Source organism: Halorubrum sp. Atlit-28R, assembly GCF_003665955.1.
In the GTDB taxonomy this organism is placed as follows: domain Archaea; phylum Halobacteriota; class Halobacteria; order Halobacteriales; family Haloferacaceae; genus Halorubrum; species Halorubrum tropicale.
The window spans coordinates 1-57,671 of record NZ_QPLS01000007.1; the positions used below are offsets into that span (position 1 = coordinate 1).

35 protein-coding genes and 9 pseudogenes (1 of these 44 running past the window's edge) are annotated in these 57,671 nt (G+C 56.5%); 14 read left to right on the forward strand and 30 right to left on the reverse strand.

The window, feature by feature from the left end; translation table 11 throughout:
* Positions 1–551 (forward strand): annotated as a pseudogene (locus tag DVK06_RS11910) (preprotein translocase subunit SecY); the annotation flags it as partial.
* 451 nt (positions 552–1,002) lie between these two features.
* Positions 1,003–1,440, forward strand: a complete 438-nt coding sequence (locus DVK06_RS11915) for a hypothetical protein (protein ID WP_121600408.1) — start codon at positions 1,003–1,005, stop codon at positions 1,438–1,440.
* A gap of 49 nt (positions 1,441–1,489) precedes the next feature.
* Here the strand turns inward: DVK06_RS11915 and DVK06_RS18680 are convergent, their stop codons facing one another.
* Together DVK06_RS18680 and DVK06_RS18255 are read right to left on the reverse strand one after the other, a co-directional pair.
* Entirely contained in the window at positions 1,490–1,666 is a 177-nt protein-coding gene (locus tag DVK06_RS18680) for a hypothetical protein (RefSeq protein ID WP_158600073.1), read from the reverse strand.
* A 1,034-nt stretch (positions 1,667–2,700) separates the two neighbouring features.
* Positions 2,701–3,006, reverse strand: coding sequence for a hypothetical protein (locus DVK06_RS18255; protein ID WP_147438065.1), 306 nt, complete (start codon positions 3,004–3,006; stop codon positions 2,701–2,703).
* 1,044 nt (positions 3,007–4,050) lie between these two features.
* Between DVK06_RS18255 and DVK06_RS11925 the strand changes: the two genes are divergently transcribed.
* Both DVK06_RS11925 and DVK06_RS11930 read left to right on the forward strand, forming a co-directional pair.
* Positions 4,051–7,089, forward strand: coding sequence for a PQQ-binding-like beta-propeller repeat protein (locus tag DVK06_RS11925; protein WP_158600074.1), 3,039 nt, complete (start codon positions 4,051–4,053; stop codon positions 7,087–7,089).
* 21 nt (positions 7,090–7,110) lie between these two features.
* Positions 7,111–7,677: a hypothetical protein gene (locus tag DVK06_RS11930; protein ID WP_199718654.1), complete on the forward strand. Its 567-nt coding sequence runs from the start codon at positions 7,111–7,113 to the stop codon at positions 7,675–7,677.
* A gap of 351 nt (positions 7,678–8,028) precedes the next feature.
* Here the strand turns inward: DVK06_RS11930 and DVK06_RS11935 are convergent, their stop codons facing one another.
* Positions 8,029–12,420, reverse strand: a complete 4,392-nt coding sequence (locus tag DVK06_RS11935; RefSeq protein ID WP_121600410.1) for a PKD domain-containing protein — start codon at positions 12,418–12,420, stop codon at positions 8,029–8,031.
* Positions 12,421–12,528: 108 nt separating this feature from the next.
* Complete coding sequence (locus DVK06_RS11940; protein WP_121600411.1) at positions 12,529–13,413, reverse strand: IS1595 family transposase; 885 nt, start codon at positions 13,411–13,413, stop codon at positions 12,529–12,531.
* 416 nt (positions 13,414–13,829) lie between these two features.
* Between DVK06_RS11940 and DVK06_RS11945 the strand changes: the two are divergent.
* Positions 13,830–14,633: pseudogene (locus tag DVK06_RS11945) on the forward strand (IS5 family transposase).
* A 185-nt stretch (positions 14,634–14,818) separates the two neighbouring features.
* Here DVK06_RS11945 and DVK06_RS11950 read toward each other — a convergent pair.
* On the reverse strand, positions 14,819–15,259 hold the full coding sequence (locus DVK06_RS11950; protein WP_121600412.1) for an NUDIX domain-containing protein: 441 nt from the start codon (positions 15,257–15,259) through the stop codon (positions 14,819–14,821).
* A gap of 562 nt (positions 15,260–15,821) precedes the next feature.
* On the opposite strand from DVK06_RS11950, the pseudogene DVK06_RS11955 reads away from it, so the two are divergent.
* The 3 genes and pseudogenes from DVK06_RS11955 to aglM form a co-directional block, all read left to right on the forward strand.
* Positions 15,822–16,323: pseudogene (locus DVK06_RS11955) on the forward strand (transposase); the annotation flags it as partial.
* Between the two features lie 28 nt (positions 16,324–16,351).
* Positions 16,352–16,561 (forward strand): annotated as a pseudogene (locus DVK06_RS19250) (RNA-guided endonuclease TnpB family protein); the annotation flags it as partial.
* Positions 16,562–17,148: 587 nt separating this feature from the next.
* Positions 17,149–18,441 carry a UDP-glucose 6-dehydrogenase AglM gene (gene aglM / locus DVK06_RS11965; protein ID WP_121600413.1) on the forward strand — a complete coding sequence of 431 codons (1,293 nt, stop codon included), beginning with the start codon at positions 17,149–17,151 and terminating at the stop codon, positions 18,439–18,441.
* Positions 18,442–18,650: 209 nt separating this feature from the next.
* Here the strand turns inward: aglM and DVK06_RS19765 are convergent, their stop codons facing one another.
* The 7 genes and pseudogenes from DVK06_RS19765 to DVK06_RS11995 form a co-directional block, all read right to left on the reverse strand.
* On the reverse strand, positions 18,651–18,773 hold the full coding sequence (locus tag DVK06_RS19765) for a HepT-like ribonuclease domain-containing protein (RefSeq protein ID WP_369333402.1): 123 nt from the start codon (positions 18,771–18,773) through the stop codon (positions 18,651–18,653).
* A gap of 68 nt (positions 18,774–18,841) precedes the next feature.
* A pseudogene (locus DVK06_RS19770) lies at positions 18,842–19,096 on the reverse strand (HepT-like ribonuclease domain-containing protein); the annotation flags it as partial.
* Entirely contained in the window at positions 19,080–19,511 is a 432-nt protein-coding gene (locus DVK06_RS11975) for a nucleotidyltransferase domain-containing protein (RefSeq protein ID WP_121600414.1), read from the reverse strand. The pseudogene DVK06_RS19770 and the gene DVK06_RS11975, both read right to left, overlap by 17 nt.
* A 133-nt stretch (positions 19,512–19,644) precedes the next feature.
* Positions 19,645–19,839 (reverse strand): annotated as a pseudogene (locus tag DVK06_RS19255) (RNA-guided endonuclease TnpB family protein); the annotation flags it as partial.
* Between the two features lie 16 nt (positions 19,840–19,855).
* Positions 19,856–21,088 (reverse strand): ABC transporter permease, encoded by a 1,233-nt coding sequence (locus DVK06_RS11985; protein ID WP_121600415.1) that lies wholly within the window; start codon positions 21,086–21,088, stop codon positions 19,856–19,858.
* Positions 21,085–22,293 (reverse strand): FtsX-like permease family protein, encoded by a 1,209-nt coding sequence (locus DVK06_RS11990; RefSeq protein ID WP_233561685.1) that lies wholly within the window; start codon positions 22,291–22,293, stop codon positions 21,085–21,087. Before DVK06_RS11990 ends, DVK06_RS11985 begins: the two co-directional genes overlap by 4 nt.
* A gap of 20 nt (positions 22,294–22,313) precedes the next feature.
* The gene (locus DVK06_RS11995) at positions 22,314–23,036 is read right to left on the reverse strand and encodes an ABC transporter ATP-binding protein (protein WP_121600416.1); all 723 of its coding nucleotides are present in this window, start codon (positions 23,034–23,036) and stop codon (positions 22,314–22,316) included.
* A 268-nt stretch (positions 23,037–23,304) separates the two neighbouring features.
* On the opposite strand from DVK06_RS11995, the pseudogene DVK06_RS19260 reads away from it, so the two are divergent.
* Positions 23,305–23,412 (forward strand): annotated as a pseudogene (locus tag DVK06_RS19260) (RNA-guided endonuclease TnpB family protein); the annotation flags it as partial.
* 84 nt (positions 23,413–23,496) lie between these two features.
* Positions 23,497–24,024: a metal-dependent hydrolase gene (locus DVK06_RS12005; RefSeq protein ID WP_121600417.1), complete on the forward strand. Its 528-nt coding sequence runs from the start codon at positions 23,497–23,499 to the stop codon at positions 24,022–24,024.
* Between the two features lie 5 nt (positions 24,025–24,029).
* On the opposite strand, the gene DVK06_RS12010 is transcribed toward DVK06_RS12005, so the two are convergent.
* The 6 genes from DVK06_RS12010 to DVK06_RS19605 form a co-directional block, all read right to left on the reverse strand.
* On the reverse strand, positions 24,030–24,599 hold the full coding sequence (locus DVK06_RS12010; protein ID WP_121600418.1) for a metal-dependent hydrolase: 570 nt from the start codon (positions 24,597–24,599) through the stop codon (positions 24,030–24,032).
* A gap of 70 nt (positions 24,600–24,669) precedes the next feature.
* Positions 24,670–25,581 carry an NAD-dependent epimerase/dehydratase family protein gene (locus DVK06_RS12015; protein WP_121600419.1) on the reverse strand — a complete coding sequence of 304 codons (912 nt, stop codon included), beginning with the start codon at positions 25,579–25,581 and terminating at the stop codon, positions 24,670–24,672.
* Positions 25,582–25,903: 322 nt separating this feature from the next.
* Entirely contained in the window at positions 25,904–31,408 is a 5,505-nt protein-coding gene (locus DVK06_RS12025; protein WP_158600075.1) for a PKD domain-containing protein, read from the reverse strand.
* Positions 31,409–31,757: 349 nt separating this feature from the next.
* Entirely contained in the window at positions 31,758–32,237 is a 480-nt protein-coding gene (locus tag DVK06_RS12030) for a hypothetical protein (protein WP_394345516.1), read from the reverse strand.
* A gap of 6 nt (positions 32,238–32,243) precedes the next feature.
* On the reverse strand, positions 32,244–32,834 hold the full coding sequence (locus DVK06_RS12035) for an Rrf2 family transcriptional regulator (RefSeq protein WP_121600422.1): 591 nt from the start codon (positions 32,832–32,834) through the stop codon (positions 32,244–32,246).
* A 201-nt stretch (positions 32,835–33,035) separates the two neighbouring features.
* Positions 33,036–33,167: a hypothetical protein gene (locus DVK06_RS19605; RefSeq protein WP_255410367.1), complete on the reverse strand. Its 132-nt coding sequence runs from the start codon at positions 33,165–33,167 to the stop codon at positions 33,036–33,038.
* Between the two features lie 241 nt (positions 33,168–33,408).
* Between DVK06_RS19605 and DVK06_RS12040 the strand changes: the two genes are divergently transcribed.
* On the forward strand, positions 33,409–37,287 hold the full coding sequence (locus tag DVK06_RS12040) for a glycoside hydrolase family 97 catalytic domain-containing protein (protein ID WP_233561687.1): 3,879 nt from the start codon (positions 33,409–33,411) through the stop codon (positions 37,285–37,287).
* A gap of 61 nt (positions 37,288–37,348) precedes the next feature.
* Here DVK06_RS12040 and DVK06_RS12045 read toward each other — a convergent pair whose 3' ends face one another.
* Positions 37,349–38,629 (reverse strand): RNA-guided endonuclease TnpB family protein, encoded by a 1,281-nt coding sequence (locus DVK06_RS12045; RefSeq protein ID WP_121600424.1) that lies wholly within the window; start codon positions 38,627–38,629, stop codon positions 37,349–37,351.
* Between the two features lie 225 nt (positions 38,630–38,854).
* Positions 38,855–39,526 (reverse strand): annotated as a pseudogene (locus DVK06_RS12050) (RNA-guided endonuclease InsQ/TnpB family protein); the annotation flags it as partial.
* 62 nt (positions 39,527–39,588) lie between these two features.
* On the opposite strand from DVK06_RS12050, the gene DVK06_RS12055 reads away from it, so the two are divergent.
* Both DVK06_RS12055 and DVK06_RS12060 read left to right on the forward strand, forming a co-directional pair.
* On the forward strand, positions 39,589–40,224 hold the full coding sequence (locus DVK06_RS12055; protein WP_121600425.1) for an IS6 family transposase: 636 nt from the start codon (positions 39,589–39,591) through the stop codon (positions 40,222–40,224).
* Between the two features lie 143 nt (positions 40,225–40,367).
* Positions 40,368–40,769, forward strand: coding sequence for a PIN domain-containing protein (locus DVK06_RS12060; RefSeq protein ID WP_121600426.1), 402 nt, complete (start codon positions 40,368–40,370; stop codon positions 40,767–40,769).
* An 18-nt stretch (positions 40,770–40,787) separates the two neighbouring features.
* On the opposite strand, the gene DVK06_RS19775 is transcribed toward DVK06_RS12060, so the two are convergent.
* The 10 genes and pseudogenes from DVK06_RS19775 to DVK06_RS12100 form a co-directional block, all read right to left on the reverse strand.
* Positions 40,788–41,222: a hypothetical protein gene (locus tag DVK06_RS19775; RefSeq protein WP_121600427.1), complete on the reverse strand. Its 435-nt coding sequence runs from the start codon at positions 41,220–41,222 to the stop codon at positions 40,788–40,790.
* Positions 41,223–41,230: 8 nt separating this feature from the next.
* Positions 41,231–41,764 carry a sugar-specific transcriptional regulator TrmB gene (locus DVK06_RS12070; protein ID WP_121600428.1) on the reverse strand — a complete coding sequence of 178 codons (534 nt, stop codon included), beginning with the start codon at positions 41,762–41,764 and terminating at the stop codon, positions 41,231–41,233.
* A gap of 102 nt (positions 41,765–41,866) precedes the next feature.
* Positions 41,867–41,965, reverse strand: a pseudogene (locus DVK06_RS19270) (UDP-glucose 4-epimerase); the annotation flags it as partial.
* Between the two features lie 442 nt (positions 41,966–42,407).
* Entirely contained in the window at positions 42,408–43,043 is a 636-nt protein-coding gene (locus tag DVK06_RS12080) for an IS6 family transposase (protein WP_121600429.1), read from the reverse strand.
* A 354-nt stretch (positions 43,044–43,397) separates the two neighbouring features.
* A complete protein-coding gene (locus DVK06_RS12085; RefSeq protein WP_121600430.1) occupies positions 43,398–46,232 on the reverse strand; it encodes a lamin tail domain-containing protein in 2,835 nt (944 codons plus the stop codon).
* A 147-nt stretch (positions 46,233–46,379) separates the two neighbouring features.
* The gene (locus tag DVK06_RS19275; RefSeq protein ID WP_233561688.1) at positions 46,380–47,108 is read right to left on the reverse strand and encodes a recombinase family protein; all 729 of its coding nucleotides are present in this window, start codon (positions 47,106–47,108) and stop codon (positions 46,380–46,382) included.
* A 609-nt stretch (positions 47,109–47,717) separates the two neighbouring features.
* Positions 47,718–49,466, reverse strand: a complete 1,749-nt coding sequence (locus tag DVK06_RS18260) for a DUF4097 domain-containing protein (protein ID WP_147438066.1) — start codon at positions 49,464–49,466, stop codon at positions 47,718–47,720.
* 23 nt (positions 49,467–49,489) lie between these two features.
* On the reverse strand, positions 49,490–49,891 hold the full coding sequence (locus DVK06_RS18265) for a hypothetical protein (RefSeq protein ID WP_147438067.1): 402 nt from the start codon (positions 49,889–49,891) through the stop codon (positions 49,490–49,492).
* Between the two features lie 1,195 nt (positions 49,892–51,086).
* Positions 51,087–52,022, reverse strand: a complete 936-nt coding sequence (locus tag DVK06_RS12095; RefSeq protein ID WP_121600431.1) for an NAD-dependent epimerase/dehydratase family protein — start codon at positions 52,020–52,022, stop codon at positions 51,087–51,089.
* A 123-nt stretch (positions 52,023–52,145) separates the two neighbouring features.
* Positions 52,146–52,343 (reverse strand): hypothetical protein, encoded by a 198-nt coding sequence (locus DVK06_RS12100; RefSeq protein ID WP_121561659.1) that lies wholly within the window; start codon positions 52,341–52,343, stop codon positions 52,146–52,148.
* A gap of 535 nt (positions 52,344–52,878) precedes the next feature.
* Between DVK06_RS12100 and DVK06_RS12105 the strand changes: the two genes are divergently transcribed.
* Positions 52,879–57,671, forward strand: partial view of a PKD domain-containing protein gene (locus DVK06_RS12105; protein WP_158600076.1) — the 5' portion only. It continues 2,950 nt past the right edge of the window; the window shows 4,793 of its 7,743 coding nt (coding positions 1–4,793); its start codon is at positions 52,879–52,881; its stop codon lies beyond the right edge, outside the window.

The window sequence follows — 57,671 nt, forward strand, 5'->3', positions numbered from 1 at the left end:
AGATCCTCTCCTCGCAGTGGGCGGGGATGCCGGCGTTCCTCGGCGAGTACAGCGACGCCGGACAGCCCATCTCCGGGCTGTTCTACTACCTGAACCCCATCCAGAGCCGCGGCCAGTGGATGTGGTTTCTCGGCGAGATTCCGGCGTCGGTCGAACCGTGGATGATCGCGGTCCGGCTCGCCGTCGACCTGACGTTCATGATCGTCGGCGGCGCCATCTTCGCGATCTTCTGGGTCGAGACCACCGGCATGGGGCCGGAGGCGACCGCGAAGCAGATCCAGAACTCCGGGATGCAGATCCCCGGGTTCCGCCGGAACCCGCAGGTCGTCGAGAAGGTCATGGAGCGGTACATCCCGCAGGTGACCGTCATCGGTGGCGCCCTCGTCGGGCTGCTCGCCGTGATGGCGAACCTGCTCGGCACCATCGGGCAAGTCTCCGGAACGGGGCTGCTGCTCGCGGTCTCCATCACGTACAAGTTGTACGAGGAGGTCGCGGAAGAGCAGCTGATGGAAATGCACCCGATGATGCGCCAGATGTTCGACAACGAGTAGCACTGTTGGCGAACGAACCCCCCACCGAGCCGTTTTACCCGGCAGTAATCTCAATCCCGGGCTTCAATCCGCTAGGTGGTTCCATCAGACGTCCCGCCGTGGCGGTCCATTTGGAAGGGCGTAGCGTGGTCCTCCTCAAGTGCCGCCATTGTGACACCGATCTCTTTGGCCGATACATATATGTCAGAAGTGATATGTTTGCTCTTAACGAATATTGCTCCATCCTCGGAGGCACCCGAGCCAACAAGTACGCTGTCAGTTGGCTCTGAGGGGTATCGAGTCAGGAAGCGGCATACTCTGCGTTACCAACACGGCGTACTAAACGCTCCTCTTCGCACGAAGCGAACAGCAGCGCCGCGCGCGAGTAGGGCCGGTGAGAGCAGTTTTCTGTGTTCTCAGGGACGATATCTATACGCACACGTTTATATTAGTCACTACGGCGACGTATGGTATGGAAGATATTTTACTCCAAAACAGCCTCTGGGTCGGGATTGTATTCGTGGGGGTGCTCGGTTTAATTCTCGTGTCGAAAACAGTTATCGGCTCGGGACCAAACACGTCGCCGCCGTCGAATTACCGCAAAACGGCACGCGCAACGGTCAAGGGTGTCCACGGCTATGACGACCTTACCGATCACCAGCAGGCGTTTCTCCGCGAGTGTGCTGCTGACTTTCTTCAACGAGGGTATGAGCTCAACGCGAAGATCGACCGGCTTGAGGTAACCACCTCAAACGGGCCACGGGCGTATCTCACAATCACTGAGGACGCGACCATCGAGATGCTGGCGTATGTCAAACCGGACGGCTGGCAGCGGATCGACCCTGACCCAGCTGACAACACTGAATCTGAGCTCAAAACAAAACAGACCCGGCTGAACGAGCACCTGTAATTTACGGAGAATTGAGGCGAAAGCCTCGCGCTTCAGCGCGGGGAAGATGTCAATCGGTGTCTTCGGACAGGCCAATACAGAGTGCCGCTGCTGGCTCCCCTTCTTCCAGTCGCCCTCGCACCGTGTCTTCCCCGTCTTCTGGAATTACGCCCCGCACAAACAGTTCATCGACGAGTTCGGCAGATGCTTCACGAAAAAAATGCTCCGCCCAGCGCATCCAAGCCATTGTTTGTCATGACTTTCCGGTGTACTAATTCCAGTCTACCTTTGTGATAAATTTTCACGAGCCCACAATCGACGGCGGGGGCTGTCGCGGCTCACCCGAAACCCAGGTCGTACTCGACCGAACCCGCAGTGAGATGGAACCTACGAACCCCCTTGAAGACGTGGGCCTACCCCTCAGTGAGGGGGCCGTGTTAAGTTAGGCGATGAGTCGGACGATTTCTGAGTGTCTATGGCAGAATTCGACCGCCTCAGCGAACGTGTCCGGTAGATCGACTTGCCGTTTGTGGAGCGAGATCGAACGCCGCGATGGGCAATTGAAGCAGGGATCTGCTGTCACTTAGCCGGTAGTCACACGTGAGGTAAATAAACATCGCGAGAGATTTGGGATCAAGCGGAGTCATGTCGTGATCCACAGCTGAATTCATAAAGCCGATCTACAGCCTATCTCGATCGTTTCAGAAATGTTGCGCTGGGGACAGCTCAAAACTGGCTCAAAGTTTTCGCCGTCTACCACAATTCACGGCAACTTAAATCGACCAAATTGTCGACCACAAAGCGTTTATCATACTGCGCTAAATTCACTGCTATGAACCGACGAGAATTGCTACTGATCGCCGCGGGGTCCGGGACTACTGCAATTCTATCATCGTCTCCGGTCGCTGCCGACTCTGGCGACCAGTCTGATTCGACCTCTTCCTCCGATACATCTGACGACACAGTACAAATCACTGTTACACTGTCATGACAGGTGGGCGGCCTACTACTAGCCCAGTCCGGTGGCTAATCGGTGAGAATTGTCGATAACAGGGTGTCCCATGGCCCTCGTTGAGGTTGAGGGGATAGTGCCGCTCTGAGATCGATATCTTCCTCCGCGTGAACGCGGAGGAGGATGTCAATGCCCACTCGCTGTTCATGATCACGCCCACGACATACAATAAGAGAACAAGATGTACGGCTAGTAGCACGGGGTCGGTTTGCCGCTTTGATTATCATGTGACTGTTTGTCTCATTACTTTGTTCGCAATTCTTCTGTTTTTAATCGGAAGAAGATGATATTTGCTTGTATAGTTCTTGGACATCGAAGATTGTGACCTCGGTTGGGTCGCCATCTGAGAAATTATATGCTTCTGCGTTGTCTTGTACAGCACCTGTATCAAGATTATCGTAAAGTGTCTGAACGTCGAAGATATCAGCCTCCCCGTTACCATCGATGTCTTCGTATAGTCCGTCACCGTCGATGTCCATTGGAGGATCATCTCCGCCGATCGCCGGCAGTGATTCTAGTGACTCTTCATCATTAGAACCTGGATCTTCTGTTCCCGAGCAAAGCGGTTCACTCATTAACGTATGGTTTGTACGGATGGACGTTGATAACTCTGCCGCGAGTTTTTTTGAAAAACCTATACGAGAGTCTTGTGTCCAAGAAGAACTCATACTATGCGATATCGGTGATCGCCGATACAAGACGGGCGCTTTTGTGTAGCACATTGCTGATGGCTTGGTGTCTAGCGATTTTAGCCCATCTTACGTGAACTCCACTTGAGTTACAAAGCCGTTCGGATCGGTAGTTGCGGCTACCTATGAGATTACTGTGACTGTATTAACGACCCCCTACCGAAAGGCGCAAGAGGAATATTGTACAACAACCTCGATTCAAATCGAGTTCCAAATAATATAGAATTGTTCGACTCTACTGGCAGTGATTCAGACATGCGCCAATATCCAATGTGTGACTGCTCTATTGGAATATTATTCCACAATAAGTATGTGATAGTATATTTAGATATCTTGATCAGAATTGGACAGATTGTCTTAGTAAAATTCAAATTAATTGTACTCATTGTAACTATATCCAATAATTGTACCGCTGGCCTGAGGATGGCTGATCCGCTCAGAGAAAGAACTATACTGAGCAATTCAAATCAATAACCTATGAAATTGCGACGGACCAGAAACGGCACTGTTGACCCGCCGGCCACCTGCTGGTTCGGTCAGAGTGTATCACAGAACGATCTACTCACACGAATCGGCTTAGCAGTGTTATTGATTGTGGCTGTTCTCGCGTTTACGGCAGGAGCTGTCGGAGCAGTGGATAGTGTTGGGACTGAGACCGGGAGTTCAGCCAACTCACCGGTTGCCTCCGACCTATCATCTACGATTTCCCAAGCGACACATAACACTACGAACACGACATCCATAGAAACTGACACGACAACGTCTGTTGAGACAGTCGGTACGACGCCTTACAGGGCCTCAGGGGGTTGGCCAATGCGGAATGGTGACGCTAAGAACACCAAGTCGACACACAACACGTCGGTTCCTGTTCGCGATGTTGACATCGCATGGTCAGAGACGCTCCCAGACGGAACTGTGAGTGCGCCAGTAATGGACGGTGACACGCTCTATGTTTCTTGGAGCGAGCAGACCACCGATCCTAACAGCGCTGTTATCGCGTTTGACGCACAGACGGGAACAGAACAGTGGCGGTTCACACCGGAGTCACAGGAATCAATCCCCGCCGCACCCGCTATTGTAGACAATCGAGTTGTGGCAGTTAGCGGAGAATATATCTACGGAATTGACGCTGAAACTGGTGAACTCGATTGGAAGACTGAAATCTACGTGTACAACTCGAGGGCTATCTCCGCCCCAGTCATCGACAATGGCACAATCTATGTGAAAGAATCCGGCGGTACAGCGTCTGCGTTCGATTTTGAGACGGGAACCAAACTCTGGCAAGCGTCAAATCTTGGGAGTGGCACGGCTTCACCAAGTGTCACCAACGAGACGGTGTACACCGCCGGAGCGTGCCGTGATCCAGAGATTGGATTCTCATTTGATTGTGTCACGGCATTATATGCGACGAATGGAAGCCAACGGTGGCAACACCAGACATCGATGCAAGGTGGCGAATCACCACCAGTCATTGTCAATGGAACTCCTCACTTCATCAGCGAGGATATTCTCGCCTTTGATCCGACAACTGGTGACACACTGTGGCGTAATAACGAGACGCGCGGAACCAGCCTCCGATTTACGGAGGAACTGTTGATAACCGGCCACGAAGCGATTGACCGTGATACCAACGAGACTGTCTGGGAAGCTAACCTTGACAATCCAGTCGTTGCTGACGAGTATCTCATTTCGACCGCGTCCGGTGTCGGTGTCTATTTTACAGCGAGTGCCGACCCGCTCTGGACGCTTTCAGACGGAATTGATGAACAAATCGATGCCCCGCGCGTCGCCGTTGCGAATGGGACGATTGCATTTAGTACGACCGGCTACGGCCAACAGACCATCTATGTAGTTGAGGGTGAGACAGACCGTTCCGTAACACCAATAAATGTATCACTCGATACTGAGACACACTACCCGACGCCGGGCTCGACGGTCGAACTGAACGCCACGAATAGTTCCGGAACTGGAACCCTGACATATCGGTGGTTCAGAAACGGCACCCGACTCAGTGGGGACACCTGTGACGGTGTAACGTGTCAGATCGACGTTGAGTCAACACAGACGCTCACGCTTGAAATCCAAGACGCACAAGGTAGGACAGACACGGCGTCAGTAACGCTTAGACCGGTTGCTGTGGATATTGGCCTGAAAGCCAACGAGACATATCTTACCAATTTTACCCATGAAGACACCGCTCTTGCGGATTCCACGCTGACACTTGGTGTCCGTGATCGTGAACCGAACCGCTCAGTCGAAATTCGCGACATTCGTGTTGCTGGTCCCGCACGCCTCGTGGATCCGAATGGCGGCGATGCGAATATGGATGGTGCCGGTTCCGTCTATCTTGAGGACACCGGAAATGTCTCGCTTCGTGTTACGCTCGCCGTTGAGGGAGCTGATGGACCGGTTGAACGACGCGTTTCACAGGTCGAGGTTATTCGGCTCCACGAGTCACTTGAACACTATGAGTTCGAATTTAGCGATGAGGCCGATGGGTACGAAGAACGCGTCGCGATCGCACTTCTTCAGCAGGAACTCCCAACTGCGTATCAAGTAATCAAACAGCGTACCGACACACTGCCGGACACGGTCGAATTCCAAATCCAGACACCAGAGCAGGTTCGTGACGTGCTTGATCTCCGACGGGGGGGTTACGCTTCCCAACCGAACGAGATTGGAATCCATACGGAGCAGGGACTCTCACGGCTGGAAAGTATCACTCGACATGAATTGGTCCATCTAGCCGGCTATGAGATGGACGCAGAAACCGATGGGGAGTGGAACTTCCTGTTTGAGGGGCATGCTGTCTATGAACAGTACCCTGCTCGGCAGGGGCCAGTCGAAAAACCGCCACAAGAAGCACTGTTGAACTGGAATCAGACCGGCCAAGAGTACACGCAGGCTGGCGTGTTCATGGAAGCGATGTTCGCCGAATATGGTCGCGAAACAACCCTGCGGCTGCTTCGAAATTCAGAAGGAACTGATCTCGAACAGGAGTTCGAACGGGTCACCGGTGACTCGTTCGATGCGTTCTACGACCGATGGCTTTCGGGCAGTGCGGATGACCCGATGAACCAGTGGGCTGGCATCGATCTCAAGCCGATGTTTTATTATGATGGTGAACACCTCCGCGTCGAGAATTCAGAGGGGTATGGCCCCTTCTCGAGACAGATTCACAACCCTGATCAAATTCAGTGGGACTTTACCGGAAATGGGGAGTACGACGCAACAGGCGACACAGTCGAGTGGACCCCAGACGACCCCGGCACCTACGACATTACTGTTGCCGTGGAAAGTGATGAAAGCGTCATCACTGGCACCCAGTCAATAACTGTGCGGTCGACAGGCGTTGCTGTGACGACCACTCCTGATCACGTGTCTGTCGCCTCGAATAGAACAACCACTGTCGACGTGACTGTGACAGACGTGAGTGGCGTCACATCTCACAGTTTCGATTTAAGTGTGGCTGGAAACGGGGTTGCGATTCAACAAGTTGAACTCGCCGGCCAGCCCGGAAGAGAAAATGTGACTATTGGCCCAAACGGACACAAAGCATCTGTTGATGTCGCCCTCGCGGATATCACAGGTGACCCCGCCACGTTAGCGACAGTAACGCTTCAAGGCACTACTCCAAACAGTACAATACTTACGGCGACAGTTGACTCCTTGGAGGGTACTGACGGACGCACCTATTCAGTTGCTGACGCCGAAGCGACGACAGAAGTTACTATCGTCGAACGGTCTACACCTGGGGATGTGACTGGAAACGGTCATCCTGCAACTGATCCTGACGGTGACGGCGTGTATGAGGATATCGACGGCGATGGGACAGTCGATATCTTCGATGTCCAAGCATTGTTCAGTAACCTGGACTCGACTGCCGTCTCGGGCAATGCTGCCTTCGATATTGATGGCGATGGACGTGTTAGTGTATTCGATGTCCAGTTGCTGTTCAGACAGATTTGACCTCTCCACCAGTATTCCGGCTTGGAGACGGTCGATATTGAGTTCAGCCTAAGCAACGCCGATCGATGTCGCATTTGGTTGGTGGACAAACCGCCGTACCGACAGTGGCATCGACAGCTCCCGATTGAACACCGCAACGCCTGGAACGCTCACTACAAAGAGTACTACGAGGGGCCACGCCTGAACAGCGCACAGGCTGAGTGGTTCTTCGGTGACGACGAGAGCACGCCAGAAAGCGTGAAATATCGGCGTCACGAGCCAACTGAGACGGCCAGTGATGGTGGTCCCGCTGATGAGTCGACACCACCCACTCAGGCGGCTGCTGATGACCGTGAGCGATGCGACGTAGCCGACGAGACAGACGAGGACGCTGACGCAACCTCGCCACGCCGCGGCGTTGACCCAGACCTCGACCCGGAGACCGTCAGTATTGAGTACACTCCGAGCAACACCGCACGCCGTCGAATCCGGTTCGTCGACCGAGAAGATGTGCCAGGCTGGTGGCAACTCGACGAGGAGTGGACCGGCCAGCGGTGGCGGCCGGTCGGGCGTGAGTGCGTCACTGACGTCGATATCACGACCTACTGAGTTCCGGTGTGTCCTCAGGCTGAGCAGGCCGAGTGCCTCGAGGCCAAGCCCTGAGGCTGGAAGCCGTCCGCTCAGTTAACCTCCTCCACGCGCTAAAGGGCGAGTTTGACACCGTCCTCAGAAATATCCAATTTCTGATGTGCGAACGAGAAATCCGTTCTCGTTAACACCAGACAGCCACCGACCACGACGACTTGGTTAAACGGGTTCCCGTAAAGTGGCGGCATTCATGGTCACAAACCTGAAACTCCCCCCGCTCGGGGTTACTTCGGGTTCACGCGGAGGAGGATGTCAATCGTGGAAGAGTGTCCCATTCAACCTTCTCCACCCTTGTCCGAGAATAAAGAGATATTAGAGGTCAATAAACATCGCTTGGACATCGAAGATGTCCACGGACCCGTCGCCGTTGATGTCAAAGGCTGGGTTCCCCTGGACGGTATCTGTCTCGAGGTTATTGTATAGCGCTTGGACGTCGAAGATATCTACGGACCCGTCACCGTTGATATCCTCATATACATCATCATTGTCCGGGTCTGTAGCCGGTTCGTCGTTCCCAGTGATATCACCTGGTCCAGCCTGAACCGTAATGGCTGCCGCAGCCGTGTTCGTAGTGATGTTGTATTTATCTCCGCCACGATCGGTAATGGTGTTTGCGGTCATCTCGAGGCTGGTGTTTCCGACGGCGGTCCCGGTCAGTTCGACTGACGCCACGACAGTTGGGTCTGTTCCGTCAATCTTGGCTGCGGCAGCATTGATTGTCGCGAACTGACCACCGGGTGCGATACTGACATTTTCAACGCTTGGATCGCCATTTAGAGTAACGTCGGTGATCTGTGCGGTCCCTTCGTTTGCCAGCGAGAGATTGAGATCATAGCCGCCGATATCTTCAATGTTGTTGACGGCGACAGCAACTGTGTTCGAGCTACCGGCTGGTATTGTAAGAGCGTCTGAAGTAGACGTGACAGTTGCTCCTTCTGTCGGTGGCTCTGCGTCAGTCACGGTGAGTTCGCCGGTCAATGTAGCGGTTCCCGCTTGGTCTCGGACAGTCACCGTATAGGTTCCTGGGTCGAGTTTAGTGGTGACATTGCTGAAGGTAGTTTGTTTGACGGCACCGGCGTCGACAGTGGCCGTCTTTGTCGCAGTCTGGTCGCCGAGAGTCGCCGCAATTGTGAACGTCTCCTGTGTGTCACCGGTGTTTTTGATGCGTAGATCGACCGGCTCGTCATCACCTTCCGTGATCGTCGCGGTGGTGCCGTTGTCGGCGATACTGAGACTGCTGAGGACCGGGTTCGTCGATGGGTCAGGGGTAGAGTCGGCTTGGACGGAGATCGTGCTAGTGTCGGTGTCTGATTGGTTATTGGAGGTCGTGACGGTGAGCTGGACGGTGGCAGTGATATCCTCTGAAAGCCCGCTCGGTGCTTGATACGTGCCGTCGGTAATCGTTCCTTGGCCGTTGATCACCTTCCACGCTGTTTGGACGATTTCACCGTCAGGTGCCGTGCTACCGCTCGCATTGAGACCGACAGCTCCACCCTCAGAGACTGAGTATGGGCCTCCGGAGTTAGCAGTCGGTCCCTCTGATGGTTGTTCAACACTGATTTCGGCCGTGTCGGTATCTGTTGCCCCGTCGGCCGCAGTCACTGTGAGCCGGACCTGTATGGTCTGGTCGGCAGCAAGTTCATCCGGAGGTTGGTAGGTGTCGTCTGCGATGGTCCCGACTTCGTCGAGTAGCTCCCACTCGGTAGCAACGATCTCGGTGTTGCTTGCCGTACTCCCACTAGCATTGAGCTTAACGCTCTCAAAGGCGGTGACGGAATACGGCCCCCCGGCTTCCGCGGTGACCGCGGGTTCTTCGGCTTCTTCGACCTGAACTGTAACGGTGTCCGTGTCGGTGTTGCCAGCCGCGTCGGTGACCAGAAGCGTTACCGACTTGTTGCCGGCGCTCTCGAAGGTGTGGTCAACGCTCGCTCCGGTCGCTTCGTATGTACCGTCCGCATCGAGGTCCCACTCGTAGGTCGCAATCTCGCTGTTGTCTGTCGACGCGGACCCGTCAAACTCGACGGTCTCACCCACAGTCGCGGTCGTGTCGGCGCCCGCATCTGCGTCTGGCGGTGTCGTGTCACCTTCGTCCTCGACAGTTATCTCAACCGTCTCTGTATCTGTGTTTCCGGCCGCATCACGCACCTGAAGCGTGACCGTTGCCGTGCCGGCCGTCGGATACGTTGTTGTCACCTCTGCGCCAGTGTTCTCGTAGGCGCCGTCTCCATCAACATCCCAGTGGTAATCCACGACGCCGACATTATCGAGCGAATCGCTGCCATCTAACCGCACCGTTTCACCGCTTACAACGGTCCGGTCCGGCCCAGTCACTGCCGTGGGATCCGTGGTGTCTTCGACTGCGACCTCAACCGTGTCGGTGGCAGTATTGCCAGCTGCGTCCTCGACGCGTACCGTGACAGTTGTTGTCCCTGGCTCGTCATACGATTTGGAGACGCGCTTGCCGGTCGTCTCGTAGCTGCCGTCGCCGTCAAGATCCCACTCGTAGCGGTCGATTCCAACATTGTCCGATGAACCACTCGCATCGAAGGTGAACGAGTCACCGAGACTCCCCGTCTTGTCGCTCCCTGCGTCAGCTGTTGGCGGTTCGGCGTCAGCAACGGTGACCGCAATGCTGTCAGTGGCAGTGTTCCCGGCAGCGTCTCTCACCCGCAGGGTGACGGTTTTTGTGCCCGTGGACTCAAACGCATGGGAGATTGTCTGGCCAGATTTCTCGTAGGAGCCGTCATCGTCAATATCCCAGCTGTACGCAGTTATCCCGATGTTGTCAGACGAGCCGCTCGCATCAAACCTCACCGACTCACCAGTAGCAACGCTTTTGCTCTGACCAGCGTCCGCAGACGGCGCTGCTTCGTCGGTAACGGTGATTTGGATTGTATCTGTGTCAGTGTTCCCGGCCTCGTCCGTAACCCGTAGTGTGACAGCGTAGGTGCCTGGGTCTTGGAAGCCGACTGCGGTTCCCCGCCCGGACCGTTCGTATTCCCCGTCGTCGTCAATGTCCCAGTCATACGATGTGATTCCCACATTGTCGGACGAGCCACCTGCGTCAAGGTTCACGTTATTGCTGAGAGACGTGCTTTTGTCGCCGCCCGCATCAGCGTCCGGGGAGGTCGTGTCTTCGACTGTTACCTGAAGCGTGTCTGTATCCGTGTTTCCGGCTTCGTCAGTGACCCGAAGTGTGACTGTCGTTGTCCCAGTTGTCTGGTACGTGTGCTCAGTAAACTGACCGGATTTTTCGTACGATCCGTCGTCGTCAACATCCCACTCGTACGCCGAAATTCCCACGTTGTCTTCCGATCCACTCGCGTCAAAGGTGACCGGCTCTCCAACCGACGTAGTAGTATCTGCTCCAGCACTCGCCGTCGGAGGTGCCCCATCAGAGACACTGAACGTCTTCGTGATACTGTCTGTCCCCCCGTCAGTGTCGGTTACTGTGAGGGTCATCTCGTATGTTCCGACGTACAACTTATCCACGATGGGTGTCATCCCATCTGGCCGCTTCGTTAGCGATCCATCCTGTTTGCGAAGTTCCCACTCATAGGTATCTATTGAGCCGTCCGGATCAGACGCGTATGAGCCGAAGAACGTCACCTCAGCCCCGAATACGTCGCCAGGATCGGTTGGCGACTCTGGGTCCCACTCAAAATCAGCAGTTGGTTGCTGATTCATCTCAACGGTCTTGGTGACTGTGTCTGTCAACCCGTTATCATCAACGACCCTCAACCGAACTGTTTGATCACTTTCTGTGTCGAAGGCATGGCCAGTGCCACCAGTTGTCGTGTCTTCGTAGATACCATCATTATCCCAGTCCCAGTTGTATTCGACAATTCTTCCATCGGGTGCGGTTGAGTCAAATGGGTCAAAGAAGGCAGTTTCTCCGGGGTTTAGCTGTCGATTTGGATCGACGCTAAAGTCCGCAGTCGGTGGCTCCGGCGGTTCCGGGACACTAATCTCAAACGTTTCACTGGTGCTTGATGAATCGGTTGACTTCGCAAGCACATCTATCGGCGGGTCGCCAAACCCACCAGTGTACTCGTCTGCTTCGAACTCAACCATTTTTTCATAATATCCAGCATTATCCACGAACGCCGAACCACTCGCAATTTGATTGTCTACGAGAGTATCACTCTCCGCAAGTTCCCAATCTGCGAATGAATTTTCACTCCAACCGTACAGTGTTACACTTCCTGTCGTCCCCTCGGCGATGCTGTCAGGAACATCTTGGAGAAATATGTTGCTTGAGGGACGGTTCTTAACCACATTTTCAGATTCAACATCATCACGAAATGCCCCGTTTAGTACTATTGCTCGGAGTTCCGCTTTGTTGTCTGAATCGTCACTCATCGCATCATCAATTTCGTCTCCCGGGACGGATATTTCAACAGTCCCATCGTTATTATTAACAGTCTTGCTTGCTAATTGCTCGTCACTTATTTCAGTAATGTCATCTTCATATATGTATATTGTATATGAGGATTCACCAGAAAGAGAGTAATCTACCGTAACATCGACACTCTGTCCAGGAACAATACCGTTAACAGTTTTGCCATTAATTTGTTCTTCAACATCTACAATTTCGAGATCTCCAGTAGCAGCACTGGCCGGTGTAGTTCCCACAGTTATGCCTGCCATTATTACGATCACAACGAACAGAACTGAAAGAACCGATCTGGTCTCTGAATTCATACAATCATGTGTCAACTGAACATTATTAAATTTTGGTGGGTGTGCTGGATGTCGTTCATGTATTTAGTGACAAAAATTAACGCTCTTGTGAAGTACATTGTTGGTGAGTCAGAGAACTTCTCGAATAATCTGTTTCAGTGCTTCTCGTCCCGGTTTGCGGAGGATTCGTCGCCGAAGTTGGAACGGTCTGAGATACGCTGTCAGTTTGTCCTTTGAGACGCCTCGATGCGGCGAGAGCCACCGTCGCGCCAGCGACGCGTGGCTCTCGCACGTGTTCACGTGTGCGTCTCCATCAACGTACTCGCCGTCACCGTGAATCACTGATTCTCGGTGGAAGCTCTCGTCATCGTCGAGTGGATCGTAGGCTCGAAATCCGTCAGTATAGACAGTCAGCGACTCCTTCTCGTGGTTGTCGAGAAGGAGTCGCACCGTCGCTTTATCGGCGGATTTCGCTGGGACGACGTATCGCTGGCCGCTGCCGCGATCAACGAGCGTGAACACTGGCGGTTTGTCCCCCTCATACGTTCCTCGTCCGCGTTTCGAGAGGGCACGCGAGCGCGACTCTTGGTCGCGCTCGCGGCCTTTCTTCCCGGCAGAGACGTAGAACTCGTCGATCTCAACCGGACCAACGAGGTTGATGGCTGGCGCGTCGAGCGTTCTGGCGAACTGCTCGACGCGCCGGCGAAGCGAGCGATACGAAACATCAATTTCAGCGTCTAGCTGGCGGATACTTGTGTTGAACCGGAGGAACGAGTAGAACGCGAACAGGAGCTTGTCGAGGCCGATCTTCGCGTGCGCGAAGATCGTGCCGGTCTTGTCGTTGAACGTGCGGTCGCAATCCTTACAGATATACCGTTGATACTCTCGATAGCTGCCGTGTTTGATCACCGACTCAGACCGGCAGCGCGGGCAACAGAGGCCCTCGCGCCAGCGAACCTGCTCCAGCAGGTTCGCGGCGCTCGCCTCTGAACTCAGCAATTCAAATGGGAACATTGCGTTCAGGTGACGCGTTCGCGTCACCCTTGCCCGCTACGCTTTCACAGCGACAGCTCTACCCGACCAACAATCTGCTTCGGAAGAGCGAAAATTAATATATGATGTTAATAACTCTTCATACCACCCTAATCTCCTCTGTCTGGTACTGTTGTCGACTGTGACAGTACTTATGCTCTAGTTACCACTAAAGTACGGCAAAGGGCCGTCAGAGCACGGCAGTCATCCCGTGGAGTGACTGTCTCTCACTGGATCGATCACAGCGTCATGTGTACCACGGTGGTAACCTCGGGAGCGCTAGACACCCCGATAGCTGAAAACCGCTCTGAGATAATGAAATGCCTGTGTTGAACCGCCATACGGCAGCGAGGTGGGCCACTAAATCAAAGGAGTTGAAGCGGGAAGAATCGGTCGCCATGGCACAAATCTCTCACTTCATCGTGGAAGTTGTGTTGATTGCTCAAAGAGTTACTGGCGATGGAGGCAAATCCGCCTCCCCAGGCGGTGGCGGCGGATTCACCGACTACGCACTTGTTTCCCTCCACTGTCTCTGAATTTACCTTGATACATTGTACCATATGACGACCGACCCGGTTAAAGAGATGCCACAAATAACTAGAGATATCGGCCTCAATGCGGCGGATCTCCCCGCGCCGTTCACGTTGTGTAAGGCATTCGACGAGATCAGTATGAGCGTCTGTTGAGTGCTGCTGCGCCAGTCGGCGCAGCTACACGATCTCTCTGAACATGCCGCGATTGACGCCACATTTTACGACCGCTCACCAGCGAGCCGCTACTACTGCCAGCGAATCAGCTACCGCGTTCAGAAGCTCAAAGTCACGAAACTCGTTGATACAGCGTCGCAAGCCATCCTTAACATTCACTGCTTGACGAATCAGGAAGGAAGCAACGTAGACCTTGCTGAGCAAATCGCCCACCAGAACGCGGGCGATCTGCGGTCTCTCGCCGCCGACAAAGGCTACGACAAGCAATCGCTCCGGGAAGATATACATGAGTTCAGGATCAGACCCCTGATCAAACATCGGATCTTTGCACCGTACGACCACGAACACAACGCCAGAATCGACGATAATCGCTATAACCAGCGCTCAATGATCGAAGCCGTGAACTCGGTTGTCAGGCGCTCGCTCGGCTTCGCCGTGAGAGCGCGCTCATGGTTGCGTGAATCCCCCGAAATCGCGCTGATGTGTGCCGTCTAAAAAATCAAACGATCCATAAACAGTGAATTTCTCCGCCTTACAGCGATTCACCACAGCCTGTTAAAACACAACAGCGTCGTGAGAAGCCTGTTGACGACCACGACGCTACTCTGTGTGATCTAATGGGCAGCAACGGTGACAGCGAGTTGGAGTCGTTGTTCTGAGGCCGGCGCTGGCCAGCACGGTTAGTCCTGCGCAGGCGAGGAGGCGTCTGTTGTGTCAGGGGTGTCAAGTGCTGTGAGTGCGCTCCGAACAGCACTCAGCTGTGCGTCACGCAGCAGTTGCTCAGCGTCTTCGGGGCGGACCCATGCGTAATCAATATGTTCATCGCTGGGCGTAACGCTCTCCGCAGTTGGGTCACAGCGGTAGTGGACCGCGAAGCGACCCTCGCCCGCAGTGTTGACCCAGGAATTGGCGTTATTAATGTCAGCAATGACCACGTCGAGCCCGGTTTCCTCCTGGATCTCACGGTGGAGTCCTTGGCGTGGAGATTTCCCACGGCTCAGTCGGCCGCCAGGAAGCTCCCAGCCGTGGTCTGCGCTACGTTGGACCGTCAGCACGTGGCCGTCCGTGTCAGGAATCACACCGCGTACGCTCACGGTCGCACAGAGGAGGTCCTCAGTCATTATACGAACTGGTCGGTGAGCCGTCATAAAAGATCGCAATCGGTGTTGCTCAACATCGTCTGCCGATTGGGCGCCAGACTGAATGAGCCCTGAAGCAGGACCTGATGGAACGGTTGCGCGCCCTCGGCTACATGTAACGCCTGTCTAGAGCAGCACACATCTTGCCACGGCTCAAAGCGAGTCTGTTTATTCCGTGTATACCAGTTCGGGGTGGCATCTCGCCAGTGTCGGCTCTACTGTTATCCGCTGAGTTGACCTCACTTAGTGAGTGCCTTGCGAGCGAGTCTGAGATAGGCCACCACCGCTCAGAGGCGGAGTCGAACGCGAGCCGCCACGGCAGCCAACACGAGCAGCAGTGCGCCGGTCCCGCCTACGATGACCGAGTGCGCTGTCGGGCCATGTCGAAGTGGGGCAGCAGCAACGTCCCCCCACCAATAGCCAGCACGAGACTCCCAAAAATGACGACCCCGCGCATCGCCGCCCGTGCTAATCGGTTGGTGATCCACGACACAACCGTGAGCTGGCCTCCCAGCGCGATGGCGCCCGTCCCAGTGAGTGCGGTGCCCACGCCGCTCTCGACAGCACGTTCTTTGATCGGCGACGTGCGTCATCGTACATTCGGCAGCGGGCAGGACGGACGATACAGACGCTGAAAGTAACGATATTGACTGATGTGGAATCGCTGGCTGTTCTTGATCTTCACATCGCAGCTCGGTGGAAGCATGATACGAAGACCGGACCGCAGGTCGTGCGCCGAAACGCGGACGACCTGCAGTCCGTCGTTGCCGACAACGGCTTCCAAGACTGGCATACCGAGTACGAAATCGCCGCATATGACGTTGGGCACCTCGTTCATTACCGTGGGTCGTCAGCGAAAGCAGCTGCGAATAACGCACTCAACCGAGAAGGGCTACTCTCAGCGGTGGATGGCCGAAACATCGTATTTGACAACGAAGCGCTCGCTCGGCGATGCCGTGCGAGCGCTTGGTTGGTATCGTCAGTTCTGTAAAATCGTCTTGATATTCGCCATTGCCAACACAGAACCACTGTGTGAGCCGCTGTAACCATGACTCAGTATCTATTCAACACAGCACGAACGATGACTGCTGGACGGGTGAGTACCAAGCGGACGTGAACGGCGCGATAAACATCGCAGACCGCTTCCTCAGTGGAGAGAGCTACCCAAGAGAACACACGGATGGCGATGACTCGGCTGAGGATGGGGGGCGTTTGACCGCCCCACAAGACAGCCACGCCGATGCTGTAACCCAGCAGGAGACGCTTGAGACGTATGCGTTTTGAAACCAGAGGGCCACGCTCGGCCTGAAATCCCGTGTGGGATTCCTGCGTCTTCAGGCGCGGGAGGAGATCAAGTGAAACAGTTTGTGTTAAATATTGTCTCGTCAAGTGACTGGTATGGCTATGACGTTGTCGGACGCACTTGTGAACACGCCCTCAACCGCTTTCGTTGCTGTTCTCCTCGCGCTCGCTATCGGACTTACTCTCGCCTGTGCTGTGTGTCTGCGTGACTGATATGCTCCCCATTTCAACTGGCCAGGTGTCGCTCTCACAACTGACAACATACATCCTGCTGGTTGTTGCCGTCTGTCTCGCAGTCGTGGCTGCCATACGGTTCTTTAACTCACCTGGCTAACTGAGGCGCGTTTTTTGTTCGCGCCCTCGCGCGCGAAGAAATTATTAGCGAATATCTCTTTGCCCTCCCTTAGAGGCGGTCGCTCGGCAGGGTGACAAGTGGGTGAAGACGTCAACGGTCCCCGAACAGCTCGACTTCTCGAGAAGGGCGGTTCGGAATCGACTTCAAACGCTTAAAGAGAATAGGTTCCGGCCGGATCCTAGCGGTTTTGCCCACGCGCTGTGTCGGCACCTGTATGAAAATCAACGTCGTCGGCAGCGGCTACGTCGGGACGACACTCGCGGCCTGTCTGGCAGATCTGGGGCATACGGTAACGGTGATCGACATCGACCAGTCGGTCGTCGATGCGATCAACGCCGGGGAGGCTCCCATTCACGAACCCGGGATCGATGAGCTGTTTGCCGAACACGTCGGTGAGCGGTTGGCGGCGACGACCTCCTATGATGGTTTGCCGAACGCCGCGGCCACCTTTCTCGCAATTGGGATGCCCACAGAGGGGGATGGCAGCATTGATCTGGAGCCGTTGCTGGCGGCCACGGAGCTGATCGGTGAGGCGTTATCTCGTCCGGGTACCGACGACGAACACCTGGTGGTTGTGACCTCTACGACTACGCCGCCCGGACTGGCGCAGGTTCGGGAGGCGCTGGCGACCGGGCTGGGTGGTGACCCGGACAACGTGCTGCTCGCGACCAACCCCGAATTTCTGCGTGAGGGGACTGCTGTTGCGGACTTTCAGGAGCCCGATAAAATTGTGTTTGGTACGGAGTCGACGAGTGCGCTGGTCACACTCGAGCGGGTGTATGGCCCGCTCACCGAAACGGTCGACAGTCCCGTTGTCCGGACGGACCCAGCGACCGCGATGATGATTAAATACGCGAACAACGCCTTTCTCGCGACGAAGATTTCGCTGTCAAACGACCTTGGAAACATCTGTAAGGAGTTTGGGTTGGACGCCTACGAGGTGCTAAAGGCGGTGGGGCTTGATGACCGAATCAGTGAGCAGTTCCTCCGATCGGGGGTCGGCTGGGGGGACTCATGTTTCCCGAAAAATGTCAACGCGCTCATTGCGTCAGCGCAGGCAGCTGGGTACGAACCGCCGCTATTGAACGCTGCCGTCGAAGTGAACGACCGCCAGCCTCAACGGCTGCTCGCGCTGCTTGACAACCACGTTGACGTGGCCGACAAACGTGTGGCCGTCCTCGGGCTGGCGTTCAAGCCGGGGACCGACGACGTACGGCACTCGCGGGCGATTCCGCTGATCAAGGGGTTACGCGAGCGGGGCGCCGAAGTGGTTGGGTATGATCCCGTTGCGACCGAGACGATGCGTGAGCGGTTCCCTAACATTGAGTACGCAGACTCAGCTGCAGACGCGCTTGCTGGCGCATCGGGCGCAGTCGTCGCGACCGACTGGGATGAGTTTGCGGCCCTTGATGAGGCGTTCGATGGAATGGCCGAATCTGTGGTCGTTGACGGCCGGCGGATCATTGAGCGCCGTGAGGGGATCACCTATGAGGGGCTGACGTGGTAGGTCAGTTTTTGATAGTGCGTCATGAATGAAGTTGATAACTTCCCCGCGCTGACGCGCAAGGATTCTCACGGCACCACTCTTCGAGTCCGTTAGTGAACTCTTTCTCGAGCTACCGCCCGTTTGTGGGGTCGTAATCGACGGTAGGCTCCTCGTCGGTGTCGCCTAGTATGTCGATCCACATAGGCCGATCAGCCGCGTCCAGAATTGGTTCAATTATTCTCTTGTATCCATTGTGCTATCTGCTGGCTAAACCTCTCGTATACAGAGAGGCCGGTCTGGAGGGTTTCGTATACCTCGCCGTACTCAACGTGCCCGTACTCGTGTGCAAGCACATTTCGAAATTTCGAAAGCCGATCGCGGCGACGAGAGTATCAGCCGCCTCTTCGTCGATCATACCCTCACGATCAAGTACTCGAATTGCGCCTTTGGATGTCGTCCCGTCAAATTCGAACTCGCGTGAGGCGACGTGTTGAGCGAGGTCAGCACACGTTTGAATTGCGTTTTCGAACATCCGTTCAACAGCACGTTGCTCGGTTGTACTCGAGAGGAACTCTTGGCGAGACAGTGTCTCCCGTTTCGCGTTGAGCTCGCCGTGGTACTGCTCGATCTGTTCGAGCTTGACCGCAACGACGCGTTCGTCAACCACGCAATCCATCCTCTGCTATCCGATCGATGACCGTACGCTGGTGCCGGCGAAGCGTCTCACGTTGCTCGTCAAGATCTGCCTCAATGTCTGTCTTAAATTGCTCGAAGGCCCGTTTATCGCCACAGAGCAGGTCGCCATTTACGGCGTCGTGTGCGACACCTAGCGGGAGCGAGTCAATATCGGAAACGTCGATGAATGGGAACTCCTCGTGTTGGAGCTCCCCAGAGAGTACACACCGCTTTTTGAACCGATCCCGTTCAGAACAGTCTGCTGTGAACTTGACAGCGATATCAATATCTGATGAATGCGTAGCTGTTCCCGAAAGCTGTGATCCGAATACAGCGGCGAAGACGACATCCGGATCAGCACAGACCACATCCTTGAGAGCAGAGTGTATCTGTGACTGATCAGCATTCGGTTCCATACGAGGATTCACATCGTATTATCACAAGGGAATTCCGCCAAGTCGTATTTCATCACGGTACTGATGGTGATACGGTTCGTGGTACACGACAGCGAGCACACGTATCCCGCGCGAGTGGCCGCAGTACGATCGCTTCAAACTTGCACTCGACGCGCCCGTTGACGGTTGAGAGTGAAACTTTGTTCCGGGAGAACGTCGCACTCCGCTTGTCGTAGACCATGCTCCACGACGTGAACTCTGGTTGGCTCACACGCTTCCCTTGTTTCCACCGTTCAACGGCATCTTTCATCGCTTGGACAGCGCGTCGGATGGCTTCTTGGACGAGGTGAGTTGGGTTGGGCAGTTCATTGAAGCAATTCGTTTGCCGAAGCGAGGCGTGTGACGCGTACCGCACCGAGAATTCCACCAAGGAGCGCGAACCCGAAGGCGACGAGTGCGCCCACAGCATACGCTGATAGCGGGACGCGAACGAGCCCTTCGAACCCGGTGATGGCAAGCGCAATTCGATCGAGGCCTGCGGCGAGCAGCGGCGTTGTACCAGCCCCGACCAGAAACCCGAGCGTCGCGATCGTCAGCGACTGTGTGACCGCCACGCCGACAACGCCGAGCCGCGTGGCTCCGACTGCCCGCAGCACCGACAGTGACTCGCGCTGGACGTAGACGATCGACAGGAGCAGATTCAACGCGAGCGCCCCGCCGGTGACGACGCCGAGCGCCACGAGGCTCGCACCGGCCGCCAGCACCACCGCTTGGCGTTCGAGCACCTCCACAAGTTGTTCCTCGTTCGTACGGAACGTATATTTGGGATGCCGGGCCGCGAGCTCTTCGCGGACGGCCGCCGGGTCCGCTCCATCAACCGTCTCAATCGTGATGATTGTGGCCCGGTCGTCGTAGGCGTTCCCAGTGAGTGTCTGGAGTTCGCTCAGACGAAGCGTGACTGTACCGGTGCCCAAAAAATTCGCGAACGTGGAAGAGATCCCAACAACCTCGAACTCGTTTTCGCGAGCGGTCTGTATCGTCCCGCCGACGTGGACTGTGTCTCCAACGCTGAGATTGTACTTTTCGGCCAACTCGGGCGAAACAAGCGCCTGGTGTGTCATTTCGCCGGTGTAATTGCCGCCAGCGTAGTGGGTGCTGGGGCCGATAAATCCGTCACCCTCGGTGATCGACACGGACCCACCTGCCCCGGGTGTTCCGCTCCCCATCGTTGTGTCGAACTCCTCGCCGTCGGCGCTAACGTAGACGACCTGAAACGCCAAGGGAACAGCGGTACGGACTTCCTCGTGAGCACCAATCTCGTCCGCGAGCGGGTGCGCGTTCGGGATCGGGTTCTGGAAGCCACCGACGGTGCTGGGCGCGATATCGATCGGCCCGCCAGAGACCCACAGATCGCGGCCGGACTGGTCGAACGTCTCCCTACCCGTTTCGGTGACGCCGGCGCCGACGCCAGCGAGCAGCGTGACTGAGAGTACGGCGAGGGTCACGCCGACGACGGCCAATAGGGTTCGCATCCGGTCTGACCGGAGCTGACGGAGCGCGATCCAGCCGATACCCCAGAGACGACGAACGCGTTTCATCGCGTCAACTCCTCCAGCGTGTCCGTGTTTGAGGCCAGATACAACGGATACGGAGCCGCACAGAGTCCGACAACGATAGCGGCGACAAGCGCGTATGCGGCGAGCCATGGAGGTGTCCGGACCAGCGAAGAGAGTCCAAGCGCGGACGCGACCCCAGCGTTCACCCCGACGGTCGCGGCTAGTCCAAGCCCGACGCCCACGACCCCACCAAGCACGGCGACCGTAATTGTCTCGGAGACAACAACGAGAGCACGCGCGCGTCTTGAGAACCCGACCGCATCGAGGACAGCAATCTCACGGCGGCCCGCGGTCAGCTCAAGTCCCATCATTGTGGCGACGAATGCGACGCCAATCCCACCTGCGACCAGCGCCGACGCCAGTGCCATCGCCAGTGGAAGGTTCGTCGGGGTCGCCTCGGTTCCGGCGATGCCCGTTCGCGAGACGACCTCGGTGCTTGGATACACGGATTCGAGGTCCGACGCGACCGACGAGTCAGTTGTCCCGACAAGGATCTGATCCGCCTCGTCGCTCTTGGCGAGACCCGTCATCGACTGGAGTTCGGCCAGTGGCATGGCCATCGCGGGAACCTCACCGAACCCGGCCGCCATCTCACGGTCGTTGACCTTCGCGACAGTAAGCGGTCGATCGGACCGGGCCACGCCGGCCGCGTCGCCCCGTTCGAGACCCAGGTCTGCGGCGACGCCGGGTGACACAACAATCTCGCCGGACCACGCGCCGGCGTAGCTCCCACCGTCGTAGTGAGTGTATCCGGCATCGAGTGCGCTCACGTCTATATCGGCCACACGACGCGATCGATCGGGCGGGATCACGCCGATAGCGATCACGTATTTCCGGTTGTCTGTTTGGGGATTCTCCAACTGTACCGGGCGCAGCGCGACCGGCGTGACGTAGTCGATTCGCTCATCGTCGCGGAGCTGATGTGTAACCTCATGCACGCGGCTCAGTCGAGCCCCCTCCGCTTCAAGTGGAACACTTCCGGATCCACTCTCGTCTGGGACGATCCAGTAGTCGATGTCTTCGCTCTCGACGGTCGCGCCCGCGGCGAGGCCGAGCGAGATTCCTGTGACGACGAACAGTAGGGCGACCGCGACGGCGACGCCGGCAATACACACGCCCATGCGACCGGGCGCCGCGCCGCGCAGCCGGCCGATCACGCGGCGCACCCCGAGCCCGCCGGCCGTCATCAGGCGTCGGGTCTGCCGAGTCATTCTCTTTTCCCGTCCCGCAGCCAGACCACGCGGTCCGTGCGGTCGAGCGTCTGTGTGTCGTGTGACGCGATGACAACTGCGTGGTCGTCGCTGATCTCCGTGAGGAGGTTGAGCACTCGATCGCCGGTCGCCCTGTCGAGCTCACCTGTCGGTTCATCGGCGATCACGACCGCCGGGTCCGCTGCCAGTGCGCGTCCGATAGCGACGCGCTGCTGTTCGCCACCGCTGAGCGATCCGGGTCGGTGATCGCGTCTGTCGCCGAGCCCGACTGCCTCAAGCAGTTCAGCTGCACGCTCCCGACGACGACCCCGAGAGACTCCTTCTTGAACGAGCGGCAGGGCGACGTTCTCACGCGCGGTTAATGCGGGTAGCAGGTGGAACCGCTGGAACACCATGCCGACGTTCGCGCGCCGGAACGCGGTCCGCCGTCGCCGTGACAGCGCCGCCAGCTCCGTCCCGCGGATCTTGACAGTTCCCTCAGTCGGCGTCGCGAGCCCGGCGAGCACGTGTAGCAGCGTCGATTTCCCGCTTCCGCTCGGCCCCGCAATCCCGACCACTTCGCCGCTGTCGACCCCAAGTGAGATGTCATCGAGTGCGGTGACCGTGTGCCCGCCGGATGAAAAGAGACCCTCGTCGTCGTTGTACCGCTGCGTGACGTTGGTACAGATGACCGACTGCGTGGCAGATCTTGACGACACCTGTGCGGAGGACTCACTCATTTGGCTGATTAAAACTCCGGAGTGAATAAATAAAACTTTGCGGCTTCCTACAGATGGAATTCCGTGACAGAACGTCGCGTGTGGTCAAACTACGTTGGATTTTTCAACGGCTACAGCCACAAGACCGCCTCCAAACTCTCAGTCAATTGCTCCGACCACCGTACCGACAATGGTGGTGAGAAACCCAACCGTAGCGTCATCGGTGGAGGTGTGCGCTACTAGCTCCTTCGCCCCGGCGTAAAGACGGGGGTATGCGCTCGTAGCTTTATCAACGCCTGTGGAGACTGCGCTCGCTGTGGATACCTCGGTATCTGCAAAGCGCGTCGTTGAAACAGGAAGCCCCACTGTTAAACGCGAGCCGTCAGGCGAGCGGTAGGGTGGGGTAGTTCACAGACGGAGGTCACATTTTCGTTTCCTTGTCAAAAGAACGTTTTTTGCGTCTTCTCGGCAACGGCACAGTGTGTTCCCCCACGAGCATCTGCTCGTCGCCCTCCTTCCCATTGTCGTGTACGTCGGTATTCGCGATCGGCAACTGCCAACGCGGGGAGTCGTATTTGTGACGAGCATTGGGAGTCAGTTTCCCGATTTGATTGACAAGCCACTTGCTCATCAGTTTGGAGTACTGCCTAGTGGGCGGGTGTTCATACACTCGCTACCGTTTGCGATCCCGATCGCTGGTTGTATTCTTGTGTATGGCTGGCAGACGGATCGGCTGCGGGTGGCTGGTGCCTTTGTCGTCGCGTATCTACTCCATGTGCTCGGAGACACCTATCAGGTCTTGCGTACTGGGAAGATTCCGGCCGATCTGTTGTGGCCCTTCGTTGCGGCACAAGCGCGACCTGAAGTTCCGTTTTGGGCTGGCGTCGACGGTGTCAATGTGCGACTGTGGACTGCGTTTTCGGTGGCCGTGCTTGTGGTGACGCTGGGTGTTGTGGTGCGGGATCTGTGGAGACAGTACAGGGGTAAGACAAGAGATAGCCAAGCGTAGGTATCTCACACGCAGTCTGAGCGTGGGTGTTTCCGGTGGTAGAGTCGTAGTCCTACGAACATAACAATAGCAAGAATGATCAAGTTCACCTGCGGATGAGTCCCCATCTCTTGGTAGATCCGGAAGAGTCGAACCCACGGCGCGACATCGTCGGCCGGAGATACTGGCACAGAATAGAGCGGGTACACCAGAAAGCGTGCAGCCCACAGATCACCTGCGAGGAAAAACTGGTACGTATCGCCAAGCAGGTGACTCGCATATCCGAGCGCAAACGCTGCTGGGGTGGCGGTTCGGAGTCGTTCGGGGAGGCTCTCGGCTGTCCAGCGGCTGCGAAGGCGGTTCGTGGCCCACCAGACCGCAAGCGAACATATCGTGAACGTGAATACGGAGTGGGCGAGCGAACGGCCATATCTGAGGATCTCGAGATACGCCAGCGGTTTGTCGATGATATCCGGAAATTGGCTCCCAAACGCAAGCGGGACAAGCGCAAGCCGGGCGGGGAGTCGATAGGTGTTAACCGCCGCGTAGAGGACATACCAGAGATACGCGAAGGAGAGGTGGCCTAATGGAAGCACGTCAAAACACTAGTAGTGGATGTAGTAAATAAGACTAGCTGACTGAGAATCCTAACAGCTTCTGAGGTAGCTACTGGTACGGTTCACACACCCGCGACACACCCTCCTCAAATCCAATTTTGGGCTCCCAGCCGGTGGCCTCGTGAAGCTTTGAGTAGTCCGCCATCGTGTCGTGGACGTACTCATCCAGCGGGTTCTCGATGTATTTCGGATCGACATCGGTCCCAAGTTCCTCGTTGATCAGCTCGATCATCTCGTTGAACGAGTAGCTCTCTTCGGTCCCGACGTTGTAGATCCCCTGGAGTTCGTGATCGGCAGCGAGCTCACACGCACGCACGACATCGTCAACGTGGGTGAAATCGCGCGTTTGGGTACCATCACCGAAGAGCTCTGGGCGGTCCCCATTCGCGATCTTGTCGGTGAACTGCGCGACCGTGTTGGCGAACTCACCTTTGTGTGCTTCGGCGCCGCCAAAGCCCTGATACACGGAGAAAAAGCGCATTCCAGCAAGGGTCATGTCGTGGAAATTGTGGAAGTACTCTGCGTAGCGCTCACGCGCGAGTTTTGAGGCCTCGTAGCCAGTGCGGGCTTTGACGTTCATTGTCTCAGGTGAGGGTTCCGTCCGATCTCCGTAGATAGAGGACGTAGTTGCGTACACGACCGTGTCACACCCGTCTTGACGGGCCTGTTCGATCGTGTTCACGAATCCCTCAACGTTGACGCGAGCGCCCTGTGCGGGATTCTCCTCGTGCATCTTGTACGAGGAGAGGGCTGCGAGGTGAAACACGACGTCAACGTCGGTGGGGAGATCGTCGTCGACGACCGAAGCGTCGACAAACTCAACATCATCGTTGAGGTTGTCAGGCGTTCCAAGGTAGCAGTCGTCAACAACGACCACATCGTTGTGTGCCGCGAGATGGTTGGCGATATTGGAGCCGATGAAGCCAGCGCCGCCTGTGACGAGGACACGTTGCGCTTCCATGTAGTGGACTGCTCAATGTGTCCGTGAAAACGTTACGATACTGAAAGTAATCCCATCTGTCTCACCCTATACGGATTAATAATTGTTCACGAGGCAACGCATCTGCTCGTCGCAAGGGCGTTTGGCCGGTCGTGTTAACTTAAGCATCGGTCCAGCAGACGACGAAGGCTCGGAGCCATGATTCTGCCGCTGTCAGCTCCGCGTTTCTGAATGTATTTGAAAACGAAGAGGTTCTGCGTTTTACGGAAGTGTAAGGAGAAAGCCCCGTGATTTACAGTAGTTGCCGGATCAAATATTCTTTCGGCACAACCTGTTCAGGTGGTCAATTTTCGGCGTCTCCGTCCATGGATGGCCGAAGAACAGGCCGAAGTCGGAGGCGGAGCGCAGTATCTTCTGTTGCTGCGCTCATCGTCACATCCCCGTCGAACTGAGACAGGTCAAGCCGGAGCTGTTCTGTCCCAGCAGTCCCGATCGTCAACTCCCGGGTTTGTGTCGTTCCATTCTTGCCAGTGATTGTGACTGTCGCGGTTGGATCTTCACCAACCTGCTCCGTTTCGTAGACGAGATCGTACGTGACTTGTCCTGCTGCCACACGCTCAACCGCCCACGTGGCCGTGCCAGTCCCGTTTCCAGCACCCGGGGCAGTACCACCTGATTCGGGTGGCACAGTAATTGTCACGGGCTCATCCATCGCTAATGACATGCTCTCCGGATCCGTTGCCTGACCGGTCAACAGTTCCCACTGATCAATCTGGCCGGGTGTCAGCGGTGATTCCCGTGCGGCATCGTTGAACCGCGGCGTGATTGCCAGCTGTTGGTCGTAGAGGCCGCCCCGGAACGCACCCCCATCTGTCTTTAGATTGTTCCACGTCCAGTCAGCCTGTGTTCGGCTTGTGAAATCACCACTATCGTCTTGTACAACCCAGGACCCGTCACTCGGAAGACTGTCAAAGTCGAAGGAGACAGCACCTCCAGATCCATCAGTCCCCTCGTCGTGGAGCACGACAAGACTCAATCCGTCCGGCCCATCCCAGAAGAAGAGCCGGCTCCGGTCGCTTTCCGCAATTGGAAGCGGCGAGTTGATCTTCGCGTTCCCGTAGTCGTAGAACTCATCGATCGCTTGGCCGTTCTGGAGTGGGCTCACACGGTAGTCGTTCCCGTTTTGCGAGACAGTTATTGTCTCGACGTTTGGAATGCCCCCCACGGCCAGCGTCGTATCGTTCTCGCGCTCACAGAAGCCGGTACAGGTCGGCCCCGAGACATCGGTGAAGTTCACCGGGCCAGCCACGGTGAGTGCCGTTGTGTCGGTCGCAGTCGCGCCGTCATCATCAGTCGCGGTAAGCGAGACGTTGTACACGCCCGCCTCCTCGAACGTCGCCGTGTACGTGCTGGTGTTCGTCGCAACGATATCCCCATCAACAGCCCACTGCGTCGTCACAACCGTGCCGTCCGGATCGACTGTGCGACTGCCGTTGAATACGATCGACTGATCCGTAAGGGTTGTCTCGACAGCGGCAATGGTTGGTGCCGGCGCTGCGTTGACTGCCACCGTGAAGTTGCTCGTGTACTCGTCGCCGAAGACGTTGGTCACAGTTACGGTGCCGGTGCGGTTCCCGGAGCGATCGTAGACGTGTGTAATGTTCGGTCCGGTGGCATCAACGGTGCCGTTGTTGGTGAGGTCCCACTCGACACGGTCGATCGAACCCGCAACGTACGGATCGGTATCGATCGAGAGGTTCGTCGGCGTGTTTGCCGTGACAGAGCCTGGTCCCGTTTCGACGGTTGGCTCCGGACCAGTCGTCCGGAACGCGCGAAGGCTATCAAGATACACCACACCGTCACCGCGGATATCCAGTTCCATCCCCTGCGCATCGGCAACCAACGGGCCGGGCGCATCGACAGCGAGCGTTTGGTTTTGCTGCGCGGACAGGTTGATCGAGCGAAGGTGCTCACGACGGCCGTCTCTGGTGAGCAGGTACGCATCGACGATCATCTCGCCGGAGATGAGGTTGACATCGATCCGGTTTGACTCCCCAATTTCTGACAGCGAAATCGTCGTGGTATCACCCGTGCCGCTCCCGGCGACAGTGTCGTTGATCGACTCACCACTTGCGGACCCGTTTGGATCGTCGTTCGGGCTCTCGTCTGCCGGGAGGCTCCGAACGGTGTCGGTTGTCCAGTTGCTTGTGGCGCCAGTGTAGTCAGTTGCGCGGACGCGAACCCTGTACTGGCCTGGATCGAGGCCGACTGATGTGGCCAGCCGCCCTGTGTTGACGAACGACCGTGTTGTCAGCGGCTGCCAGTTGTCGGGGGCAGCCGCTGTAGCGTACTCAAACTCAAGCGTTCGCACACGTTCGTTGAGACCAACCGTCACGTGGCCGCGTTCTACGTCAGGGGCGGTCGTCAGGTTCACTGTTGGCGTGGTTCGGTCAACCGTAAGCTCGACCGAACGGCTGCTCACCCGCCCAACTTCATCACGGACCGCAATCTCAAATGTATGCGTGCCCTCCGCGAGCGCAGAGGACTGCGTGACAGTCCCCGACGACGGCACCGACTGCCACGCCGACCACGACCCGTTCGTGTCACCGGAACTGATCCGGGTTCGGTACTCTAACTCGTCGGTGGCCGTGAGCTGAGAGCTGACCGACCAGGACACGGTTGGTTTCTCAGCGGTAGTCACCCGTTCATACCGTTCTGGGGGCGTGTCACTCGTCTTGATGTTGGATGGCGCCGCTGTGAGCGACACACTCGGCGGGCCGGTGTACACAAGGTTTGTCGTGGCCCACTCGCCGACAACCCCACTTGGCGAGATTGCCCGGGTCCGAACCTCATAATACCCCGTCTGCGGGAACTCAAGCCGGCCGAGTCCGGCCGTGTCAGTAATGTTTTGCCAGCGCGTCCACTCATCAGTGCCGCTTTCGCGATACTGGAGTTCGATCCCGCCGATCCGCCGGTCAGGGACGACCTTGACGAACAGCGCATTTGAGGTGACGTTGCCGTCAGTCGCGAGGTACGCCTGTGGTTCGAACGTGCTCACAACGACATCCACACTTTGGACAGTCTGCATGTAATCGTCGTTGAGTACGACGATCTGGACGCGGTTGACGCCCTCATCTAATTCGAGGTCTAAGGGGAGCGTGCCGGTTGCGGTCGCAGACTGCCAGGGAGACAGGTCGCTAAACCCACTCCCACGATCGACGCGGTACCGGTACTCCAACTCCGAAAGCGGTGTCTCCGCATCCGACAGATTCCACGTTAGTGAGACGCTCCGATCACTGGCCGCATAGATCGTCCGGTCTGTTTCTTCGAGTGTGAACGGCTCAGGGGACTCAGCGAGCTCGACTGTCGGCCGGAGCGCAGGGGCGTTCGCCCGCGTGAGTGGCTCAACGGAGACGGCATCGCCGAACGACCCGGTGGCGGTCGTCGTCGAGCCAATGAGTCGGTACTGGCCAATCGCGTTCCCGCCCCGGACAACGACGTAGTACTCACCGGGCGTTTTGATGTCGTATGTGCGCGTTGGCTGGAGCGTCCGGAACTGTTCAAGCGCGACATCGGACATCGGCTCACCGGTTGCGTTCAGCGGTGTGAACGGTTGCTCGTCGGTGACGAACGCGACCATCGAATCGACGTTGTTACCCTGTAAGCGGAGCCGAGCGGTCTGATTTGCTTCTGTCTCGCTCACCGAAACCCGGTAGACCGTGTAATCAGCTGGATACGTGATCGTGTCGTACACGACCGATCGGTCGGTGCGCTCCCACCCCTGTGTCGGCATCGCTTGCGTTGCTGCCAGCGATTCAGGGCTGCCGGTCAGTTCCTCTGTAGTGAGTGCGTAATCTGAGAGTATCGTTTGCCGAAGCAGTTCGCCGTGGCTCCGGAGTTCAGCGTACGTGTTCCGATCCTCTGGCCCAACCGATTGGTCGATAACCGCCTCGTGGACGGCATCAACATGTGTGGGGATGAGCCTGTACGTCTCCCGCAAGAGCTCTCGCCGTTGGACGAGCAGTTCTGTTTCGAGTTGTTCATTCCCCGTGTCCCGTGCGGTCTTGAGGTCCTCGCTGTTTTGGACGAGTGCGTCCAGTCTCTCGCGAAGCGCAGTCGTCTCTGTATTCGTGGCCTCGAGATAGATGGCCGTGCTTTCCTGTTGGACTGTAATCCCGACATTCCCGGCGACGATCGTCGCATCAACGACGTCTTGTGCGGTTTCGGCGGCATTCAAGCCGGAGTCGATGACTTGGCCACCCGGCACCGCTTTGAGTGCGAGATCGACCGCGAAATCCCGTAGCGAGGGGTTGATCATCCCCGCAAGCTGATCGTTGAGCGTCGCCGCGGCGCGGTCGGCAGCTTGGTCAGCAACAGTGCGCCGGTACGCTGGACTGTAAAGTTGCTCGCTGTATCCGCGGTACAGATCGGCTGTCTCAGACTGGAAGGTGAGTGCGCTGGGATCGGTCGCGCCAGCAACCGGGTCAAGTTGGAGCGTTATGGTTTCACTATCGAGCCGTTCAGCGGTTGGATCGGGGCCAGCACGCACATCGACGCGCACATCGTAGCTCCCACGCTCAAGTTCAGCAAGGGCCTCCCAGTCAATAATTAGTGGCACGGTGCCGTTGAACTCCTCGCCAATCGTGTACGTGCCAGCGTTCGCTTCGTCGATCCACACACTCACAACCGGCTGTGATTCGACGGGAGTGGTACTGAGATCGATGGTCGCTTCGAGATCGAACGCAGACAGATAGCCGTCACCCGTCCGGTCGATCTGGTTGGTCGTGTTGACGGCTGTAATGACACCCGGTTCTGTTGGCTCTTCGGTGAACAACTCTGCTGTCGTCCCGACAGCGAACGTCGAAAAGCCAGGTGAGGAGGCAGTTACCACGTAGCCATTCTGCGATTCTTTGACAGTTGCGTCAAGTGTCGACCAGCTATCGCTGTATCGGTAGACCGTCAGCTCGTCGGGATTGCCGGCCACTGATTCATTCACCCGGAAACTGAACGTTACCGGCTGCGTTTCTGTCGCCTGGGTATCTGGGGTGGCAACAAAATGAGTGACTACGGTGTCGCCAGTATCGAGCGGTGGCCCGTTCGCTGGGGCCCCTTCGCGCTGCTCAATTGAGAGCCCAACGGCTTCTGTGTCTGACTCGGGGAACTGGAGCGACTCAAGCGCGACCCCAGTGTACGAGCTTGCTTGCGTCTGGACCGCTTCCACGGTCGTGGAGCTATTCTGTGACAACGGCGTTCCAACCCTGATTGTGTCGACACCTGCCTGCGTTGCTGCCGTCTGGTTGGGAATGACAATATCGGGACGATCATCCTCTGGGGCACCAATAATTGGTGTGTCCGCGTCTGTCGCTTCAGCCACTACCGTCAGATCGCCGGGGACAATCGCGTCTGTGTCACCAGCCGTGTCTGTAACGAGTCCAACCTCCGCGACGTCGCCGGGGTCCAAGACAACCTTGACGTCGCTTAGTGACAAGCGTTCGCCATCACGGCGGACGTAGTACGTTATTTCACTCGCACTATCGTTGACCGACACCGCGACGCGTTGTGTCCCTTGATTCGTGATATTGAACACGTCATCGAACGTTGAGATGGCGTCTTGGTTGATGCCGTCACCGGGGATCAACGGGTTCGAGTCGTCGATCCGTAACTCAAGTTGACCACCGCTTGTCGTTGCGTATTGACCGTTCGAAGCGCTGTGTGGCTCCAAACCAAGGAGCGCATCTGCGTCATCAGCCACGTTCACCGTTACAGTTCGGTCTGCCGTGACTGCTGAGAACGCACCTGTCCCTGGAATTGCGATGATAAGCGAGAGTACGATGACAACTGCGAGCACGTGCTCTCTCCGTCCCCAATCCGGCATACACCGTTCCAGAACACGTTACTAAATAGTAATAAACCAGTTGAAACGAAATAACGACTGCTCTGGGTCGGTCAAGCTTTGCTTGAACATTCCTCAAGCTTTCCCTGAGACGGCTACACGCAGTACGTGGTGTGTTGGAAGCGGCCTGAATTCGGATTCGGCCGTGCTCCTGACATAGTGGGAAGCAATCCACTAGCCGAACGTCTGTACCGAGTTTTATCAACGCCGTTGGGAACCGACAGGAACTCTCAGGATCGTACGGACGGCGAAGTTTTTCGTCATGAGGCGTTCCGTGACTCGAACCACTTGCCCTCGAAGCAGTTCACGGCGGATTTCGACCGGTATTGAGTGGGTCGTACGAATCCATGTGGTAGGCGACCCGCCAGAGTTTGAGGACAGCGCGAGTCACTAATGCTTCGGGAGCCTGTTTGACACAGGATTCTTCAACCTCGTCTGGCTTTGAGCTCGCAGTCGGCGGCGGATGATAATGTTCGAGCCCCGTGACGTTGAGATAGTCGTCCGCATGTGTATGCTTTCCCCACCGGAAATCCACCGCTTCTGTGTCGGTATAATGGAACTTGTAGTCAGCCTGTGTGGTCCACTGGACGTCTATCCGCGCCGCGTCGGCCGTACACAGTCCATCGTCGAGCGCAACTTCGAGGACAGATGGATGAAGATAGTTATCGAGTTCGGCTGTCGCAAGCGGCTCCATCTCCTCGATGACATCACGAATCGTGAGTAGTGCCGGACGGTCTGTCGCTCCACGGAGTGTATGATGTTCGTTGTGATCTGAAGCGTCCACCATCGCTCAGGCCGGGACGTTCTCATCAGTCGAGCGACGGTCATCGTCGACAAACTGCTCGGCGGTACTGATCGAGAGGGCCGCGTTTGCGAACGCGAGGTTCCGGCGGAGCGTCTTCCACTCACGAATCCGCTCGGGATCGATCCCTCCTTGTGGAACCCCGGATTCGGCAAGAGCCTGATTCGTTTGGCTGACGGCTAACTCTTCAGGGGACTCGACGCCGAATTCAGCCTGATACTCTGTGAGTTGCTCGCGCATGTCCTGAATCCGTGCGACGAGTTCGTCAGTCGAAGCGTGCTCTAGGATGTCGGACGCCTGTTCCATGACCAGTGATTCAGACGAGCGACGATACCGCGTACTGCCGTGCTCGCCGGGTGTCGTCTCGACGAACCCCTCGTCTGCGAGTGTGTTCAGATGCTTTCGAGCGGTCTTCGGAGCGGTCCGCGCAGTATCAGCGACCGTATCAGCCGACAGTGGGCTGTATGTGTGGCTAATGACATGCCGAATGCGCTCGTATGGCGTCGTGTTAGACTCCCAGTCTGTCCCGACTGCCTCGTTGATATCTGTAAACGTAGCTGGTGGGTGTCGGTCGCTCATATCGGCACACACGAAATAGAGGAAAATAGTACTTTGGTATCATAGTATATTCTTTCATTTCTCTCGAAAGCTGTGGTCCGTCCACACAGACCAGTACGCGGCGGTCGACCTGTGTTGAATCCGCAGCGGGTGCGTCGGGATCGGTCACCTTCTACACGGCTCAGGTGCGCTGTCGAAAGAGTAGGCAGGTCCGGATCACAGTCACCCGAGCAGGCTCTCGCCGTCGAACTCGTCGTCGGTGTTGACACCCATCAGGTCGAGAAGCGTCGGCGTCACGCCGAAGAGGTTCGCATCGTTGAGATCGAGGTCGGGGGTTGTGGTGTACAGCAGCAAGCTCTAGTCAATCCACCGGGTCCTACATAATATAATTTCAAAGATTATATAAGTAGGGTCCCATATATAATGTGAGAGAACAAATAGCTCAGTTGTCCTCTAAAATATGTAGTTATTTACATTTTCACGATTACGTATCACCCACACAGGTGTGGTCTGTGGTTCTCAGCCACGATCCGACGGTTCGATTCCGTCATTGGGCATCGGTTGAACAACCATGGTAAATCGACGCCAACTCCTCATGTTGCTCGGCGGCGCCGCTGGCGCTAGTGCCGTCGGGACTGGTGCATTCAGTAGTGTCACAGCAAATCGAGATGTTAATGTTCAAGTTGCGGGGGATGCGGATGCATTCCTCAGATTGGCGCCGTCTAGCGGGCCGAACGGTGAATATGCAACAGTAACAGGCACCGGTCAGCTTGGACTTGACTTCAGTGACACAGATTCTGGTGGTCAGGGGTTGGGCCCCGACTCCGAGTACGTGTTTGATGACGTCTTTGAGATCACAAATCAAGGAACACAGACGATCTACACCTGGGGGACTCTCGATTTCAGTGACACACCCTTTGATTCAGATTCCATCTACTTTTATCGAGGAGGTAATCAGGATGAGCGGCTTCGTAACAGCGAGGGCGACGTGCCCACGTTGGCTGTCGGCGAAAGCCAATCAATTGGCGTCTATATCGATACAGAATCCGTTACGGCCGACCAGACGCTTCCGGTGACTATTCACGCTGATGTCGAGAAGCCGGACGAAGCGAACGCGATTGAAGGAGATCTCGATATACAGACGGTCAGTTCTCCAGACGGATCTATCGATATGTCTGTCGACGTCTCTTCGGGAGTGCCCAGCTACACTGTCAGGTATGAAGGAACGACGTACCTGGAGTCGTCGCCAATTGGGTTCAACTTCAATGATCAAGAGGCGTTCGGGACAGACATTAGCGGCAGCGGACCAGATATTACTGTTATTGGCGGTGAGCGTGGGACTACAACAGAATCGTGGACACCAGAGTGGGGCGATTTCGCCTCTGTCGAGGAGGAGTACAATTATCTCACGCTCAATCTACAAGAGATAACAGACGAGGAGACAACAGAAGATGGCCGCACAGCGAGCCTTGAGATGCGTGTCTTCAACAGCGGGCTCGGGTTCCGCGTGCTGTTGGGTGACGAATTTGGAGACTTCATTATTAACTCGGAGAACACGGAGTTTAATTTTGCCGATGATTATGACGCGTGGTGGATCGAAAACGAGTGGGTGAATCCGAGGTTTGAACAGGAGTACGAGACGGGCTCGTTGAGTGATATTCCGTCAGGAGCCGGATCCACACGGCCGCTTGGGAACTCAGTGCAACGTGGGGCACACACGCCGCTGACGATGGATACTGGCGGTGATGGGCCGTATCTGAGCGTTCACGAATCGAATCTCACCGATTACGCCTCCCTGTCGCTGGCGTCTCAATCTAGCGCGGGGAGTCCACGATTTGCGGCGGAGCTCGCGCCGCTTCCAGACGGGTCATCAGTGAAGGCTTCGGCTCCCCACGTGACCCCATGGCGAACGCTCCAGATCGGGGACACGCCGGGAGACCTGATAGAGTCTCAGCTCATCCCCTTGCTAGCGGACCCACTCGACGAGGCAGCGTTCCCGAGCGGTGGTGACACGTCGTGGCTTGAAGACGGTCGGAAGTACGTCGGTATCTGGTGGACGATGATCGCTGGAAGCGCCAACTGGGAGTATAAGAGCGATGGTGAGATATCCGGCAATGGTAACAATCCTGCTTCGTACATCCACGGCGCGCGGACGGAGCGGATGAAACGGTACATGCGATTCGCGAGCGAGCACGGCATCGACAGTGTTCTCGCGGAGGGGTGGAATGAGGGGTGGAGTACCTATGGTGCCAGTGCCGATGGAGCAGCGCTCGAGCTTGGTGTTGATGACTCGTATCCGGACTTTGATGTGAACGAGGTCACTCAGTTCGGAGCCGGTCTCTCGAACGCGGTCGAGATGACCATGCACAATGAGACGTCGGGGAATCTCGGCAACTACGAAGACGAGATCGAAAATAAAAATCTATTCGCAGAGTACGAGGCCGCTGGGATTCGGTCGATCAAGAACGGCTATGTCAACGACCCAGGCTTGTACGATGAAGAAGCCGATGCGGAGGCGACGTATACCCACCACTCTCAGCGTGCGGTGAACCACCACCGGAGTGTTATCAAAGCTGCCGCTGCGAACCGCCAGATGTTGGAGATCCACGAGGGGATCAAACCAACTGGTGAAATCCGGACGTACCCCAACGTCGCTGCGCGGGAAGTCGTGAAAGCACAGGAGTATGACGGGTTCGGCGCGCTCGGTGCGGACGTCGGACGAGATCATCACGTTACCCTTCCGTTCACCCGGATGCTCGCCGGCCCCACGAGTTACCAGCCCGGTATCTTTGACATTACATTCAACGATGACGAAGGTGGCCAGATCCAGACAACTCGAGCAAAGCAGTTAGCGATGTATCCGGCGTATCTAGCCGGTCTCCAGATGGCTGCCGATCGCATCGAAGCGTATATCGATAATACGTTCGAGATTGGCGAGTTTGTTCAGGCACAGGCCGGAGACCTGAACGGCATGATCACCGCTGATCAGTGGCGCAATGCCTACGGTGCCCATTATGTCCCCATAGATCCCAACCGCGAACCACGAGGCGCGACAGTGACGTTCAAAATAAAGAATGTCGCTGAAGCCGGAACCTACGATCTCCACCTTCGATACGCGAGTGATGAAGAGGATAACCGGGACGTAGTTACCAGGAACGGGAATCCGGAACTTACACTGGAGGTCAGCGGAGCCGAACAACAACTCACACCGGCATTCACTGAGTACTGGGATGACTGGGCTATTCATACGGTTTCGGTCGATCTCGAAGCCGGTGACAACACGGTAGCGATTAAACTCGGCGCAGACGATGTTGGGGGTCTCAACCTCAACACTATCGGTGTCACCGAGCAGGGTAGTGCTCCCCCGTTCCCTGCGGCGTACACGGACTTCGAGAGCGAGGACACTGAAAACGAAAATTACGATACCGAACCAGAGTTTGAATTCATTAAACAGGTCCCCACGAACTGGGACGAGACGACTGTCGTAGACGCCGCCATCGGGGAGTATATTATCGTCGCTAGACGCAGTGGTGAGGAATGGTTCCTCGGTGCGATGACTGACGAGAACGCGCGAGAGTTGACAGTCTCGCTCGAAGAATTCCTCACCAGCCGGGAGAATGGGTGGATGGTGACGGAGTATGCCGACGCCGCCGGGACTGGCGTGGAGCGTAATCCGACAGAAATCGACATTAGCAATTATCGCGTCTCAGCAGGTGACACAGTCACTATCTCGATGGGAGCCAGCGGCGGGACTGCGATGCGTATCCGACCCGCTGATCCCCAGAGTGGCATCGAGACCGAGTTCGACGATCCGGTAGGTGATGATTACGGCCCCGGTTCATATACGTACCCGACTGACAGCGCGTTCAACGATGGTGCCTTCGACCTGCGGCAGTTCACGCTGTCCGAGTCCGATAGTAATTATGAGTTCACCTTCGAGGTTGAAAGCTTACAGAATGGCTTCGACGTAGAGTACTTCTCGCCGCAGATCTTTACCCTATGGCTCCGCGACCCGTCACTCGCTAACGGAAGCACAACTTCACGCGACGACTTAGGGGTAAACGTAGAGTTTGCCGACGAGTGGCATTACCGAGTCGCTGCTAGCGGCCTCGGGAGGACATCTGACTTCTTCAAGCGGGATGTTATAGACGCCGAGGGGTCAAACCTGGGGACCCCGGAAATCACGGTCGATCGCACTGCCAACACGGTTACACTAATTGTGGACAAGGACAGTCTGGATATTGATCTCACAAACACAGAAGTTATCCCAGTAGTTGGCTCTGAGAACTTCGGCTCATTCCGCGACGTACAAGTGGGGAATCCTGGGGCGTTTACCTTCGGTGGAGCCCGTGAGGAGGCCTCCGGCAACGCTCCACGGGTGATCGACTTGATCACCCCCGTAGGTGTGAGTCAAGCTGAAGCGCTTTCCTACGATGAAAACGCGAAAGCAATACTTCCGTTTGTCAGCCTTTGACATCCTCCCCGCGCTGAAGCGCGAGGATTCCCACGGCACCGCTGGGTTGGGATATTGTGGTTTACGACGTAACCCGTTCTTGAGGCGCGAACGCACCAGTTTCCTTGTCAAACAGGAACGTCGATGGCTGTGCCAACCAGCCGTTACTCCTATTCACCGACAGATTCGGTGAACTCGGAGATACTTTCTGCCGAATGTTCTCAGCACCGTTCACATCTGCGTTCGCCACAGTCCCGCACTCATCGCAGACATACAGTCCGCGTTCAACACGGTTCGCGTCACGCTTCCGGCCACAGCACGAACACGACTTCGAGGTATCCCGCTCAGACACTTGTTCAACCGTGATACCTTCCATCTCGGCTTTGTATTCGAGGAGGTCAGTGAACCGGTCGAACGCCCATGAGTGTAGGTCAAGATTGCCGTGTTTCCCCCAGTCTTTTGACTCGCCGTTCTCCTCATCCTCACGGACGCCGGAGAGATCGCCCACCACGATAGTTCCAACTTCCTCGTCAACACACCGCTGGACGATACGTTTCGAGAGGGTGTGGAAGTAGTGGGTGCGGCGGGCCGACTTCTTTTGGTTCAACCGCGTGGCCTGCTCGGAGTTCGAGTCATCACACCGGGCAATCCGCTTGCTGAAGTAGTAGTCGTCCTGTTTCAAGCAGTTCAGCGGGTACAGCTCGCTGTGACCGTCTTCATACGCGAGCGCGGCAAAGTTGTTAATACCGAGATCAACACCCACCGTCTTCTCACCGGGGGCTTCATCTACGTCGATCTCGACCTTACAGACGAAGTGTAGTTCCCACTCGTCGCCCGCCCAGACAATCTTGACTTGTTGGACGTTCTCCACGGTGGAGAGGTCAACGTCAGGGCGAGTCTGGTACGTACACAGGACGAAATCCGACCAGTACTCCTTCAGATTTGATCCTTTTGAGAGTCGAACGCGGTCGTACTGAGTGTCGAGTTTGAAGCCTTTCTGCTTGAATGTGACTGTGGAACGCGGGTGCTCGTCCCCGTGTTTACGGTAGCCGGGCGGGTTTGCACTCAGATCTCCGTTTTGTCGTTTACCGTACCAGCCGTTGAACGCCTCAGCGAGTTCTTGAAGGACTCGCTGACTTGACTGAGAATGAAGGTCATCGTAGCGTTCGTGGGTTTTGAGGTACGTGGTGAGTTCGTTGTGGTTCGGGATGTGATCGATTTCATCCCAGATCCGACTGCACGTCCACCGTCCGACGTTCCAGAGCTTACTGGCTGCGAACCCGAGCGAATCAAGGTCGTCTTGCACCCGCGACTGGTTCCGTATGGAAGCAGTATAGATGCGGGTGACGACCTGTTTCGCCATACGTAACCTATGTAGATAAACTTACTTGAATGTGTGTATTGGAGCAGCGTGGAATATCCAGCCGTGCCATCGAACGGTGGACCGTGAAGGGTAGTGTCGGATTCATCCCCGCGCTAAAGCGCGAGGCTTTCTCCTCGATTCTCCGTAAACTACCCTACCCTACTTCGCTCACCCCATACGGGGTTCGCTCGTTGAGGGTAGGGCTTTGATGTGGACTCCCGGCAATCAGTCCCCGGCAATGGGCTGGTGACTCTTGCCGTTCACCGTCCCACAATTCACACGCACGTCTACTGGTGCGTCTCCGCTCCCCGACTTGGGCGAGGAACGGAGTCTGTGTTTCCGCTTTCGGGCATAGCGTAGCCCGATATTCTTCGCTGCATTGTAGTCTGCGTTGACCTCGTAGCCACACTTCTGGCAATGGAAGTGTTCGCCGTCACGGTTCGATTCGTGCGTGAACCCACAGTCCGTTCGAGAACAGCGTTGGGACGTGTGGTTCGGCTCAACTTGCTTCACGGAGACGCCCTGTTCGGGCGCTTTGTACTCGACGTACTCGGCGAGGCGTCGAAACGCCCACATGTGGTGCCACTTCGCCTGTGGAAGTTGCTCTCGGATGTTGGTCAAGTCCTCAAACACAATAACACCACAATCGTGGTCAACAGCTTCCGAGACGATTCCGTTGGCAACGGTGTGGATGTACTGTTTCCGCCACGCTTCTTCCCGCTTTCCGAGGCGAAGCAGGGCGTCGTGCGCGGCTTGCGTCCCGCGCTGTTGCATCTCACCACGCCGCATCTCGAATTCATGGCACCAGTGATCGTATTCGTCGCCCTGCCAGAACGTGCCGGTCGAAGCTACTGCGAGGCTGTTGACGCCGAGGTCGATACCAAGAACTGTTTGGTGCTCGGTATGGCGGTGCTCAGATAAGGTTTGAAAGGTGAGGCGGTGCGTTTTCAAAGTGTTCTATGCCCGAAAACGACCGCCTCAGCGGCTGTTTAGACGAGATCAACTTAGAGTTTGTGGAGCGAGAGGCAACACCGCAGCTGTTGATGAAGCTCAGTATTCAGCTTCATTTAGCAGGATTATCGCTTTCGAATACTGTTTCGTTTCTTGGGGTATTCGGTGTTGAAAGAGTTCGATCAACCGTTCATAACTGGGTTCACAAGGCCGACCTACAGCCGGAATCTGGTCGGAGCCCGAATCACGTCGCGGTCGATGAGACGGTGATTCGACTTGACGATGAACAATATTGGCTGTACGCTGCTGTCGATCCGGAAACGAACGATCTGCTCCACACACAGCTTGAGCCGACGACAAATAACGCCCTCGCGGATCGGTTTTTCGCTGATCTCCGTGACAAACACGACATAGATGACGCAACAGTTCTCGTCGATGGATCAGCTTCACTTCAGCGAGCCTGTCGCAAACACGACCTCAATTTCAGATACGAACGACATAGAAATCGGAACAGCATCGAACGTGTCTTTCGTGAGATAAAACGTCGAACTATCTGTTTCTCAAACTGTTTCAGTAACGCTGAAGCAGAAACTGCCGACGAGTGGCTCAGATCGTTCGCTTTCGCATGGAACCAGCTTATCTGAACACTACCTACAGCTGCCGAGACATCGGAGCGAATCGCCTCATCTCGCACGGCCGACGAGCTCAAAACAGAGGCGCGTGAGGCGATCGCCAACGAGGTTCGAGCAGACGCCGCCGATCGGTCAAACGAGGCCACTGAGTAGCCGTGTACGTCGAAACGGACTTTCTCACCGCGTTGGTGAAAGACGACGACTGGCTCCAGGACGCCGCGATCCGGGCCCTCGACGAGCGCGACGACATCCACACCTCGATACCCGCGTATGCCGAGGTGCTGGTGTTGTTCTACGACCGCGAGGCTGCCGAGTACGAGATTGATGCGCCGCGAGCGATCACCAATTTGCTCGAACTCGTTCCGATTGTTCCGGCCGAACACGAGGACGCGGTGTTGACCGCAGCCGCGTTCCTCGACGAGTGCGATATCACCCCGTTCGATGCGCTCCACGCCAGCCTCGTTACCACCCGCGACGGGCGCGTACTCTCGACGGAGGAAGACTACGACACCGTCGGACTCACCCGGACACCGCTCGACGCCGAGGAGTCCGGGTGAGCACAGAGGGAACGTGTTCTACTCGCTCCAGAGGGCCGTAACCCGGTCTTCAATCTCGTCGAGAACAAGTGCAACGACGTCACGATGGTCGGCTGGCCACGATGCGTCCTCGCCGGGCGTCGGGGCGGTGGGCGGGGGGTGGAAATGGTCTCGTGTATTGTGTGGATTCGGGTGCCGGTCCCACCGGCACTCCCAGGTGTGGTCCGTATATATCTCTCGATAGTGGATTTTAAAGTCATCATTCGTGTACCAGCGGACTGTCAACTGCGCCTCGTCGACGGCTGCTGGGTAGTACGACGGGACACAGATGACCTGGAGTTCCAGATGGCCACTAGCGTCCGTGACGGTCGCTCGGGAGACCTGCCTCGTCGCTTGGAGCCGTGTCTGGAGGAACTCGAGGATGGGGCGATCGATAGGGGCAGGGCTCCCACCATCACCTGTCGGTGGCACCATCGAGCAGGCTACCCAGACGCCTGTTCGCGTTCGCCACCCGTACGTTGCTGGCGCGCGCGCTCGTAGCGGTCACGCTCCTCGCGGGCAGTCGCCCAATCAGCGAGGTCACTGTACACGGCGTCGATGGTCAACTCGTCGCTGCCGTCCGCGGCGGCGACGGCATCGACTGTGGCCGGTGACGCGGCGTCATATGTCGCCTCGTACTCGGTGATGCGCGTCGTCAACTCACGAACATGCTCCTGTAGCTCCTCAACGGAGTGATCAGCTGCGAGTTGGTTGATGCGTCGCCACTCAAAATACGCGTCGTTGCGCTCGTAGGTGGCCGGATGGCCGTCGTGTCGGGTAACGATGCCAAGGTCATCGAACCACCCCAGATACTTCCGGGCGGTCTTGGGGTCACAGTCGGCGCTGTCGGCGATTGCGCTCGCCGCCGTCGGCTCGCGGGCCTGGAGGATGCTGCCGTAGATACGCTGTTCAACATCATCGCTGGCGAACGCATCCTCGAAGGGTGGTGGCCCATTGCCAGCGTCTGTCTCAGCCATATGTGGGATTACAGAGTAGAGAATATAATTCTTGCTTTGAGGAATAGTTTCCTGATCCCCGTTGTAAAGAATCGCCATGGCCGCACCACAGTGTGTTCTGCCTCAATCGACGATTTCGACGATCAAGTCTTGAGCGCCCTGCCGCACCGCTTCATCGCTTGAGCGGGTCGGCTCCCAGCCAAGTGCGGCAAGCTTCTCAATTCGCTCCGTGAGTGGTCGACTGTGGGCGCGACGCAGAAGCCGGCATCAGCGAAACTGGACGGTTGACATCCTCCTCCGCGTAAACGCGGAGGAATCCCGAGCGGTGGGAGTTTCAGGTTTGTAGTCCAATCAGTTGACTACCAGACCTTTCGGGCACGGGTGGTCCCACAGTGTCGAACTGGTGGACTGCTGGCCATGCCAAGTGGCCGTTACCCCTATCCTTCACCGTGTATGGCGTCCCAGTGTTGTTTTTGCCACGGGGACACCAGCAGGCATCAGCGGAGTTGGGGGTATCGTGTCGCGTGCTTTGAGCAGTCGGCAGAGACACACCCTTCGAGGATGTGGCGTTCACCGACTGCCCTTTCAGATACTACCTCGTTACGCGGGCGGACAGGCCGCCTCCGAAGGACGGTTCGGAATCCGCTCCGTTCCGAGGTAGTGTTTAGATAAGCTGATTCCATGCGAAGGCGAACGCTTGTAACCAATTTTCAGCGGTACTCGGGTCGGCGTGGCTAAACGTATTTGAGAACTGGTTTGTTCGGCGTTTTATTTCACGAAAGACACGTTCGACGGCATTCCGATTCCCATGTGTGACGTGTTGGAATCGGAGTCCTTGGCGATGACAGGCTGCCTGTAACCACGGAGCACCATCGACGAGAAAGAGTGCGTCGTCGACCTGATGTTTCTCACGAAGTTCTGAGAGAGACATCGAGGAGATCGCGTTCGTTCTCGTCGGATACAGCCGAACGTGGAGCAGGCGGTTCGTGTCGGGATCGACGGCAGCGTACAGCCAATATCGCTCAGAATTGAGCTGAATCACGGTTTCATCGACCGCAACGTGATTCGGGTTGGCACCGTCTGCCGGCTGTAGATCGGCTTTCTGTACCCACCGATGGACGGTGGTTCGATGACGATCGACACCCAAATCCTCAAGAATCGAAACAGTATCCGAAAGTGATAGTCCAGCCAAATGGAGACGGATACCGAGCCTCATCGCCGGCTCGGGTGTCGCCTCTCGCTCCAGAAAATCTAACTCGATACAACCGCTATCGCCGTTGAGGCGGTCGAAATTGAGCATAGACCACTCGATCTTTTGACCGCCTCATCCTCCGGCCTTATCTCAACACCGCCTTCGGTGGTTCACTACCGAACCGTTTTCGACTACTCGACACCGGTGGGAGCGAATTTACAAAGACTGAGACCGGCATCTTCCGGATCCTTTCTGGGGGGTCGACGTATCGTACCGAACTTGCCGTGCGACAAGAGTACGTCAGCTCTCGGTTACGAGAACTTTATCGACTCAGCTGTATCAAATGGGTTCACCGTGGGTTTTACGACCTCGCAGAGTAGCTCTGACGGAGTGGCAATAAACCGTTATTCTTTGTTCATAGATGGATAGCTGATAAAATAATCATAATCAGATGTAGAGTGTTCAGTAACTGAACGTGTCGACAGTTATCCCACTCGCATTACGTAGCGTTGCGGTGTCACCGTCATTGTTCCAGACGAACCCCGCATCCCAATTGACGGTGTAGTCTGCTGTCGGGGCGGCTCCATCTGGGGTTTCGCTCGTTGTTACTACAACCGTCTCGCTAGGCGAGAGCGAGATACTGCCGAAGGTGTACGTGTTTTCAGCGTCATCAGACAGCGTCCAGTCTTCCAAGTCCACTGTCTGTGAACTCGTGTTGTCGATCACGGCGTACTCGTCACCGCCACTCACGTCAGTCACTGCAACACTCGGTGGTGCCGGCTCACTGGTTCCACTATCAGGCGTGAACGCGGTGAATAGATCCGGCTCGTCAGCGAAGTTCGTTGTCGTTGGGAGTGATGCCTCGCCGAGATTATTCTCTGCGTCAGTCACTGACGTTGAGGTGAAACTGACACTCGAATCGAGCGCTGAAACAAGCGGGCTGAAATTCTCGAGTGCGTCCGTGTCTGCCGCTGTGCCTATCAATAGCACTGCGCCACCGGCAGCGGCGAAGTCAGCAACAGCAGTTCGTTCAGCAGCCGAGAACTCGTCGACAGGCGTTGAAATGAGCAACGCGCTTGCCGCAGGGTCGCCAGCACTATCGAGCAGGTTTGGTCCCGCATCGTCAGTGAGGTTGTTCACTTGTTCTAACGCCACGCTGTCGGCATCGGCAGTCGACTGGCCCTCTAGGTACCGTTGGTAATAGGCCATGTCTTCGCTTCCAAGCGCGAAGTCTGCGTTAAACTGACCGTGGCCGCCATCAACGAGTACACGCGTAGAGAGGCCGTCGTCTGTCAGCCGGTCGACCACGTTCGTCACGAACGGATACACCTGATAGCCGGTGTTTGTCGGGGCTTCCTCGGACGCCTCATCCGGCTCGAATCCCTCATCAAGCAGTGGGCCGCCGATCGCAGCCACGCCAGCTGTCTCGTCGATCGCAGCGAGTGGATCGCCGTTCTCTGCGGAGACCACAGTTGTCCCGCCAGTGACCGCAACTGGTTCTGGGAAGAAGAGATCTGTTACCGGGTCATCTTTCGATTCAGGGACTGCCGCCGGGTCTGAGAGCTCCCAAATACCACTCCCGGCCTGTTGTGCGCTGTCCTCGAGATCCCAGAGGTCATCATGCCCCCCGAATCCTGAGGAATACAGCCGTGCCCACCCGTCAGCGACTACCTTTTCATTGTAGACATCACCGTTTGGCAGTTCAAGATATCCGAGAATCCGGTCGAAGTCACCACGGAGCGGTTCGTTATCATCGAAACTGAGTGTCACCGTAGTATCTCCGAGCCGATCCTCTGCGTACGTAGACGCTTCGTTGGCTTTCGTCCGGAGTGCGTCTTCATCGGTGATCCCCTCATATTCTTCAATCCGTTCGGTGGTGTCTCCGGTTTCTGGTGTATCGATTCCCAGTATTCGTACCGGCGCTTCGTCCCCATCAGGGAACTGGACATCAACAGTATCGCCGTCAGCAACACTTACGACATCAACTTCGTATGTCTCTCCCTTCTCGATTTCAACACCAATTCCTGGGCGCTGGGCGAACAACCGTACGTACGAATTCGTGTTGAACTGGGTCGTCTCAAAGGCGAACTCGCCGTCAGTGAGGACCTGATTGTCGTTAAACCGGATCTGTGTCTCAATCCCATCCTCGTCGACAATATCGTTGAGATTTGCTGTGGCATCGAAATTCTGGAAGTCAGACTGGTCGAGAAGAATCACAAATCCACCATCCTCAGCAAACGTCGACAGCGCTGTCTTTTCCTCATCCGAGAACGCGTCAGAAGGTGATGTCACGACCACGGCATCCGCATCAGGGAGTTGGGTTAACAGGTCGTCACCCGCCGTCACGGTGTAGCCGTTGTTCTCGATGTACTCTTCGATCTGCTCGTGCTCTGCGAGATCATAAAATTGCCCGTGGCTCTCGTCCCAGATGATTGTCCCGCTGCCGACATACTCATCGAGCAGATTCAAGAAGAACTCATCGTTCCCGTAGAGTCCAAATGACGTATCATCCTGAACGAATGGGGCGCCAGCAGCGAAGATGTTGCCGTCAAGCGCCATGAGCGGGAGCTCTTCTGTCGAGGGGTACGTTGTTGCGTCGCCGTTCCCATCCGCATCAATCGACGTGGCGGCTGGTTCGGCGGTTACGACGACCTGCTCGTCAGCGAGTGTATTGGGCCCGTTGGCATCAAGAAGGCTCGCTGTTGAGTCAAAAAACAGTGAGTCGACGAGCTCGTCTGGCTCTTCTGGTTCCTCGGGTTCTTCGTTACCAGGGTCGTCGATTGCGTCCGGTGGCTCATCCGCGGCGCGGATGGTGATCTCGACGTTGTACGTTCCGGTGTCGATTCCAGTCGTGTCAACATAGACGCCAAGCGAGAGTCCACTTCCTGTACCGACCTGTGTCGCTCGCGCAGGCGTGAAGGCGGTGTTGCTCCCGTCAGCAGCCCGATACAGGTACACATCACCGTCTTCGAAGGTGTCGCTTGCTACGCTTGTCCACACGTACACTGGCTGTGTACCCTGATTTTGAACGTTGAGTGTATCGTCAAACGTGTACGTTGATCCAGTCCCGAGCCCCTGCTCTCCATCTGAGAAATCGAGCACAGCCTGCGCTCCGCTCGTCTCCACGTACTCCCCGTGTTCTTCCCCTGCTGTAAGCGCGAGGAACGAACTCGCATCATCGGTAACCGTGACGGTCATCTCCCGCTCTGCCGTCACCGTCGAAAAGGCGCCGGTACCAAGCGCCGCTGTTGTTCCACCTGCTACACCGAGCGTCATGAGTAACTTGCGTCTGTTCATGTGGCTTGTCCGGGTTGCTCACCCGGCGAGCCGTCAACAACAACCCCACACCTGAGGTCGGCACGACAGCATAAGGTACTCTCAACGAATCCACATCAAGGTGACTATATATCATACGGTAGACCCTGTATCAATACCTATATCGAACTATTTGATCACAATAATGGCGTACTGGCTTCGTGTGTTTGGCATCTCCCGCTCGGCGGTGGCGCGAGAGGCTGGGTGGGGGAGTCCGGGGGAGCACTGCTCCCTTGAGCTTCCCTCTCGACGACCAAGCGCCTCCCAACGCGGCGCCAAGGGAGACACCAAGAGCGAACCAACGTCGACACCAAGGGGGCAGCAATCGTTTGGCCAAGGCTTGGTAGTGGACACGTGGGTCGTGTCTCTCACAATGCCAGGCTCGCGATCTCGATCGTCTAACCCCTTCTCTCTCGACGGTCGCTCCACAGAGTGGGAGGGGTTGGCCGGGGTAGCACTGCTTCCTTGGACTGCCCCGATCGGTACCGTCGGGGGGACGCCGAGCGGACGCCGGGAGACCGTCGAGGCGACGTCGAGAGCCTCAACGCCGGTGTCATGTTCCAAGCAGTGTTGGATGAACTCGTGAATCTCAGTCGGACCGAGGCGAGAGAGCCGACTGATTTCGTGAACGACCACGAGATCGAACCGTCCCGTTTCGACATCGTCGAGGAGTCGGTTGTACACCTCGCGAGTGTCGGTGTCGGCAGCGCCGGTGACGATCTCTGGATACTCCTCGATGTCCTCGACACCGAGACGTTCTAGATATTCGCGTGCTTCGTTGAACTGCCGAGAGACATCCTGATCCGATGTCGAAACTCGGGCGTAGATTGCTGCGTCTGAGGGTCCGTTTTCGCTCATGTTTTCGAGGACGCGATGTCTATTTGAACAAATGGGGGTTACTGCGGTTCTGTGTATACCACTTCCTTTTCGACGCACTGACCATCATGGTTAAATTATCACAAAAAGAAAACCTATAACGAGTATATTCTGCTATGCGTTTCGGTGTAACGCCGAAGACTTGCGGGAGTTGTGGGCTGACGGGATATACACGTAGAACGACCTCTGTGAAGCCTGTAATGATACGTCAACCCGATCACCGATCAACACTGTGAACAAAATACACTCAATAAGGCATACAACGCTGGAATTAACGGCGAAGTCACCAATTAGCGCTCAATGAGTGAGACAGTGTTTCTCATGCTGGAGGGCGAGGTCGACGAGATTCGCTCTCGGAACCGACACAGCGAGTTGTAAGAACTCACACGAAAGTCTGATACTCAGGCTTTCTTCGAGATTCTGGGCCGCCAGCTGTGGAAATCATCGGCTTCAATGCTGAAAACGGAACGGGTTTACTGAGAGTTCTCGCATGCTTCTCGACGGTCTCTGATGTCTTGCTATATCGGCAAGGCTCTGTGGAAAACGGTCACAAGTTCATTATGTCTGTCAGTCGTATCTCACCCGAAGCAATCACTTGATACGCCCTTTCTCAGGTGTTCCGTTCACTGTCCCCTGTTGTAGTGAGATATCGCTGGCCTTCCCATTTTTCTTCTCAATGTAGGTGCCTCCATCGGCGCGAGTGCCTCCATTATCATTGACGAACAGGGCCCCCGACGACGCAGGCGAGGCCTTGATATTCTGTGCTTGAATTCCTGTGTTTCGCAGGTCAATGTCAGCCGAAGAGGTGAGTGTTATTTTGTTATTGCTTATTGTTGTGCTACCACTGAGGTCAATATCGCCACCGTTGGCGGTTATCTTCATTTCGTTATCGCTCCCTAGCGTTGTATCTTGAGCCTTGACAGCACCCGACGCCGTTACCGTGATTTTGTTATTGCTGTCCGCAGTCGCGCCGGTAAGATCAACGTCCCCGCTAGCGGTTATTTTCATCTCATTTTTGCTCTCTAAGGTCGCGTCTTGGGCAGTGAAAGCACCCGACGCCGTCACCGTGATTTTGTTATTGCTGTCCGCGGTCGCGCCGGTAAGATCAACGTCCTCGCTAGCGGTTATTTTCATCTCATTTTTGCTCTCTAATGTTGCATCTTGAGCATTAATCTCACCGCTGTCGGATTTCAGGGTTATTTTGTTTTCGCTATCAACTGTGCCATCTTGTAAGTTGATTTCACCACGGACATCAAGTTTCAGTTCGTTGGTAGTCTCCAGTCTTGCATCATCTTTCAATTGTACTGATTGGGTTCCAATATCGATTTTATTACTGATGATATCTTTTTTGATGACTAAGTCAACGGGTTCATCCAGTTGTGCTGCTTCTGATTCTGTGTACGTTGGTTCACTGGTGTTGTACACACCGTCTTCACTCAGATCATTAAATGCGACAGCGTTAGGCGGGAGTGGATTATTGGTGGATGGATTACTGGTGGGTGAATTACTGGTGTTGCCGCCGACGCGCGCAGCGTCGTTTTGAGTTGGCTCTTCAGGTGCTTCCTGTACTCCCACTGTATCCACAGTCAGGTTGCTGGTGGTTGTCTCAAGCGTCAGGTTGTAGACGCCATCGTCATTTGTGTCATCTGTAATACTGTACTCATTGTTTGGAATATCAGTCCCACCCCAGTACTCGTCATCGCTCAACCGCGTCGGGACAGTGACAATGAGGTTACCTTCTGGAATTTCACCAGTGACACTCTCAGCTGGACGGAGCTCAAGAGTAACCCGTCCGGTCCCGCTCTGACGAAACTCGTTTTGGAGAGCCGTGATTTGTACCTCTCCGCCATCAACGAGGGTCTGATCTTCGATTACCGCGATTCCACCCCCCTCCTCACGAGCATCGAGGTAAAGCACAGATGCGTCATACCACGTCGGCGATCGGTCAAGTTCGTTATATCCCGGCCGATACTCGATGAACCGAGTCGGAATAGTCTCGATTACCGTTTCATTAGATTCGTACGCAATCGTGATTGGATATGGCTCGCTGGTCCGTATCGTCCCAGCCGGCGCTGGAGGATTTATTGTGAATGCACGGGTGGAATATGTAGTCCCCAGCTCAACCGTCTGATACTGTGGCTGGTCGATGCTCCCGGCTTGTAGAATACCTGCTCTAAGCTCGACAAGATCGTTTCGGACCTCTCCGGAGTGTTGGAACTCCGTCTCCGCATTCTGCTGTGGAACGACTTCCACTTGATACAGTGAGAGCGCAAGGATCAGGAACCCAAACAAAATAACGACCCCGATTACTGTCGAAACAGCACGGTGGTCGTCTCTCATCGACGTGCTAGTTGGCTGGTTGCTCATTGTGGGTTCATCTGAACACGCTGTGTATCCTCTACCGACGGCCAAATGGCTAGTCGAATATCTGCAGGGCTCGGAATGATATAGAGGAACCAGTACGCTATCATAAGATGATGGAGATAGTACGGATCAGCGATTTTAATCTGTTGCCAAATACCGGTTTGAATAGCGGTGATAGCAGCCACGCTACCGACAAATAGAGGGGCAAGTGCAATCATCCGAAGTGTGGCTTTTGTCGGCATGCTCTCGAAATCAAGACGAAGTCGGAGTGGGACCCATGAGATATGTTCAATCGAAAGCGGGCAGGCAATCCGAGCGACTGCTAAGTGGGTGAGTTCGTGGAGTCCTATCGCAAGAACCGGGAAACCGATAGCGAGAAAGATTGCTTGAACTCCAGCCATACTAAGTCACTATTTGCTAAGCATTTAAATCTGGTATTCAAATTCAACGTCCATGATAATCAGTTATTATTCCCTCGAATTTCGGAACCTATAGCATCCGGAATAGTTATTATTCGGTTACAGGAATTTGTATTATGCCCCGCCCGGACGGCCCCCTCCCTCCTAGCAAGCAGCGACTTGTTCAACGCCTCCGCACCGAACTCGGCGAGTATCTGTATGTGGTGCTTCTCCATCATGACGAGTCAAGCCAGCTCTTGTACGTCTCATCGCATGCGAAACGCACCCTCCGCCGCTCCGATGAGCCAATAACTGAGTCACACCCCACCCTGACACAGATCAAGCGAAGCTGTACTGGCCAGACGACCGATCAGACACTCCCACTTGGTGAGCACCGATGCTCGCTCCAACTGTATGATGAGTGGCTTCTGTTACACTATTCGGAGCCGCCGTCCGGGGTTATCATCGGCGTTGATGCCGCAAGCGCATCGAATTTGCGGGATTTTCTCGCCGACATCTCTCCTGTGGTCTCCGATGCGTTGTCGGCCAATTAATCTGTGAAAAATACTATCAACAGAACATCTCACCGCAGTACAGAACAGTTGTGAACTACCGGAAGCGTAGGAAGACAGTCAAGAAAGGCAGTACCAACTCTTCAGCCTACGAAGTCCGGTCGTCTCGTTTGAGAATGACCGGGTCCGAAGATTATCGTGACTTCGACCGTCTTCGACACCGGTCACATTTAGCGGTCGCTGAGAGCCCGCGTGGAATTGGCCGGCCACAGTCACACCGCGGACCATTTGCGGTCTCAGACATAGATTTATGTGAGATATTCTGAGTAATAGTTCTTGCTCAGCATCTACACAGCTCACAGCTCGTAGACGGCGACATCGCCGCCGCAGCCGGGACACTGTTCGTGGTTCCACGTGAGATTTGACCCGCAGTTGCGACACTCACGATGTCTCGTCGAAGCGTGTGAGCTGTCTCCAGGAGTGAGCACAGCTTGGAGCACGCCTTTCAGTTCCATCGAGCCACCGATCATATTGTGTGATGGACATCAATGTACTGGCGGTTTGGAGCATCTGCTGTGCGAGGTAACCCCAGGGCGACGCACGAACGACTGAGTTCGGCGTGAAAGCTCCCGGTTGAGAGATACTCCTGAGCGTGTCCAGACACCGCACAACAGGGGTGAGCTATTTCACTCGACGAGTTCGGCGATCAGATCGCGAGCGCCCTGCCGCACAGCCTCATCACTCGAACGTGTCGGCTCCCACCCGAGTGCGGCAAGCTTCTCGATTGAGAGCCGCATCTTTGGTACGTCACCAGTCCAGCCGCGATCCCCACCCGTGTATGTGTACTCCGGATCGACGCCAAGTTCATCGCTCACGATGTCTGCGATGTCCGTCACCGAGGTTGTCGTCTTCGTGCCCAAATTATAGATATTGAGCGGCTCGTCTGCGTGCTCAACGACGTATTTCATGGCGGATACACACTCTTCGACGTACATGTACGACTTTTCTTGGCGGCCATCGCCAAGAATCTCGAGTTCAGTGGGGTCATCGGTGAGTTTCTCGATAAAGTCAGGAACGACGTTGCCGCGCTGGTAAGGACCAACAATATTCGCAAAGCGGAACACCCACGACTGGATACCATACGAGTGCGCGTATGTCGAGATGAGCGCTTCATCGGCGAGTTTTGAGGAGCCGTAGATTGAGATTGGCTCAAGTGGGGCGTGATTTTCTGGGGTTGGGCGTGGTGCCTCGCCGTACACCGTTGAGGAGGAGGTGAACGCGAAGTGGTTGACATCGGCACCACGCATCGCTTCAAGGAGGTTGTACGTCATCTCGGTATTTTCCTCGAACAGTTTCCGATCGTCGTCGAAGTTCGTGTCTGTGTACGCGGCGAGGTGGAACACCATATCGAGATCACCGGTGACGATCTGTTCGACGTCGTCGCGATCCGTCAGGTCGGCTTTGGTGAACGTGACGGACTCTAGCACTTGCTCACGCTCACCTTTCGAGAGGTCATCAGCAACGCGGACTGTCGCACCCGCATCGTCAAGTGTCGCTGCGAGGTGGCTCCCGACTAGGCCTGCGCCGCCCGTGACGAGCACAGTGGCATCTGTCAAATCCATATGTAAACAACAGCAGCAACCGGCATGTAGATTTGGAAACAGAACAGTCGTCAAAGGACCGGTGTCAGTGAACTCGACGGCCACCCGTTAGTCAGTCAGGATGGTGTATCTAGCTCCGATCGGTCACTGCTGGACAAGCCAATACGCCAAGCCGAGCGCCTCGCGGAGCATGACACCAGCAGCAAACACGTAGACTGCCTCCAAGGGAAGCGGAAGAAACTCAATGGTCGCAACAGCGACCGACATAATAACACCCATCCCCACCCATGCGAACGCGAACTGCCGGTCAGCGCTTGTCGATTGTGTCCCCAGCCGAGCCATACGGCCACTTCTCGCGACCTTGCCAAAAAATTTCGCTCGAACGTAACCCAGAGACGATGTCAACGAGAGAGATAGCTGGCCAGCAGTGGACTAACAACAAGGTTTCAACTCAGCAGATGCTGCTGCTAGGCCGGGTATTGACTGGATTTCCATCAGCACCAGGACGACTCAGTATACTTTCACCAGATAATTCAGCAATGAATGTGATTTCAGGCCGAGCACGGCCCTCTAGTTCCAAGCAGCATCTTCCACGCGTCTTCTCCTGGGTGGCAACACCGGTGCGGCTGCGCTCGGGAGGCCAGCTACCTTAGTCCCCACGACCGCGAATATCGATGGTACAGCCATTTTCAGGCACTCATTGAACCTACTCAGGCGGTAGTTTCAATGTTTCAACTTGGTCATTACTATCCTTATATTATGTGTGTAAAAGAGCAATGAGAGACGGAGTCGACACTCTGTGTGATCGACAATGACTCGATGGCGTCGCGTCGCTGTTGTACTACTCGCAGTCTCTGTTTTGACAGCTGGAATTCCAATGACTGGAGCGTTCTCCAGTGTGACAGCCGACCGAACAGTGTCGGTTGCTGTCGCAGAAGATGATGCGGCGTATCTCTCGTTGGAGCCCTCGACAGGCCCCAACGGCGTGTACGCTGAGCAGTCTGACGGGACACTTCAACTGAATTTTGATGGGACCAACACGCTTGCTGACGGGTTGAACCCGGACGCAACAACGTATGCTGCCAATGTATTCGTTGTCACAAATCGTGGGTCGGCCCCTGTGTCAGTATCCGTAGATGACACCGTAGATGGACTGTCGCTGTTTGCGGGACAGGGGGAAACCGAGCGTCGACTCGATGGCACCGACGCTGACGGCGTCACTATCGGTGTCGGCGAATCGGCAAATGTCTCAGTTGAGATCGATTCCTCGAACGAGACTGAACTTGAATCGCTCGAGGCGATCACTATCAACGCCGTTGCCACAGATACGGATGGGAGCCCAGGCGACGGGTCTGACGGTAATCGAGACGGCGACGCGAATGATGGCGGTGACCAAGGTGACGACACGAAAGAGAACGGCACCAACGGCTCTGGCGGGGACAGTATTGACTCCGGAGTTGAAGACAATGTTGTACAAGCAACGGGATCGGTCGCCGCTGGCGAGTCGGTTACCCTCAACCTCACCGACCTGAATAGTGCGACTCAGGACGACGTCACTCTCAATTCGACGACGATCTCGTACGCCGACAGTGTCGAAGACGTGAACACGAGTGTCTCGGTTATCGACGCCGAGGAAACGACGAGCAGGGCGCCCGGCGACCGGCAAGCACCACCAAATGCCTCAGTCCGAACGTATCTCAACGTCTCACATCCGGAGACACCCGATGCGGCAATTAAGAAGGCGACGTTTAGCTTTACTATCCCACATGACAGCGGCAAGACGGTCCAGAACGTCTCTTTCCTGCGATATAACGACACAACCGATGGCTGGGAGACGGTCTCCACGCGCGTTACATACGTGAAAAATACGTCCACTGGATACGTCTATGAGGGCTCGACCGAGAAACTCTCACTATTCGCGCTTGTTGAGGCGGCCCGCGGACTCTACGTTCAGACAGAGGGCACCCTCGAAGCAGTTGACGCAAGCCTCACCACTGACCCACGGAGTGACTTCCCGGCGACCGCCTACAACACGTACCGCGACCAATCTCTTAGCGCATCATATTGGCAAGAAGACGCGCGCGAAGACGCAGATGACGCGGCCGCCGTGATTCGCAACGAGCTCCGTGTTACCCTCAAATCAGAAGCAAAAGACGCAGCGATCGATACGGTGGTCGAATACGCGGACCGCGGACTCAAGACGGCGACCGGCTTCAGCGGGATCGGGACCGCACTCACAGTCATTGACATTGCGTATAAATCCGACAAATTTGCCAGTTCGCTTGGCCCAGGCATTCAAAAACAGGCTATTGCGATCCACGTTGACCCTGGCACGGAATCGTATGATGACCTACGTGTGAAGCTTGCTGAACTCGAGCAGAACTCGGTGGCCTACAAGCAGGCGAAACAACGTGGCAACACCGCGGAGGCAAACCAACTCCTCAAAGAACGCGAAGCCCTGCTTGAAGAGACGTATCTGCTCTTGCCAACGTACCTGAACGATGTTCATGGCGACGTTATCAGCAACGCCGCTGGCATTGAGGATCCGCAGGCGTACCAGCAGATTCGCTCCGATGTGGAGTCACTCCGGTTGCTCGTGAAACTCGACTACGAAGAGACTACACGGAAGCTCTATGGAGCCCCCGACACGTCGCTGCCGCGGGAAACCTCGATGCCAACCCACGGCTGGACTGCCTTCGGTAACGCACAGGTGTACGATTCAATGGACCACGCAGACGACTACGTGGTTCTTGAGCTGGATTCGGCGCCCAACGGAACGGACACGGGCGAACTCAACATCGATGTGACCGGCGCAAAGGCAGCAGCCTTCGAGACCGCACTCGTCGACGAGCGCCCCGACACCCCCAGACTCACCACCGGTGACGAACTCTCCGTAAGCGGCACCAATACGCTCTCAGCCACTGTTGAGAATCCGGGAGACACCACCTACCTTGTTGTGCGCGCCGGTGGGAGTCTCGGCCCGCTGAAAGTGAGCGCAAGCGGCACGAATGGGAGTGTTGACATGGCCGTCACAGAGCGTGCCGGGCCTGATATCCAGCGGCCAGACGCCACCCTTGTCGAGGGGCCCGACCCAGTGACGCTTGCCGACGGTGACGCGGTGTACCCGACGAGGAGTGGTGATGTCGATCTCGTCTGGGACGTCTGGGATGCCAAAACGGCCACGACAGACATCGAGTACCGGTTCCGTGTCGACGACGGTGATGGGTTCACTGGTGGCGAAGGCGGGAACGGCTGGTCGGCGTGGACAGCCCTCCCCGAGAATGGACGGGTTTCGCCCGACCAGAGTTACGGTGACGGGCTCACCCGCGTCCAGCTTCAGGTGCGCGACGGTGTTGGCCGGACCACTGTCCGTAACGCTGACGTGGTTGTCACGGCTGGCGTCCCGACAACACGCGTCACCGCGCCACTCGCCGACGACCCCACGACCGATGACGTGTACGTGAAGGTACTCCCCGAGCGACGCGTGAAGTCCGTTGAGGTTGAGTACCGGCAGGCCGGTGACGCAAACTGGACTGACTGGCGGCAGGTTACCGACGACGAGCTCGACGGGTTCGGCCGGTTACGTGTGCCAATTACAGGTGAGATTGCGGTGCGTGCGCGAGCCACCAGCCTCGCAAACGAAACCGGTGGCTGGGCACGCGAGACGCTCACGTATAACCCGCCAGACACGACCCCACCGGATATCGACGCCGCGTCGATCCCCGCAAAGCGGCCGACGGTCGTTGACGGGGAGACGGTCGAACGCCGGGTCGTCGCGAACGAAACAGTAACGCTGGCCTGGACCGCCACAGACGATGGAACGGCTGCGAGCGACTTAGCGTATCGTGTCCGAGTAGACGGCGAGCGGTGGTCCGACTGGGCCACAACGGACAACGGTCGGCTGAGCGAGGATGTCGGTGTCGCCACAAGCGGGACTGACGTGACGGTCCAGGTGCGCGACGCGGCTGGCAACACCGCGACCCAGTCGATCACGGTACGCCGTGATAGTACCCCACCGACAGTTGACATCTCAGCGACAGCCGCCACCACGGGGGCGATCGTCACTCCGACCGCCAACGAGCCGCTGTCGTCCGTCCAACTCCAGTACCGGGCCGATGGTGACAAGAACTGGACAGACTGGGAGACACTCAATTCAGCACGGACGACGGCAGTCGAACTGGACGCCGTCGGCGCCTTCGAACTCCGTGCCCGCGGCGTTGACTCTGCGGGGAATGTCGGTGGCTGGACAGCCCCGGTGCCATTCAACAGCCTCCCTAGGGATCGCTCGCGCTCGCTCGGCAATGAGACACTCTCGGGTGGGTCGAACCAGACATATGATGTGTCGCTTGGTGAAGGGCTCGTTGCGTACAACGCTCTGATCAACCAGATCGATGGCGAACTACTGTTAGACCTGTACGTCAAGACTCGTGACGGCGACCGGTATCCCATCTCGTCAATCACGTTTACCGAAGAGCGTAACCAGACGGTCACCGCTGACCTTCCAGCCAACCTCGCAGATGGCGACCAGCTTGAGGTCGCGGTGCGGGGCAACGGGACCGTTGTGCTAGACAGTCTCCGGCTGATCGACAGAGCGCCGAACACGCCATCACTTGCTGTCAGCCCGGTGAACGTGACGGCCGGGAATCAGCTTACGGTTGCGCCTGCCGGCGACTGGAGCCCACCCGATGCCGTTGCCAGCTACGAATGGGATGTCGACGGTGATGGGGAGTACGAGCAAACCACCACAAGCGCCACGCTGACCACCACGTACACCGAGCCAGGCAACCGAACGGTGACGCTTCGCGTGACTGACGCCTTCGGCGCGGCTGCGACGACCACGGCGACAGTGAACGTCAATGCGCCGCCACAGGCGGCAGTCACCACGAGTGGACCAGCACGCACCGACGAAGCGATTGATCTTACTGCCGGCGCGAGTGTCGACCCGGACGGCACGATCGTCGCATATGACTGGGACCTCGCCAACAGCGGCACGCTCGACACAGACGGATCGAACGCGACGGCTCGCTTCGCTGATGACGGCACGTATCCGGTCACGCTCACTGTCACGGATGAGACGGGCGCGACAGACACCGCGTCGACGAACGTGACAGTTACCAACCGTCCGCCGGCGGTGGGTGCAACGGTCAATGAGTCAACGCCGACCGTCAACACTCCCGTGCTGTTCGATGCCGGCAGCAGCGAGGACCCAGACGGTGACATCGAGCAGTACGAGTGGGACCTCAACGATGACACGAGGTACGAACGCACAGGGCCTACCATCGAGACCGCCTTCGACACGGCGGGCGAACGGCGGGTTACGGTACGAACGACTGACGACGACGGCGCCACGAATGAAACAACACTCACAATCGATGTGAACGCGCCGCCAAGAGCGAATATCGACACGACGGCGCCGGCCCGTACCGGTGAGCCAGTCACGTTCAGTGCCGCCGACAGCACAGACCCAGACGGAACCATCGTCGCGTACGACTGGGAGATTGCGGGGGCCGCTGATGCGGCTGATGGCTCGGTGAACCGAACGTTCAGTGACGACGGGGAGTATTCGGTGACGCTCCGCGTAACTGACGATCACGGAGCCACTGACACCGCAACGGCGAGGGTGACCATTACCAACCGGCCGCCGACCGCGGCCGGGACAGTGACGACGCC

Excerpts from the sequence above, each read along its gene's own strand:
- DVK06_RS12070 (WP_121600428.1), bottom strand. The coding sequence starts at position 41,764 with ATGGCTGAGACAGACGCTGGCAATGGGCCACCACCCTTCGAGGATGCG.
- DVK06_RS12080 (WP_121600429.1), bottom strand. The coding sequence starts at position 43,043 with ATGCTCAATTTCGACCGCCTCAACGGCGATAGCGGTTGTATCGAGTTA.
- DVK06_RS11995 (WP_121600416.1), bottom strand. The coding sequence starts at position 23,036 with ATGAGTGAGTCCTCCGCACAGGTGTCGTCAAGATCTGCCACGCAGTCG.
- DVK06_RS11940 (WP_121600411.1), bottom strand. The coding sequence starts at position 13,413 with ATGTTCCCATTTGAATTGCTGAGTTCAGAGGCGAGCGCCGCGAACCTG.
- DVK06_RS11985 (WP_121600415.1), bottom strand. The coding sequence starts at position 21,088 with ATGAAACGCGTTCGTCGTCTCTGGGGTATCGGCTGGATCGCGCTCCGT.
- DVK06_RS12015 (WP_121600419.1), bottom strand. The coding sequence starts at position 25,581 with ATGGAAGCGCAACGTGTCCTCGTCACAGGCGGCGCTGGCTTCATCGGC.
- DVK06_RS18255 (WP_147438065.1), bottom strand. The coding sequence starts at position 3,006 with ATGAGTGAACCGCTTTGCTCGGGAACAGAAGATCCAGGTTCTAATGAT.
- DVK06_RS18680 (WP_158600073.1), bottom strand. The coding sequence starts at position 1,666 with ATGGCTTGGATGCGCTGGGCGGAGCATTTTTTTCGTGAAGCATCTGCC.
- DVK06_RS11935 (WP_121600410.1), bottom strand. The coding sequence starts at position 12,420 with ATGAATTCAGAGACCAGATCGGTTCTTTCAGTTCTGTTCGTTGTGATC.
- DVK06_RS11950 (WP_121600412.1), bottom strand. The coding sequence starts at position 15,259 with ATGACTGAGGACCTCCTCTGTGCGACCGTGAGCGTACGCGGTGTGATT.
- DVK06_RS11925 (WP_158600074.1), top strand. The coding sequence starts at position 4,051 with ATGGACGGTGACACGCTCTATGTTTCTTGGAGCGAGCAGACCACCGAT.
- DVK06_RS18260 (WP_147438066.1), bottom strand. The coding sequence starts at position 49,466 with ATGAGAGACGACCACCGTGCTGTTTCGACAGTAATCGGGGTCGTTATT.
- DVK06_RS11915 (WP_121600408.1), top strand. The coding sequence starts at position 1,003 with ATGGAAGATATTTTACTCCAAAACAGCCTCTGGGTCGGGATTGTATTC.
- aglM (WP_121600413.1), top strand. The coding sequence starts at position 17,149 with ATGAAAATCAACGTCGTCGGCAGCGGCTACGTCGGGACGACACTCGCG.
- DVK06_RS19275 (WP_233561688.1), bottom strand. The coding sequence starts at position 47,108 with ATGAGCGAAAACGGACCCTCAGACGCAGCAATCTACGCCCGAGTTTCG.
- DVK06_RS12085 (WP_121600430.1), bottom strand. The coding sequence starts at position 46,232 with ATGAACAGACGCAAGTTACTCATGACGCTCGGTGTAGCAGGTGGAACA.
- DVK06_RS12035 (WP_121600422.1), bottom strand. The coding sequence starts at position 32,834 with ATGAGCGACCGACACCCACCAGCTACGTTTACAGATATCAACGAGGCA.
- DVK06_RS12040 (WP_233561687.1), top strand. The coding sequence starts at position 33,409 with ATGTTGCTCGGCGGCGCCGCTGGCGCTAGTGCCGTCGGGACTGGTGCA.
- DVK06_RS11990 (WP_233561685.1), bottom strand. The coding sequence starts at position 22,293 with ATGACGGCCGGCGGGCTCGGGGTGCGCCGCGTGATCGGCCGGCTGCGC.
- DVK06_RS12095 (WP_121600431.1), bottom strand. The coding sequence starts at position 52,022 with ATGGATTTGACAGATGCCACTGTGCTCGTCACGGGCGGCGCAGGCCTA.
- DVK06_RS12045 (WP_121600424.1), bottom strand. The coding sequence starts at position 38,629 with ATGGCGAAACAGGTCGTCACCCGCATCTATACTGCTTCCATACGGAAC.
- DVK06_RS12055 (WP_121600425.1), top strand. The coding sequence starts at position 39,589 with ATGCCCGAAAACGACCGCCTCAGCGGCTGTTTAGACGAGATCAACTTA.
- DVK06_RS18265 (WP_147438067.1), bottom strand. The coding sequence starts at position 49,891 with ATGGCTGGAGTTCAAGCAATCTTTCTCGCTATCGGTTTCCCGGTTCTT.
- DVK06_RS19775 (WP_121600427.1), bottom strand. The coding sequence starts at position 41,222 with ATGGTGCCACCGACAGGTGATGGTGGGAGCCCTGCCCCTATCGATCGC.
- DVK06_RS11975 (WP_121600414.1), bottom strand. The coding sequence starts at position 19,511 with ATGGAACCGAATGCTGATCAGTCACAGATACACTCTGCTCTCAAGGAT.
- DVK06_RS12100 (WP_121561659.1), bottom strand. The coding sequence starts at position 52,343 with ATGGCTCGGCTGGGGACACAATCGACAAGCGCTGACCGGCAGTTCGCG.